The 52574-nt window shown below is 63.9% G+C and carries 51 protein-coding genes and 1 tRNA gene (1 of these 52 only partly in view); 34 read left to right on the forward strand and 18 right to left on the reverse strand.

What is annotated here, in order from left to right:
- From JQ632_RS19225 to JQ632_RS19240, 4 genes are all read left to right on the forward strand, one after another.
- A protein-coding gene (locus JQ632_RS19225) for a putative zinc-binding metallopeptidase (RefSeq protein WP_212404138.1) crosses the window boundary here: on the forward strand, positions 1-459 show its 3' portion. The gene continues 612 nt to the left of window position 1, outside the view; the window shows 459 of its 1071 coding nt (coding positions 613-1071); the start codon falls outside the window, past its left edge; the stop codon is at positions 457-459.
- Positions 460-631: 172 nt separating this feature from the next.
- On the forward strand, positions 632-2647 hold the full coding sequence (locus tag JQ632_RS19230) for an acetyl/propionyl/methylcrotonyl-CoA carboxylase subunit alpha (RefSeq protein ID WP_212404139.1): 2016 nt from the start codon (positions 632-634) through the stop codon (positions 2645-2647).
- An 80-nt stretch (positions 2648-2727) separates the two neighbouring features.
- Positions 2728-3594, forward strand: a complete 867-nt coding sequence (locus JQ632_RS19235; protein WP_212404140.1) for an oxaloacetate decarboxylase — start codon at positions 2728-2730, stop codon at positions 3592-3594.
- Positions 3591-3890 carry an acylphosphatase gene (locus JQ632_RS19240; RefSeq protein ID WP_212404141.1) on the forward strand — a complete coding sequence of 100 codons (300 nt, stop codon included), beginning with the start codon at positions 3591-3593 and terminating at the stop codon, positions 3888-3890. Before JQ632_RS19235 ends, JQ632_RS19240 begins: the two co-directional genes overlap by 4 nt.
- Before the next feature lie 193 nt (positions 3891-4083).
- Here the strand turns inward: JQ632_RS19240 and JQ632_RS19245 are convergent, their stop codons facing one another.
- On the reverse strand, positions 4084-5601 hold the full coding sequence (locus JQ632_RS19245; RefSeq protein ID WP_212404142.1) for a PAS domain-containing sensor histidine kinase: 1518 nt from the start codon (positions 5599-5601) through the stop codon (positions 4084-4086).
- Between the two features lie 152 nt (positions 5602-5753).
- On the opposite strand from JQ632_RS19245, the gene JQ632_RS19250 reads away from it, so the two are divergent.
- From JQ632_RS19250 to JQ632_RS19260, 3 genes are read left to right on the forward strand one after another with little or no spacing between them, the layout of a single operon-like run.
- Complete coding sequence (locus JQ632_RS19250) at positions 5754-6311, forward strand: GbsR/MarR family transcriptional regulator (RefSeq protein WP_212404143.1); 558 nt, start codon at positions 5754-5756, stop codon at positions 6309-6311.
- An 18-nt stretch (positions 6312-6329) separates the two neighbouring features.
- Positions 6330-6995 carry a DUF4166 domain-containing protein gene (locus tag JQ632_RS19255; RefSeq protein ID WP_212404144.1) on the forward strand — a complete coding sequence of 222 codons (666 nt, stop codon included), beginning with the start codon at positions 6330-6332 and terminating at the stop codon, positions 6993-6995.
- Complete coding sequence (locus JQ632_RS19260) at positions 6992-8428, forward strand: TIGR01777 family oxidoreductase (protein ID WP_212404145.1); 1437 nt, start codon at positions 6992-6994, stop codon at positions 8426-8428. Before JQ632_RS19255 ends, JQ632_RS19260 begins: the two co-directional genes overlap by 4 nt.
- 420 nt (positions 8429-8848) lie before the next feature.
- Here JQ632_RS19260 and JQ632_RS19265 read toward each other — a convergent pair whose 3' ends face one another.
- Positions 8849-9700 (reverse strand): LysR family transcriptional regulator, encoded by an 852-nt coding sequence (locus tag JQ632_RS19265; protein WP_212404146.1) that lies wholly within the window; start codon positions 9698-9700, stop codon positions 8849-8851.
- A gap of 111 nt (positions 9701-9811) precedes the next feature.
- On the opposite strand from JQ632_RS19265, the gene JQ632_RS19270 reads away from it, so the two are divergent.
- Complete coding sequence (locus JQ632_RS19270) at positions 9812-10234, forward strand: 4-oxalocrotonate tautomerase family protein (protein ID WP_212404147.1); 423 nt, start codon at positions 9812-9814, stop codon at positions 10232-10234.
- Positions 10235-10287: 53 nt separating this feature from the next.
- Here JQ632_RS19270 and JQ632_RS40085 read toward each other — a convergent pair whose 3' ends face one another.
- Entirely contained in the window at positions 10288-10701 is a 414-nt protein-coding gene (locus tag JQ632_RS40085; RefSeq protein WP_283817685.1) for a tautomerase family protein, read from the reverse strand.
- Here JQ632_RS40085 and JQ632_RS19280 point away from each other — a divergent pair.
- The gene (locus tag JQ632_RS19280; RefSeq protein WP_212404149.1) at positions 10627-11685 is read left to right on the forward strand and encodes a LysR family transcriptional regulator; all 1059 of its coding nucleotides are present in this window, start codon (positions 10627-10629) and stop codon (positions 11683-11685) included. The genes JQ632_RS40085 and JQ632_RS19280 overlap by 75 nt on opposite strands.
- Positions 11686-11691: 6 nt before the next feature.
- Here the strand turns inward: JQ632_RS19280 and lipB are convergent, their stop codons facing one another.
- The gene (gene lipB, locus JQ632_RS19285; protein ID WP_212404150.1) at positions 11692-12417 is read right to left on the reverse strand and encodes a lipoyl(octanoyl) transferase LipB; all 726 of its coding nucleotides are present in this window, start codon (positions 12415-12417) and stop codon (positions 11692-11694) included.
- A 68-nt stretch (positions 12418-12485) separates the two neighbouring features.
- On the opposite strand from lipB, the gene JQ632_RS19290 reads away from it, so the two are divergent.
- Both JQ632_RS19290 and JQ632_RS19295 read left to right on the forward strand, forming a co-directional pair.
- A complete protein-coding gene (locus JQ632_RS19290) occupies positions 12486-12728 on the forward strand; it encodes a FliM/FliN family flagellar motor switch protein (RefSeq protein WP_212404151.1) in 243 nt (80 codons plus the stop codon).
- A 245-nt stretch (positions 12729-12973) separates the two neighbouring features.
- Positions 12974-13058 (forward strand) — tRNA-Leu (locus JQ632_RS19295).
- Positions 13059-13108: 50 nt separating this feature from the next.
- Here the strand turns inward: JQ632_RS19295 and JQ632_RS19300 are convergent.
- The 7 genes from JQ632_RS19300 to JQ632_RS19330 form a co-directional block, all read right to left on the reverse strand.
- Entirely contained in the window at positions 13109-14080 is a 972-nt protein-coding gene (locus tag JQ632_RS19300) for a D-2-hydroxyacid dehydrogenase (protein ID WP_212404152.1), read from the reverse strand.
- A 39-nt stretch (positions 14081-14119) separates the two neighbouring features.
- Complete coding sequence (gene tkt, locus JQ632_RS19305; protein WP_212404153.1) at positions 14120-16084, reverse strand: transketolase; 1965 nt, start codon at positions 16082-16084, stop codon at positions 14120-14122.
- Positions 16085-16205: 121 nt separating this feature from the next.
- Positions 16206-18071, reverse strand: coding sequence for a TRAP transporter large permease subunit (locus tag JQ632_RS19310; protein ID WP_212404154.1), 1866 nt, complete (start codon positions 18069-18071; stop codon positions 16206-16208).
- Entirely contained in the window at positions 18068-19093 is a 1026-nt protein-coding gene (locus tag JQ632_RS19315; protein ID WP_212404155.1) for a TRAP transporter substrate-binding protein, read from the reverse strand. The genes JQ632_RS19310 and JQ632_RS19315 overlap by 4 nt, the downstream gene beginning before the upstream one ends.
- A 52-nt stretch (positions 19094-19145) precedes the next feature.
- Complete coding sequence (locus JQ632_RS19320; protein WP_212404188.1) at positions 19146-20132, reverse strand: transketolase family protein; 987 nt, start codon at positions 20130-20132, stop codon at positions 19146-19148.
- A gap of 23 nt (positions 20133-20155) precedes the next feature.
- The gene (locus JQ632_RS19325; protein WP_212404156.1) at positions 20156-21004 is read right to left on the reverse strand and encodes a transketolase; all 849 of its coding nucleotides are present in this window, start codon (positions 21002-21004) and stop codon (positions 20156-20158) included.
- 20 nt (positions 21005-21024) lie between these two features.
- A complete protein-coding gene (locus JQ632_RS19330) occupies positions 21025-21774 on the reverse strand; it encodes an SDR family NAD(P)-dependent oxidoreductase (protein ID WP_212404157.1) in 750 nt (249 codons plus the stop codon).
- Positions 21775-21882: 108 nt separating this feature from the next.
- On the opposite strand from JQ632_RS19330, the gene JQ632_RS19335 reads away from it, so the two are divergent.
- Complete coding sequence (locus JQ632_RS19335; RefSeq protein WP_212404158.1) at positions 21883-22776, forward strand: LysR substrate-binding domain-containing protein; 894 nt, start codon at positions 21883-21885, stop codon at positions 22774-22776.
- A 173-nt stretch (positions 22777-22949) separates the two neighbouring features.
- On the opposite strand, the gene JQ632_RS19340 is transcribed toward JQ632_RS19335, so the two are convergent.
- Positions 22950-23207, reverse strand: a complete 258-nt coding sequence (locus tag JQ632_RS19340) for a hypothetical protein (protein WP_212404159.1) — start codon at positions 23205-23207, stop codon at positions 22950-22952.
- 325 nt (positions 23208-23532) lie between these two features.
- On the opposite strand from JQ632_RS19340, the gene JQ632_RS19345 reads away from it, so the two are divergent.
- Positions 23533-23907 carry a hypothetical protein gene (locus JQ632_RS19345; protein WP_212404160.1) on the forward strand — a complete coding sequence of 125 codons (375 nt, stop codon included), beginning with the start codon at positions 23533-23535 and terminating at the stop codon, positions 23905-23907.
- Between the two features lie 13 nt (positions 23908-23920).
- Here the strand turns inward: JQ632_RS19345 and JQ632_RS19350 are convergent, their stop codons facing one another.
- Both JQ632_RS19350 and JQ632_RS19355 read right to left on the reverse strand, forming a co-directional pair.
- On the reverse strand, positions 23921-25210 hold the full coding sequence (locus tag JQ632_RS19350; protein ID WP_212404161.1) for a polysaccharide deacetylase family protein: 1290 nt from the start codon (positions 25208-25210) through the stop codon (positions 23921-23923).
- A 181-nt stretch (positions 25211-25391) separates the two neighbouring features.
- Complete coding sequence (locus tag JQ632_RS19355) at positions 25392-26168, reverse strand: polysaccharide deacetylase family protein (protein WP_212404189.1); 777 nt, start codon at positions 26166-26168, stop codon at positions 25392-25394.
- 116 nt (positions 26169-26284) lie between these two features.
- On the opposite strand from JQ632_RS19355, the gene mgtE reads away from it, so the two are divergent.
- From mgtE to JQ632_RS19380, 5 genes are all read left to right on the forward strand, one after another.
- Positions 26285-27706, forward strand: a complete 1422-nt coding sequence (gene mgtE, locus JQ632_RS19360; protein ID WP_212404162.1) for a magnesium transporter — start codon at positions 26285-26287, stop codon at positions 27704-27706.
- 267 nt (positions 27707-27973) lie between these two features.
- Entirely contained in the window at positions 27974-28267 is a 294-nt protein-coding gene (locus tag JQ632_RS19365) for a DNA-binding transcriptional regulator (RefSeq protein ID WP_212404190.1), read from the forward strand.
- Between the two features lie 116 nt (positions 28268-28383).
- Complete coding sequence (locus JQ632_RS19370) at positions 28384-29202, forward strand: aldo/keto reductase (protein ID WP_212404163.1); 819 nt, start codon at positions 28384-28386, stop codon at positions 29200-29202.
- A gap of 49 nt (positions 29203-29251) precedes the next feature.
- Entirely contained in the window at positions 29252-30163 is a 912-nt protein-coding gene (locus JQ632_RS19375) for a hypothetical protein (RefSeq protein WP_212404164.1), read from the forward strand.
- Positions 30164-30395: 232 nt separating this feature from the next.
- The gene (locus tag JQ632_RS19380) at positions 30396-31391 is read left to right on the forward strand and encodes an ABC transporter substrate-binding protein (protein WP_212404165.1); all 996 of its coding nucleotides are present in this window, start codon (positions 30396-30398) and stop codon (positions 31389-31391) included.
- Positions 31392-31493: 102 nt separating this feature from the next.
- Here the strand turns inward: JQ632_RS19380 and JQ632_RS19385 are convergent, their stop codons facing one another.
- Positions 31494-31655: a DUF2934 domain-containing protein gene (locus tag JQ632_RS19385; RefSeq protein WP_212404166.1), complete on the reverse strand. Its 162-nt coding sequence runs from the start codon at positions 31653-31655 to the stop codon at positions 31494-31496.
- A 331-nt stretch (positions 31656-31986) separates the two neighbouring features.
- On the opposite strand from JQ632_RS19385, the gene JQ632_RS40470 reads away from it, so the two are divergent.
- The 3 genes from JQ632_RS40470 to JQ632_RS19400 all read left to right on the forward strand — a co-directional run bounded on the left by JQ632_RS40470 (position 31987) and on the right by JQ632_RS19400 (position 33880).
- Complete coding sequence (locus tag JQ632_RS40470) at positions 31987-32589, forward strand: Crp/Fnr family transcriptional regulator (protein WP_212404167.1); 603 nt, start codon at positions 31987-31989, stop codon at positions 32587-32589.
- A gap of 441 nt (positions 32590-33030) precedes the next feature.
- Entirely contained in the window at positions 33031-33366 is a 336-nt protein-coding gene (locus JQ632_RS39495; RefSeq protein WP_249152274.1) for a hypothetical protein, read from the forward strand.
- Between the two features lie 328 nt (positions 33367-33694).
- Positions 33695-33880, forward strand: coding sequence for a hypothetical protein (locus JQ632_RS19400; RefSeq protein ID WP_212404168.1), 186 nt, complete (start codon positions 33695-33697; stop codon positions 33878-33880).
- A gap of 113 nt (positions 33881-33993) precedes the next feature.
- Here JQ632_RS19400 and JQ632_RS19405 read toward each other — a convergent pair whose 3' ends face one another.
- Positions 33994-34713, reverse strand: a complete 720-nt coding sequence (locus JQ632_RS19405) for a DUF599 domain-containing protein (RefSeq protein WP_212404169.1) — start codon at positions 34711-34713, stop codon at positions 33994-33996.
- 119 nt (positions 34714-34832) lie between these two features.
- On the opposite strand from JQ632_RS19405, the gene JQ632_RS19410 reads away from it, so the two are divergent.
- The 9 genes from JQ632_RS19410 to JQ632_RS19450 all read left to right on the forward strand — a co-directional run bounded on the left by JQ632_RS19410 (position 34833) and on the right by JQ632_RS19450 (position 42167).
- Complete coding sequence (locus tag JQ632_RS19410; RefSeq protein ID WP_212404170.1) at positions 34833-35492, forward strand: glutathione S-transferase family protein; 660 nt, start codon at positions 34833-34835, stop codon at positions 35490-35492.
- A 74-nt stretch (positions 35493-35566) separates the two neighbouring features.
- Positions 35567-35935, forward strand: a complete 369-nt coding sequence (locus tag JQ632_RS19415; RefSeq protein ID WP_212404171.1) for a YidB family protein — start codon at positions 35567-35569, stop codon at positions 35933-35935.
- Positions 35936-36142: 207 nt separating this feature from the next.
- Positions 36143-36346, forward strand: a complete 204-nt coding sequence (locus tag JQ632_RS19420) for a hypothetical protein (protein ID WP_212404172.1) — start codon at positions 36143-36145, stop codon at positions 36344-36346.
- A gap of 159 nt (positions 36347-36505) precedes the next feature.
- The gene (locus JQ632_RS19425) at positions 36506-37489 is read left to right on the forward strand and encodes a hypothetical protein (protein WP_212404173.1); all 984 of its coding nucleotides are present in this window, start codon (positions 36506-36508) and stop codon (positions 37487-37489) included.
- A gap of 42 nt (positions 37490-37531) precedes the next feature.
- Positions 37532-37972 carry a DUF1489 family protein gene (locus JQ632_RS19430; RefSeq protein WP_212404174.1) on the forward strand — a complete coding sequence of 147 codons (441 nt, stop codon included), beginning with the start codon at positions 37532-37534 and terminating at the stop codon, positions 37970-37972.
- A 358-nt stretch (positions 37973-38330) separates the two neighbouring features.
- Positions 38331-39254 carry a division plane positioning ATPase MipZ gene (locus JQ632_RS19435; protein WP_212404175.1) on the forward strand — a complete coding sequence of 308 codons (924 nt, stop codon included), beginning with the start codon at positions 38331-38333 and terminating at the stop codon, positions 39252-39254.
- A 356-nt stretch (positions 39255-39610) separates the two neighbouring features.
- Entirely contained in the window at positions 39611-40471 is an 861-nt protein-coding gene (locus tag JQ632_RS19440) for an alpha/beta fold hydrolase (RefSeq protein WP_212404176.1), read from the forward strand.
- A 157-nt stretch (positions 40472-40628) separates the two neighbouring features.
- Positions 40629-41384, forward strand: a complete 756-nt coding sequence (locus JQ632_RS19445) for a VWA domain-containing protein (protein WP_212404177.1) — start codon at positions 40629-40631, stop codon at positions 41382-41384.
- A 57-nt stretch (positions 41385-41441) separates the two neighbouring features.
- Positions 41442-42167 carry a DnaJ domain-containing protein gene (locus JQ632_RS19450; RefSeq protein WP_212404178.1) on the forward strand — a complete coding sequence of 242 codons (726 nt, stop codon included), beginning with the start codon at positions 41442-41444 and terminating at the stop codon, positions 42165-42167.
- 318 nt (positions 42168-42485) lie between these two features.
- On the opposite strand, the gene JQ632_RS19455 is transcribed toward JQ632_RS19450, so the two are convergent.
- A complete protein-coding gene (locus JQ632_RS19455; RefSeq protein WP_212404179.1) occupies positions 42486-44312 on the reverse strand; it encodes a D-alanyl-D-alanine carboxypeptidase in 1827 nt (608 codons plus the stop codon).
- A gap of 389 nt (positions 44313-44701) precedes the next feature.
- Between JQ632_RS19455 and JQ632_RS19460 the strand changes: the two genes are divergently transcribed.
- Positions 44702-45040 (forward strand): phasin family protein, encoded by a 339-nt coding sequence (locus JQ632_RS19460; RefSeq protein WP_212404192.1) that lies wholly within the window; start codon positions 44702-44704, stop codon positions 45038-45040.
- Positions 45041-45115: 75 nt separating this feature from the next.
- Here JQ632_RS19460 and JQ632_RS19465 read toward each other — a convergent pair whose 3' ends face one another.
- Positions 45116-46996: a pilus assembly protein gene (locus JQ632_RS19465; protein ID WP_212404180.1), complete on the reverse strand. Its 1881-nt coding sequence runs from the start codon at positions 46994-46996 to the stop codon at positions 45116-45118.
- Between the two features lie 481 nt (positions 46997-47477).
- Here JQ632_RS19465 and clpS point away from each other — a divergent pair, with 481 nt between their 5' ends.
- From clpS to ltrA, 3 genes are all read left to right on the forward strand, one after another.
- A complete protein-coding gene (gene clpS, locus JQ632_RS19470) occupies positions 47478-47810 on the forward strand; it encodes an ATP-dependent Clp protease adapter ClpS (protein ID WP_186294195.1) in 333 nt (110 codons plus the stop codon).
- 269 nt (positions 47811-48079) lie between these two features.
- Positions 48080-50506 (forward strand): ATP-dependent Clp protease ATP-binding subunit ClpA, encoded by a 2427-nt coding sequence (clpA, locus tag JQ632_RS19475; RefSeq protein WP_212404181.1) that lies wholly within the window; start codon positions 48080-48082, stop codon positions 50504-50506.
- A gap of 517 nt (positions 50507-51023) precedes the next feature.
- Complete coding sequence (gene ltrA, locus JQ632_RS19480) at positions 51024-52424, forward strand: group II intron reverse transcriptase/maturase (protein ID WP_212404182.1); 1401 nt, start codon at positions 51024-51026, stop codon at positions 52422-52424.
- The last annotated feature ends 150 nt before the right edge of the window (positions 52425-52574 follow it).

Here is a 52574-nt window from a genome sequence, read left to right on the forward strand (position 1 = left end):
AAGCTCGGCGAATGCCGTGCGATGTTCGGCGACGACACCGTCGATTACGGGCAGGCGCTGCAACGGCATTATGCGGAAGGTCCGCCGCCGGACTGGCAGCAGAATTATGTGTCAGCTTACGCGACCACGCATCCCTGGGAGGATTTTGCGGAGACCTGGGCGCACTACCTCCACATCGTCGACACGCTCGAGATGGCCTCGGAATTCGGCATGCAGGTGCGCCCCCGGGTCGACCGGGACGGGGAGCTGACCGCGCGCATCCGCTCCAACCCTTATGAGGCGACGGATTTCCAGGTGCTGGTCAATGCATGGCTGCCCTTCACCTTTGCCATCAACAGCGTCAACCGCGCCATGGGCGTGCGCGACCTCTATCCCTTCATCCTGTCGCCTGCGGTGATCGCCAAGCTGGGCTTTATCCACGCCCTGGTGCGGGGCGCGGCAAAGGCCGGCAGCAACTAAGCGCAAGTCGGCCGGACGGCGGACGCCTGGGGTGCTGGTACGCCAGGCCAGGGGTGGATTTAGACCGTTGCCTCCGGCCCATTTTGATGTACGACGGACACCTCACGGCCCGTCCGCCAAGGCCCCAACGGCCAGGGAGGGGTCCCGCCCAAGGTTCAGACCCAAGAAAAGCATGTTCAAACGCATTCTGATCGCCAATCGCGGCGAAATCGCCTGCCGGGTCATCAAGACTGCCCGCCGTATGGGAATTCAGACGGTCGCGGTCTATTCCGAGGCCGACCGGGACGCCCTGCATGTCGAGATGGCGGACGAAGCGGTCCTGATCGGGCCGCCGGCCGCCGCCGAGAGCTATCTGGTGATCGACAAGATCGTCGAGGCCTGCCGCAAGACCGGCGCCGAGGCCGTGCATCCCGGCTACGGCTTTCTGTCCGAGCGCGAGGCCTTTCCGCGCGCTTTGAAGGCCGCAGGCGTCGTCTTCATCGGTCCCAATCCCGATGCGATCGCCGCCATGGGCGACAAGATCGAATCCAAGAAGGCGGCCGCGAAGGCAAAAGTCTCGACCGTGCCGGGCTATCTCGGCGTCATCGAAGACGACAAGCACGCCGTGCGGATCGCCGACGAGATCGGCTATCCCGTGATGATCAAGGCCTCCGCCGGCGGCGGCGGCAAGGGCATGCGCATTGCGCATTCCAAGAGCGAGGTCGCCGAAGGCTTCAATCTCGCCAAGGCCGAGGCAAAAGCCTCGTTCGGTGACGATCGCGTCTTCGTCGAAAAGTTCATCGTCGATCCCCGTCACATCGAGATCCAGGTGTTGGGGGATAAGCACGGCAACGTCATCTATCTCGGCGAGCGCGAATGCTCGATCCAGCGCCGCAACCAGAAGGTCATCGAGGAGGCCCCGTCGCCGCTGCTCGACGAGAGCACCCGCCGCAAGATGGGCGAGCAGGCCGTCGCACTCGCCAAGGCCGTGAACTACGATTCCGCCGGCACCGTCGAGTTCGTCGCGGGCCAGGACAAGAGCTTCTACTTCCTCGAGATGAACACCCGTCTCCAGGTCGAGCATCCTGTGACCGAGCTCGTCACCGGCATCGACCTCGTCGAGCAGATGATCCGCGTCGCCGCCGGCGAGAAGCTGGCGATCGCGCAGAAGGATGTCACGCTGACCGGCTGGGCCGTGGAATCGCGCCTCTACGCCGAAGATCCGTTCCGCAACTTCCTGCCCTCGATCGGGCGGCTCGTGAAATACCGCCCGCCGGCGGAGCTCAGCAAGGACGGCATTACCGTGCGCAACGACACCGGCGTGCAGGAGGGCGGCGAGATCTCGATCCATTACGATCCGATGATCGCAAAGCTCGTTACCCATGCGCCGTCGCGGGCGGCAGCGATCGAGGCTCAGGCGACCGCGCTCGATGCGTTCTACGTCGACGGCATCAGGCATAACATTCCGTTCCTGTCGGCGCTGATGAATCATCCGCGCTGGCGCGAGGGCAATCTCTCGACCGGCTTCATCGCGGAAGAGTTCCCCAAGGGCTTTGCGCCGCGTGCGGCCGAAGGCGAGGTCGCACGGCGGATCGCCGCCGTGGGGGCTGCCATCGATCACGTGTTAGGGGAGCGCAAGCGGCAAATTTCCGGCCAGTTGGGCGGCCGTGTCGTGCAGCGCGAACGCCGCCGAGCGGTGTGGCTTGGTCGCGAGGAGATTCAACTCGAGGTCGGACGCGAGAGCGAGACCATCGCGATCCGCTTCGTCGATGCCGACGGCAAGGCCGGCAAGCCGCATCTGTTGGACTCGCCGTGGAAGCCCGGCGATCCCGTCTGGCAGGGCACGGTCGACGGCCATTTCATCGCGGTGCAGGCGCGTCCGATTCCGAACGGCATCCGGCTCGCCCACCAGGGCGTCGAGGTGCCGGTCTATGTCTGGACCGAAGCTGAAGCGGCGTCCGCGCGGTTGATGCCGGTCACCACTGCCTCCGACACCGGTAAGAAGCTGTTGTGCCCGATGCCCGGCCTTGTGGTCTCCATCGCGGTGACCGAGGGACAGGAGGTCAAGGCCGGCGAAACCCTGGCGGTCGTCGAAGCCATGAAGATGCAGAACGTGCTGCGCGCCGAGCGCGACGGCACGGTGAAGAAGGTCCACGCCAGCGCCGGCGCGACGCTCGCCGTGGACGCGCTGATTCTGGAGTTCGCGTAGGCGTGGTGAAGCACTGGCGGCGCCACAAGCGCCGCAATGGAGTATGTTGTTGCAGCGTCGCAACTGACTGAGACATCACCATGGCCTTTCGTTCCCGGCGCGAAAAACTGCGATCGATCCTCACAGGCGACGACTGCATCCGCCCAGGTTCGGTCTATGACGCGATCTCGATCCGTATCGCCGAGGATCTCGGTTTCGAGATGGGGATGTTCGGCGGCTCGGTCGCCTCGCTCGCCGTGCTCGGCGATCCCGACATCGGGCTGATCACGCTGACCGAGCTCGCCGAGCAGATGCGGCGGATGTCGCGGGCATCAGCGCTGCCGGTGCTGGTCGATGCCGATCACGGCTACGGTAACGCGCTCAATGTGCGCCGCACCGTGCAGGAGCTGGAGGCCGCAGGTGCGGCCGGCCTCACGATCGAGGACACGTTGCTGCCGCAAGCCTTCGGGGAAGCCAGGACGCAGCTGATCTCGCTGGAGGAGGGCGTCGGCAAGATGAAGGCGGCGCTCGATGGCCGCGGCGATCCCTCGCTGGTGATCCTCGGCCGCACGGGTGCCGCCGCGATCACCTCGCTCGACGATGCGATCCGCCGTGCGCAGGCCTATGAGGCCATTGGCGTCGATGGACTGTTCTTCACCGGCATCAAGTCGAAGGCCGAGCTCGAGGCGATTTCGGCCGCGACACGATTGCCGATCGTGCTGGGCGGCGCGCCGGAGGACATGAGCGTATCAGACTATCTCAGGGGACAGCGGGTGCGCATCGCGCTCCAGGGACATGCGCCGATATCAGCCGCAACGCAGGCCGTTTACGAGATCCTCAAGGCGCTGCGCGAGGGTATGCCGCCGAAAAACCTCAAAGGCCTCGCATCGTCGGAGCTGACAAGCCGTGTCATGCGCGAGGCCGACATGAAGTCCCGCGGTGCCGATTTTCTCGGACTGAAGACATGAGCCGGGCCATCCTCCAGGTCACGATCCGCGGCCGGGTGCAGGGCGTCGGCTATCGCGCCTGGATCGAATACCAGGCGACCACGATCGGTCTGGAAGGCTGGGTGCGCAATCGCCGCGACGGCAGCGTCGAGGCCTTGTTTGCGGGACCGCCGACGCGCGTTGCCGAAATGATCGCGCTTTGCCGCCACGGCCCGCCATCCTCGCGCGTCGAGAGCGTGACCAACGAAACCGCCGGCGAGGAGGAGTTGAACCTGCGCCGGGCAGGTGAGGCGTTCTCGGTGCTGGGGACGGTGTAGCGAGTAGCGATGAAGGGTCGCCCGTTGCGCGGTGTTCACCTCTCCCCAGCGGGGAGAGGTCGGATTGCACCTGGCGATGCGAAGCATCGTCCAGTGCAATCCGGGTGAGGGGCCGCAGCAATCGGTGAGACTGTAACCCCTCACCCGGATCGCATCTTTCTGCGATCCGACCTCTCCCTACGGGAGAGGTGAGCTACCGCGGCAGCTTCGCAATAGCCTCGCTCAGCTCGTGGATTTCGTAAGGCTTGCGCAGGATCGGGAAATCGCCACGCGCGTCGGCGGCGGCGTCGCTGTAGCCGGTGGCGAGCAGGACCGGCAGCTCGGGACGGATCTCGCGCAACCGGTGCGCAAGACTGAGGCCGTCCATCTTGCCCGGCATCACAATGTCGGAGAACACGAGGTCGATGCCGTCCAGCTCGACCTCGCGTAGCGCGGCCTCGGCGTCGGGGACGCGCCTGACCTTGTAGCCAAGCTGCTCCAGAAGCCCGGTGCTGACGGTCGCAACGTCGGGGTTGTCTTCCACCAGCAGCACCGTGCCGCTGCCGCGCGACAGCGTCGGGGACCTGTCCTGGCGCGGCTCGGCCGTTTCCCGCGGCAGCAGGATGGTGAAAGTGGTGCCCTTGCCGAGCTCGCTCTCGACCTTCACCGTGCCGCCGGCCTGATGGGCAAAGCCGTGCACCTGGGAGAGGCCGAGCCCGGTGCCCTTGCCGATCGGCTTTGTCGTGAAGAACGGCTCGAAAATCTTGTCGCGGACATCGGAGGGGATGCCGAGGCCGGTGTCGGCGACGCTGATCGCGACGAATTCGCCGGCGTGAAGGATTTCCGACAGCACCACGTTGCGCGCGCTGACCGTCACCGTGCCGCCGTCGGGCATGGCGTCACGCGCGTTGATCACGAGATTGAGCAGGCCGGTCTCGAGCTCGGAGACGTCGGCCCTGATCGGCCAGACGTTGCGGTCGATATTGAAGGCAAGCTGAACCGAGCTGCCGGCGCCGGTGTGAAGCACTTCGCGGATCGCCTCGATCCGCTCGGCGAAACGGATGGGCTGTGGATTGACGCTCTGGCGCCGGGCAAAGGTCAGGAGCTGGCTGGTCAGTGCCGCGCCGCGCCTTGTCGCCGTCTCGATCGCCGCGATCGCACGCTGCAGCTTGGCATCCTCGCTGGTCCCCTTCTTCAGGGTGTGCAGGCTGCCGCTGATGATCATCAGGAGGTTGTTGAAGTCGTGCGCGACGCCGCCGGTGAGCTGGCCGAGCGCGTCGAATTTCTGGGCCTCGGCGAGCTGCTTCTGCATCGTCTCGAGTCTCAGCTGCGTATCGCGCCGCTCGGTGATGTCGCGGGTGATCTTGGCAAAGCCGACGAGCTCGCCGTCCTCGTAAATCGGGTCGATGATCACGCTCGCCCAGAAGAAGGTGCCATCCTTGCGGACCCGCCAGCCTTCCTCCTCGTAGCGACCATGATCCCGGGCAATGCCGAGCGCGCGCATCGGCTTGCCGTTGGCGCGGTCGGTTTCCGGGTAGAAGCGCGAGAAATGCTGACCGACGATCTCCTCGGGCCTATAGCCCTTGATGCGTTCGCCCCCGATATTCCAGCTCGTGATGATGCCGGCTGGATCGAGCATGTAGAGGGCGTAATCCGCAACCCCCTCAACCAACAGCCGGAAACTGCGTTCGCTTTCGAACAAGTCCCTCTGTTGCTTGAACTTTACTACCATTCTGGATCCAGCCTCAACGCGGGCAAACGCGTGGTCGCGGGTTTCGTTCCCGACAGCTGGAACATTTTTGGGCAAATTCGGCAAAAGGCCGCCGCATTGTGTACAGGGGGAAGCTGCTTGACAGTGCGTCAAGATCGTCAGATATTTCTGTCATGACAGAAATATCCGGCAAGAAGAAATTGCCCTCGGCCGTCGAGCGGTTCATCCTGCACTGGGGCGACATGGGCGACCAGTGGGGCGTCAACCGCTCCGTCAGCCAGATCCACGGCCTGTTGTATCTCGCCGAGCAGCCGATGACGGCGGAAGACATCGCGGAGACGCTCGGCATGGCGCGCTCCAACGTCTCCAACTCGATCAAGGAATTGCTGGCCTGGAACCTGATCCGCCGCGTGCCGATCCTCGGCGACCGCCGCGATCATTTCGAGGCGGAGACCGACATCCTCGAAGTCGCAGCGCGCATCGCGGCGCGGCGCAAGGAGCGGGAGCTCGATCCCGCCATCTCAGCGCTCCGTGCCTGCGTGACCGACGCCGCCGAGGACCCCGCCATCAGCCCGGTCGCGGGCAAGCGGCTGAAGGAGATGCTGGCCTTCACCGAGCTCGCCGACCGCTGGTTCATGCAGATGCTCACCGTGCCGCGTCCGCGTCTCGTCGCGCTGATGAAGCTTGGCGAGAAGATCGTCAATTTGCTGCCGATCGGCAGGGCCAGATAGAGGCGAGGAGGGGTTGCGATGACATCGGCAAGGAGTTTTGCCTCTCACGCAGCACCGCCCGCCCATACCAAGCTGCTCGACGATCGCCGTTTCCGCGCGCTGCTGCCGGACGAGGATTGGGGGCGCCTTCCGGTCGCGACCTGGCGGCGCTTTTCCAAGCGCGTCTGCGACGGCGACAGCGTCGTCTATGTCGGCCTCATCGACGAGGTCATGTTCAGCGACATCGGCTGGTGGCTCGCGCAAGCCGCGCGGCTGATCGGCGGGCCGCTGCCGACCGGCCGCGACACCGGCGTGCCCATGATCGTCACGGTCACCGAGGATGCCGCCAGCGGCGGACAGATCTGGACGCGCATCTGCGCCCGCAGGAGTGGGTTTCCGCAAGTCATCCATTCCGCCAAGCGCTTCGACGGGCCGACGGGGCTCGAAGAATATGTCGGCTTCGGCGTCTGCATGGCGCTACGGATTTCCGTCGTGGACCAGGCGCTTCGGTTTCGCAGCGCCGGCTATGCCTTGCAGGTCGGAAGGCTGCGCCTGCCGCTGCCGGCTTGGCTCGCGCCGGGCGAGATCACGGTGACCCATCGCGATCTCGGCGAGGGTGCATTCCGCTTCACGCTCGACGTCGTTCACCCGCGTTTCGGCGCGCTCATTCGCCAGTCCGCCGTGTTCAGGGAGGCCGTATCATGACGCCGCTGTTGTGGACGCTGATCGCGATCCAGATCGCGATGGGTGCGTTCGACACCTTCTATCATCACGAATTCACCGAGCGTCTCGCCTGGCGTCCATCGCAACGGTTCGAGCTCCAGCTCCACGCCGTGCGCAACATGCTCTATGCGCTCTTGTTCCTGGTGCTCGGCTGGCTCGAGATCCATGGCGTGCTCGCGATGCTGATCGTCGCGCTGCTGATTGCCGAGATCATCATCACGCTGATGGATTTCGTCGAGGAGGATCTGAGCCGGAAGCTGCCGGCGAGCGAGCGCATCAATCACACGCTGCTGGCGATCAACTACGGCGCCATCCTGGTGCTGCTGCTGCCGGTGTTGATCGGCTGGGCGACGCGGCCGTTCGGCGTGGCATTTGCCTATGCGGGCTTTGTCAGCATCGCCGCGGCCGTTTGCGCCGTCGGCGCTGCGCTGTGCGGCCTGCGCGACATTGCGGTCACGCGACGGCTCGCGCGCATGACGCGCGCGCCGGCGCGCGATCTCGTCGACAAGCTGGCAGGTCGCCGGACCGTGCTGATCACCGGCGCCACCGGCTTCATCGGCAGCCATCTTGCTGCAAGCCTCAGCGCAGCGGGCCATCACGTCATCGCGCTGATCCGCAATCCGGCGAAAGCCGAGATGCTGCCTCCGCCGGTCACCCTGATCACGAGCCTCGATCAGCTCGCGGATGACATCCGCATCGACGCCATCGTCAATCTCGCCGGCGAGCCGATCGGCGACGGCCGGTGGACCGAGGCCAAGCGTACCGAGATCATCAGTTCGCGGATCAACGTAACCGGCGAGGTCGTCAAACTGATCGCGCGCCTCGAGCGCAAGCCGGACGTGCTCGTCAGCGGCTCCGCGATCGGCTGGTACGGGCTGTGGGCCGATCAGGTGCTGACGGAATCCAACAAGTCGCATGCCTGCTTCAGTCACGCACTGTGCGAGGCCTGGGAGAAGGCGGCGCGGCCGGCGGAAGAGCTCGGCGTTCGCGTAGTCTATTTGCGGATCGGCCTCGTGCTCGGCGCCGGCGGCGGCTTCGTCGCGCGGATGTTGACGCCGTTCGAATTCGGCCTCGGCGGTCCGCTCGGCACCGGCCGGCAGTGGATGTCCTGGATCGAGCGCGACGATCTCATCCGTCTAATCGCCTATGTGATCGCAACGCCCGATCTGGCGGGACCGATCAACGCGACCGCACCGATCCCGGTTACCAATGCGAAGTTCACCGCGGAGCTCGGCCGCCGTCTCAATCGTCCCGCGGTGTTTCGTATCCCGTCAGGCCTGCTGCGCCGGCTCGGTGGCGACTTTGCCGATGAGCTTCTCCTGGGCGGCCAGCGCGTGCTGCCGAACAAGGCGCTGAGCCGGGGCTTCGTATTCCGCCACGAGACGCTGCGCAGTGCGTTCGACGCGATTTTGTGAGGTGATGCGATGTCTTGCGGTGCTTGTCCTCGTGCGCTGAACGGCTGGTTTCGGGCATGCTTGACGGCTGCCGCGACATTGGCGGCGTTGCCACGATCCCGATGCTTCCACATCGAGGCTTCCAGGAAAGCCTTGGGGCGACTGCCGCCGTGGTCGTGTTTGTCTTGCTGATGTTGGTCCTTACCTGCTTGCTAAGCATGATGCCTGCTGCGCTCGTGATATTGTTGAGCGAGTCATGCCGCATTCGGTCCGTACTGTTCTACGCGCCGAGTGGCGCTACGATTGGAGCCCTGATTGCTGGTGTTATTTTCGGGACAAGCACTCCGTTTAGCGCGCTCTTTGGTCTCGCTGGATGCCTCGCTGGAATCGCATATTGGTTTGTCGCAGGCCGATACGCAGGCGAGCGTTGATGCTCGAGCGCTATGTGGCTGTACTCCGAAACGTCGCCGCCACCGCACGTAGTGCCGCAAGCTTGGCGGGGTCGCTGACTTTCGAATGCAGCATCACCTTCGAGCTGCCGAGTTTCGGTAGCTTGTGCGCAGGCCCGATATCGATCAGACCGGGAGGTGCGATCCGCCGTGCCAGCGGCGCAATTGCGAGCCCGGCAAGCGCGGCGGCGACCACCGCTGTGACGCCGCCGCCGACAAAGCGCTCGCGCCAGACGATGCCGGCCTTGTCGAGCGCGCGCACGGCGATGGCGCGGACGCCGCAGGGCGGGGCGAGAGTGGCGAGCGGCAGCGCTTCACCCCTCGGCAGGGAGAAGCGCCGTGCCGCGAACCAGCCGAACTCATCCTCGGTCAGCCTCTCGCCGCCGCGCCGGCTGCCTTCCTGTCGCACGATCACGGCGTCGAGCCGGCCCGCGTCATAGGCATCCTGCATCTCGCGCGAGAAGCCGATGGTGACGGCGAGGGTGAGGTTCGCCGACATTGCATGCAGGCGTTCCAGCAGCGACACCAGTTCGGGCCCGGCGGCGTGGTCGGAGATGCCGAGGGAGAGCGACTGCGCGGCCGACGCCTCGCCCGACAGCGCGCGATCATGCGCTGCGATCAGCGCGCGGGCGCGATCGAGGAAGCCGGCGCCCTCGGCGGTCAGCCGGACCGCGCGCGGCGAGCGCTCGACGAGACGCTTGCCGAGCAACGTCTCCAGCCGCTGCAGCTTGAGACTGACCGCTGCCTGCGTCGTGCCGAGCGCTTCGGCGGTGCGCGTAAAATTTTGGAGGTCGGCGACCAGGAGGAAGGCCTGCACGGTGGCGATGTCGAGGGCGGCTGTCATTATGATTCGTTATCATTGATATCAACAGAGATAAGATACCAAAATGAAGGTGCAGGGTCTAGCTTTCCCCCAGCGCAATGAACGCCCGCGCAAACGAAGAGGAGAACGACCATGCCGCTGATCACCGTGACCTATGCAACCTCCCGCCAATCGCCGACGTTGAAGGCCGACATCGCGAGCGCCGTGTCCGAGCTCACCGCAAAGATCCTGCACAAGGATCCTGAGGTCACCGCCGTCATCGTCAAGGCAGTGGATGCCGCCGACTGGTTCGCTGGCGGCAAGTCGCTCGCCGAGCACAAGCTCGCGAGCTACTGGATCGACACCCATGTCAGCGAAGGCACCAACACCAAGGACGAGAAGGCCGCCTATCTCGCGGCGATGTTTACGCGCATGAGCGACCTGCTCGGCCCGCTGCATCACGAGACCTATCTGCATGTCGACGAGGTCAGGGGCGACGCCTACGGCTTTGGCGGCCTCAGCCAGGAGCGACGCTATATCGCGGGCAAGCTCGAGGTCGCACGAAAGGCGGTATGACGCGGCGCGGGAGCTCGGTACGGTCCCGTGGCGCTGTCGTCAAAGGTCGCGTGTCACGGGATAACGGGCACCGTTGCCAGCGGTTCGTGGTGGTCGCCGAAAGCGAGGCCGCGGCCGAGCGACCAGTCCACCGGCGCGTTTTCGGTGAGCGCAATCATGATGTCGTCTCCGGAGAAGCCGGCACTGACGGCGCGCTCTGCGATCGACCGGAACAGACGCTTTTTCTGGTCGATCGACCGTCCCTCGAGAAAGAGAATCTCGACGATCGATGCCTCCGCCGTGCGCGTGACATTGGGGAAGGCCGGGTCAATCAACATCATGCCGGGCGCGTAACGGCAAACGAGCTGAAACCGATCGTTGGACGGGACGCCGCAGGTCTCGACGAGGCCCTCATGTACAGCGTCGGCGAGCGCGTGGACCCGTTCAATCGGGAGCTGAGCGGGGACGGAAATGCGGGCGAGAGGCATGGATTGGGGGCTCCGGGGGTCTTGCTCACCTTATTCATGCTGAAAACGGATATAAATCTCGATATAGAGAAGCAATCATTCCCAGCAGTCATGAATATGCCATCGCACCCCATCCCCGATCTCAGCGCGTTTGTCCGTACCGTCGATCTCGGAAGTTTTGCTGCGGTCGGCGCCGAGACGGGTCTGACCGCCTCCGGCGTTTCCCGCATCGTGACCCGGCTGGAGCGCCGCCTCGGGGTGGCGCTTCTGCACCGGACAACCCGGCGGCTCGTCCTGACGCAGGAAGGCGAGACTTTTCTGGCTCACGCACGAAGCATTCTGGCGGCAGTCGAGGCTGCCGAGGCTGACGTTGCATCCGTGCACGGACGCCCGCGCGGGCCGATCCGGGTCAACAGCGGCACTGCGTTCGCACGCCGGCGGCTTGCGCGAAGGCTGCCTCAGTTCATGGCGCAATATCCGGACATCCGGATCGATCTCGGGGTCAGTGACCATCGCATTGATCCGATCAGCGAGCAGATCGACGTGACGATCCGGGTCGGCCCGCTCGCCGACAGCGACTTGATCGCGGTGCGCCTCGGTGAGATCAGGCGCATCATCGTCGGCAGCCCGCAATATCTCGAACGCAATGGCGTGCCCGAGCAGCCCTCCGATCTGATGCGGCACAATTGCCTCCAGCTCAGCGGCTACGCGCGGCTTGCGCAATGGCCCATGTTCGAGCACGGCAAGCCGGTGGCGATTCCCGTCGACGGGACGATCCGGTCGGACAGCGCCGAACTGCTTCTCGACCTCGCACTGGCGGGAGCGGGTCTCATTCGCCTCGGCGATTTTCTGGGCGAAGAAGCCTTGCAGGAGGGCAGGCTGGTGCCTTTGCTGTCGCATTGCCACGACGCCGATCCGCAGCCGATCACCGCGCTGATCCTGCCCGGGCGGCAAGCCATTCCCAGGGTCCGTGCTTTCGTGGATTTTCTAAAGACGAACTGCTGACGGGATTCAGATCGCCGCTTCCGGCAGCAGCGCCTTTGTCGGGCCGAACAGCTCCTCAAAAGCCTGCCGGAGCGCGACGTCGACATCGGCCAGGGTGACGGGATGGCCGAGATCGACCAGCGAGGTGACGCCATAGCGGGGATCGGCGACGCCGCAAGGTACGATGCCGGCGAAATGCGACAGCTCCGGCTCGACATTGATGGCGATACCGTGGAACGAGACCCAGCGCTTCAGCCTGACGCCGATCGCCGCGATCTTGTCCTCATGGCCGGGGCCCTTGTCCGGCCGCCTAACCCAGACTCCGACCCGGTCCTCGCGGCGTTCGCCACGGACGTTGAAGGCGGCCAGCGTCCGGATGATCAGCTCTTCGAGACCTGCGACATAGGCCCGGACGTCCGGCCGCCGGCGCTTGAGGTCCAGCATCACATAGGTCACCCGCTGGCCGGGGCCGTGATAGGTGAGCTGGCCGCCGCGCCCCGTCGCGAAGGTCGGGAATCGGGGATCGAGCAGGTCGGAGGCCTTGCCCGAGGTGCCGGAGGTATAAAGCGGGGGGTGCTCGAGCAGCCAGACCAGCTCCGCCGCTTCGCGCGCCGCGATTGCCGCCGCCCGCGCCTCCATGGCCGCCACGGCCTCCGGATAGGGCACGGGGGCGTCCGAAATCCGCCATTCCACGGGGGTGCCGTCGGAGGCCGAAAACGATGTCAAATCGAGGTGTTGGCGGTCGTTAACCATTGGCTAACCATAACGTGGTGATCATTGCGGGAGCAAATGCGAAAGTCTCAAGTTGTGGCGGTGCCGTAGTGTCCACCCTCGATAAAGTCACCGTGGATCTCATGGTGGTCCTCGGGACCACCACCATGCCGATCCATCAGGTATTACGTCTTTCCCGCGGCGCCATCATCGAACTGGACGCAACCGAGGCCGACGAGGTCAAGGTTTTGGCCAATAACCTGCCGGTGGCCAGCGGCGTCGTGCTGGTCGACCGCAACCGGATCGCGGTCGAGGTCAAGCAGATGCTGCCGCGCTCCCCGGGCACCCGCTAGCCAGAGCGTTTTCCAGCGAGTTGGGCAAACCGGTTCGCGTCAAGAAAACGCGTCAAAATAGCAATCTAGAGCTTCCGTTCCGATTCTATCGGAACGTGAGCTCTGAAACGGCCGGGCAGGGACCGGAACCGCCTCGAAAAGCTTGTGGAATTCGAGGCCTCGGCAGGCTTGTACCCCTCTGATCGATTTGTTACATCGGCGCCGTTGATCCGGCAGGCCTCAAGCCTTATAGCCGGCTTCCCAAAGCGCTCGTGGCGGAACTGGTAGACGCGCTGCCTTGAGGTGGCAGTGAGTAAAATCGTGGGGGTTCGAGTCCCTCCGAGCGCACCAAAGACGTAAGCCATTGACACGAAAATCGTTTTCGTTGTCCGGCTTCACGCCTAGGCCACCATGTTCTTTGGCGTGCCGTTCCAAAATCCCTCGACATTATCGACAAGCTGATCGGCGAGCGTTTGAACGGCTTCCCGACTGGCCCAGGCAACATGCGGCGTCAGAATGAAATTCGGCAAGCCGGCCAGTTGCATCAGCGGATGATCGGCCTGTGGCGGCTCGACGGTCGCCACGTCGAAGCCTGCTCCGGCGATCTGGCCGGAGCGAAGCGCCTGGCCGAGGGCGACCTCGTCGACGAGGCCGCCCCGCGCGGTATTGATCAGAATCGGCCTGCGCTGCATCAGCGCAAATTCGGGCCCCGCGATCATGTTGCGTGTCTGCGGCATCAAGGGCGCATGTAACGTGATGATATCGCTCTGTCGCAGCACGTCCTCGAATGGCGTGTAGAGCGGGCCCATGCCGGCTACGCCCTTGTAGGACGAGAACAGCGTGCGCATTCCGAAGGCTCTTCCAATGTCCGCAACCGCGCGGCCGAGCGCGCCGTCGCCAATGATTCCGAGCGTGGCGCCTGAGAGGTCGTTGATAGGGTGGTCGAAATAGCAGAACTGCCCGGATTCGGCCCAACGGCCCGCGCGCACTGAATCACGATAGGCGGTCAGGCTGCGACGCAGCGCGAGAATGAGCGCGAAAGTGTGCTCGGGCACGGTGTTGACCGCGTAGCCGCGAATGTTGCAGACGGCGACACCGCGATCCGAACAAGCCCTGACATCGACGACATCGGAGCCGGTGGCCGCAATCGCGATCAATCGCAATTTCGGTGCCGAGCTCAGTTCGGCGAACCGTATGGGCACCTTGTTCGTGATGACGATGTCCGCGTTCGAAATTCTCTCGGCAACCTGATCCGGCTCGGTAGCGCCGAATTCAAGCAATTGGTGCGGGAATGCGAAGGGACGAAGGCGGATATCGGCAGGCATCGTATCGCGGTCGAGAAATACAATGCGTGCGGGCTCGGCGGCCTTCATGATTTCGTCTCCCAGGGAATCCGCGACGGCGCGGTTGAGCTAGAGGAGGGCCAATGCAGCCCTAACGATCGCATCAGCCGTGATGTTGAAGTGTCGGTAGAGTGCGTCGGCCGGGCCGGACGCGCCGAAACCGGTCATGCCGACGAAGGCGCCATCGTGGCCGAGCCAGCGTTCCCAACCAAATTTCATCGCGGCCTCAACTCCCACCCTGGCAGTGCCGGGGCCCAGGACGGAGGCGCGATAACTCTCGTCCTGTAGTTCGAATAGCTCCCAGCACGGCATGGATACCACCGCCGTCGGAATACCCTTGGCCTGCAGGATCGCTCGCGCCCCGATGGCCAAGGCCACTTCTGAACCCGTTGCGAGCAGCGTAACGCGGCGGGTCCCCTCAGCTTCAGCAAGGACGTAGGCCCCGCGTCGCGAGGAGTTTTCACGACTTGCATCGGATCTCTGCTGCGGCAGCGTTTGCCGGGCACAGACGAGCGAGACCGGCCCCGTGGTGTGCTCGAGCATGATCTCCCAGCATTCCGCCATCTCGGCAGCATCGGCCGGCCGGAAGACCAGCATGTTCGGCATTGCCCGTAGCGAGGCGAGGATCTCGACCGGCTGATGGGTCGGGCCATTCTTGCCGATCCCGATCGAGTCGTGGCTGAAGATGAATTTGACAGGCAGGCCCATGAGCGCCGCCATCCGCATCGCTGGACGCTCGTAGTCGGCAAAAGCAAGATAGGTCACCGCCAGTGGAATGACGCCGCCATGGGCGGCCATGCCGTTGGCAAGCGCCCCCATCGCGTGCTCGCGCACGCCGCAATGGACGTAGCGGCCGCGGTTGTCGCCGGCTGTGAAGGCTGCGAGCTGACGCTTGTGGTTGGTCGGCGCCTCGAGATCGGCGCAGCACGTCATGATATCGGGGATGACATCATAGAGTGCACTCGCGACCTCGCCCGAGGTCTCGATTGAGGAGGCCGGTTTTCGCTCCACGATCGAACGCGCCTTGTAAGTGGACGTCACGTCGCGCCATCCTTCCGGAAGGCGTCCCACCATGGCTCGCCTGAACGACGCTTGATCCGAGCCGTCCAAGGTCGCGGCGCGTCGCTGCCAGGCGTCGTATTCAGCCTTCGAGCGAGTGCCCGCATCGAGCCAGGCTGCGGCCACTTCGTTTGGAACGGCGAATGGTGTCGCGGGCCAGGTCAGCGATACCGCCATCTCGTCGCGATCGGAGTCAAACAGCTTGCCGCTGTGCCCGCCTCGCTGGCCCTCGAGGCGCCGGATACCTCTCGCGATCGTGGTACGGCAGGCAATCAGCGACGGACGATCGTCCTTTCGTGCTTCCGCGAGCGCCTCGCTAACGGCCTCGATATCGTGCCCGTCGACCTCCAGGACATGCCAGCCGGCAACCCGAAAACGTTCGGCCACGTTCTCGGAGATACTGAGGGATGTCGCGCCGTCGTCTGTAATCTCGTTGTTGTCCCAGAGAAACACGAGATGGCCGAGACGCAGGTGTCCGGCAAGCGAAATGACCTCTTGACCCACTCCTTCCTGCAGGCATCCGTCACCGACGAACGCGTATGTCATGTGATCGACGATTTTGGCGCCGAAACGCGCCCGCAACCGAGCCTCGGCGATCGCCATGCCGAGAGCGTTGGCGATGCCTTGACCGAGCGGCCCCGTCGTCGTCTCGATGCCGGCCGCAGGATCATATTCGGGATGTCCGGCACAGTGCGAACCGAGTTCGCGGAAGGATTGTACTTGCGACAGAGAAATCTTCTCGTAGCCGGTGAGGTGGAGCAAGGCGTAAAGAAGCATCGATCCGTGGCCGTTCGAGACCACGAAGCGGTCGCGATCCGGCCAAAGCGGGTCCTTCGGGTTGAACTTTAGATGGCGCATGAACAGTGCCGTGGCGATCTCCGCCATGCCGAGCGGAACCCCCTGATGACCTTCGCCGGCCTTCAGGATGGCATCGACCGCGAGGAAGCGGATCGCATGGGCGAGACGTTCGTCCATCTCGCCGACTGGACATGCAGGGGCGAAGTCCGCGGGGGCATCAGCCGACATAAGCAAGGCACCATTTTCTTACGGCGCGGCTCCTGCCGCGGCCGCAACTGTCAGACGCGCATCCGGCGCATCACGGGAGAAAACCGGTAGAAATCCAGGGAACGAAGGCCACGACGAGCAATCCGACAACCAGCGCGGCGAGATAGCTCCAGATCCGCTTCAAGCCTGCATTCGGATCGACCCGACCGATCGAGCATGCGGCGTAGTAGCCGAGCCCGAATGGCGGAGCGAAGAGGCCGATGCCCATAGCCAGGATGACGACCATCGCATAGTGCACCTCGTGCACGCCGAGCTGCTTGGCGACCGGAAACAGCAACGGGCCGAACAGCACCATGGCCGGGATACCTTCCAAGACGCTGCCGAGCACAATGAACAGAACGATGGAGCCGATCAGGAAGCCGTACTTGCCGCCGGGAGCCTGCGCGAGGACCGCCGCCAGAGCATGCGAGAAGTTCGATTGCGTCAGCGCCCAGGACATGCAGGTCGCAGCGCCGATGATGAACAGGATCGTGCCTGCCAGTGCCGCCGTACCGACGAGCGCGGGATAGAGCTCGCGCCAGTTGAACGAGCGGTAGACGAGAATGCCGATGACGATTGCATATGCGATACCGATCGTGGCGACCTCGGTGGCGGTGGCCACGCCTTCCATGACGGCAACACGAATGATGACCGGCAGCAGCAAGGCCGGTACGGCGATCACGAATGTCCGGCCGATTTCACGCATGGTCGTCACGCCGCGCTCGGCGTCGGATCCCTCCGCCATACGGCGACGCGCAATGATGGCGAGCGCCAGCGCAAGCACGACGCCCGGCAGGATGCCGCCGGTGAACAGCGCCGCGATCGAGACGCCGGTCACCGAGCCGATGATGATGAGCACGATCGACGGCGGGATGGTTTCCGCCATGGCGCCGGAGGCCGCGAGCAGCGATACCAGTTCACCCTCGTGAATGCCGCGCTTCTTCATGTCCGGAAACAGCACCGGCGCGACGGCCGCCATATCGGCCGTCTTGGCGCCGGAAATGCCCGAGACAAGCAGCATGGCGCCCAGCAGGACGTAAGCCAGACCGCCCTCGACATGACCGACAAGCGCGGCGAGAAAGTTGACCATGGCGGTCGACATGCGCGTCATGACGATCAGATAGCCGAGCAGGATGAACAGAGGCACGGCCAGCAGGATCAGCGAGCTGACGCCCTCGTCGATGCGCCCCGGAATCACCTCGAGCGGCGTCGTCGTGGTCAGCATGAGATAGGAGACCGTGGACAGCCCGAAGCAAAACGCAATCGGCACGCCGGCAAGCACGCCGAGTCCGAGCAGGAAGGCGAAGAAGATGACGAGATTCCAGTTGCCGATCCCCCGCATCCAGGGACCAAGCGCATAGAGCAGGCCGGCCAGCGCTGCGATCACCGCGATGGCAAGCACGAGGTCGCGCCAACCGCGATCGGCACAGCGAACGAGGCTGGCCGCCAGCATGAGCACGATACCGACCGGCAAAGCCGCGGCACGGACGACGTCGTTGAGACCGAGGGCCGGAGTATGAACGAAGGTCTGATCCTCAGCGAAATTGTACGCCGGGTGAAGAACCAGCAGCAGAAACAGCGCGGGCGCAGCGGACCCGGCGGCCTCGAGCAGGCCACGCAGCCATCCCGAGAACATTCCGACGAGTGCGGTCATGCGCATGTGCTGACCGCGCCGCTGTGCGATGGCCGCGCCCAGCATGGCGAGCCACAGGAACATGATCGAGGCAAGCTCGTCCGACCAGGTCAGCGGATGATTGAACACGAAGCGCGCGATCACCCCGGTGAGCAGGACGAGAATTTCGGCCACGACCACGACGGCCGCCAGCGGCTCGGTGAGGAGCGCGAGCGCCCGATCGAACGGAGCGGCCAGGCTCGATACGGGCGCGGCCGCTTCTCCCGACAGCGTCTCGGCGGTCATCCGAGCTGACCCACGGCCTGTTCGAGCAGGGTCCAGCCCTTGTCGCCGAACTTCTGGCGCCAGTCCTTGTAGAAGCTGGTCTTGGCGAGAGACGCGCGGAAGGCAGCCTTGTCGACCTCGACGAACTGCAAGCCCTTGCCCGCGAGCTCGTCGCGCAGCGATTTCGAGAGCGCAGCAATGTCCGCACGCTCGGCGTCCGCCGCCTTGTTCAATTCGCGCGTGACGATCTCCTGAGCATCGGCCGGCAAGCGCTGGAAGGAGCGACGGTTGCCGAGGATGAGGTAGGCGTCCCAGACGTGGCTGGTGAGGCTGCAGTATTTCTGCACCTCGTAGAGCTTCGCGGTCGCGATGATCGCCAGCGGATTCTCCTGTCCTTCGACGACCTTCGTCTGCAAGGCGGAATAGACCTCATTGAAGTTGATCGGCGTCGGCCCGGCACCGAGGGCCTGGAACAGGCCGGTGAGGATGGGCGCCGCCGGAACGCGCATCTTGAAGCCCTTCAGATCGTCCGGCGTCTTGATCTCGCGGGTAGACGAGGTGAGCTGCCGGAATCCGTTGTCCCATGACTTGCAGACCTGGAGGACACCGACGTTCTCGACCTCGGCCTTGACGAATTTTCCGAGCTCGCCGTCCATTGCCTTCCAGACCTCGTCATAGGAGGAGAAGGCGAAGCCGGTATTCACGATGCCGACGCTCGGGACGAGCGTTGCGAGCACCGAGGAGCCGATGTTCAGATAGTCGACGGCGCCATTGCGGATCTGGCCCAGCAGGTCGGTGTCGGAGCCGAGCTGGTTGGCCGGGAACAGATTGATCTCGACACGCCCGCCGGTCGCTTCCTTGATGCGGTCGATCGCTTCACGTGCCCGCTTGTTGACGGGATGCGACGGATCCTGTCCGGTCGCGAATTTGAGGGTGAATTCGGCCGCGTCGCCGCGTCGCGAGAGGATCGATACGAACGGGATCGATGCACCTGCCGCCAGCACGACGCGTCGGCTCAGGCCCGTCTTGGATTGCTTGGTCATTTCGTTCTCCCTTGGATTTTTTGTTGGTGTCGTTCGTGAGAAGGCGGCCGGTTCACAGCCAACTTTTGACGGCAGCGCATATCGCTTCCGTCGAGATGCCGTAGCGATCGTGCAATGTCGGCAGCGCTCCGGCGGCGAGGAACTCGTCGGGCAAGCCGATCTGCTGGAATGCGGGATGGACGCGCGCACGCATCAGCGCACTCGCCACCGCTTCACCCAGCCCCCCGATCACGGTGTGGTTCTCGGCGACGACGACGAGGCGTCCGGCCTTGCGGCATGCCTCCACGATCGTTTCGGTATCGAGCGGCTTGATGGTTGGCACATGCAGTACCGCGGCCTGGATCTTGTCGGCTTCGAGACGCTTGGCAGCCTCTAACGCGCGCATCGTCAGCAGCCCCGAGGAGACGAAGAGCACGTCCGCGCCGTCGCGCAGCAACTTCGCCTTGCCGAGCTCGAACTTGTAGCCGTACTCGTCGAGCACGAGCGGGACCTGTCCGCGCAACAGTCGCATGTAGACCGGACCCTGGTGGCTCGCCATCGCCGGCACGACCTGCTCGATTTCGTGCGCGTCGCAAGGATCGATCACCGTCATGTTCGGCATGGCGCGGAACAGCGCGAGATCTTCCGCCGCCTGATGGCTTGGTCCATATCCCGACGTGAGGCCGGGCAGGGCGCAGGCAATCTTGACGTTACGGTCCTCCTCCGCGATCGTCTGGTGGATGAAATCGTAGGCGCGGCGAGCCGCAAAGACGGCATAGGTCGTGACGAACGGGGTAAATCCTTCGGCCGCGATGCCCGATGCAGCGCCGAACAGGAGCTGCTCGGCCATGCCCATCTGATAGTAGCGGTCCGGGAATTCCTTCGCGAACACGTGGAGGTCGGTATACTTGCCGAGGTCGGCGGTCATGCCGACGATGTCATGTCGCGTGCGTGCGAGCTCGACGAGCGCATTGCCGAACGGCGCCGGCTTTGTCCGCTGCCCTTCGGCAGCGATCGAGGCGATCATGGCCGAGGTCGTGAGGCGAGGCTTGGATGGCATGGTCGCGGTCCCAGTGGTCGCCTTCACGCGCGCCTCCCTTCATCGAGAGCCTGCAGCGCCAGCTGCCACTCGTGCTGATCGACGCGCATGAAATGATTGCGCTCGCGGGCCTCCAGAAACGGCACGCCCTTGCCCATGAGAGTGTCCGCAATGATCATGCGCGGCTTCGCGTCCTCATGCTTCTTGGCGGCGTCGAACGCGGCAACCACGGCATCGAGGTCGTTGCCGTCGATGCGCTGCACGAACCAGCCGAACGCCCGCACTTTTTCCGCGAGCGGCTCGAAGCCCATCATCTGTGTGGAGGGGCCGTCGGCCTGCTGATTGTTGACGTCGACGATCGCGATGAGGTTGTCGAGCCCGTAGTGTGCTGCCGACATCATTGCTTCCCATTTCGAGCCTTCGTCGAGCTCGCCATCGGAGAACAGTGTGTAGACACGGCTGCTGGAGCCTTTGCGCTTCAAGCCGAGGCACATGCCGACGGCGATGCTCAGGCCAAGTCCCAGCGATCCTCCCGACATCTCCATGCCCGGCGTGTAGGAGGCCATTCCGGACATCGGAAGCCGGCTCTCGTCGAACCCGTAGCTCTCAAGCTCCGCCTCGGGAATGATTCCAGCCTCGATCAACGCGGCATAAAGCGCGATGGCATAGTGGCCGTTCGACAGCAGGAAGCGGTCGCGCTCCTCCCAGGTCGGCTCTTCCGGGCGGTAGCGCATCGCATGGAAGTAGGCGACGGCCAGCACGTCGGCGATGTCGAGGGCCTGGGCGATGTAGCCCTGTCCCTGAACTTCACCCATTCGAAGCGCATTGCGGCGGACGCGATATGCGCGTTCCGCAAGCGTCGGTTCATTGGTTCGCAAGTCGGCTCCGGCCATGGCTCGTCCCCTCCGCGTCGTCAGTGAATGTGCATGCCGCCGTTCACGTCGATCACGGCCCCGGTCGTGTAGGCCGACAGTTCGGAAGCCAGAAACAGGAAGATGTTGGCGACGTCCTGCGGCCGGCCGAGGCGGGCGAGCGGGATGCCGGCGAGAATCTCCTTCTCCTTTTCAGGCGCGATCTTGCCGATGTTGATGTCGGTGACGATCAGGCCGGGCGTGACGCAATTGACGCGGATGTTGTTGGGGCCGAGTTCCCGGGCCATGGCTTTGGCGAGGCCAAGTACGCCGGCCTTGGCGGCCGAATAGTGCGCGCCACCGAGAATGCCGCCGCCGCGTTGTGCGGAGACCGAGGACATACAGGCGATCGAGCCTGCATTCCGCGCGCGCATATGCGGCATGAGCGCCTGCGAGAGATAGAGCACGCCGCGCAGGTTGACGTCCTGGATGCGGTCCCAGTCCTGAGCGGTGATATCCCAGACCTTCACGGGCTGGGTGATGCCGGCATTGTTGATGAGAATGTCGACCTGGCCGAAGGCCTTGAGCACATCGGCCACGGCACGTTCGCAGTCGGCCTTGTCCGTGACGTTGCAGGCGAGGCCGAGATGCTCCTTGCCGAGTTCGCTGGCCGCTCTGGCTGCGCCGGCGCCATCGAGATCGAGGATCGCGACGCGCGCGCCCTGGGCAGCGAACGTCTTTGCGGTGGCGAAGCCGATGCCGCGCTCACCGGCCGCTCCGGAAATGATCGCGGTTTTGCCGGCCAAAAGCATATTCCCTCCGAGAAATTTTGTTTCGATTGGCGGGGAATATGGTTGAGGCCAGAGACCACGAAAATACGCGAAATTTGCACTAACAGGTGAATTGTGTTCACCTGTCGCATGGCTCCGCTCCCCCTTCGCTCTCTCCGGGTTTTCGAGGCGGCTGCACGCAGCGGATCGTTCCGCGCGGCCGCGAGCGAGCTCGGGCTGACGCCGAGCGCGGTCAGCCACGCGATCCGGGACTTCGAAGGGCAGATCGGGACGACGCTGTTCGAACGTGACGGGCGTAGAATGCTGGTCAATCAGGCGGGCGAAGAGCTGTTGCGGCGCGTGTCCGGCGCCTTTGATGAGCTGAGGAATGGGCTTGAGGTTGCCAGCGCACGCTCATCCAATCTCTTGCGGATTCATTGTGCGCCGAGCTTGGCGGCGCAATGGCTGATGCCCCGGCTGCGAGGCCTGATCGAAAAGCATCCCGAGCTGGAAGTGAGGTTGGCGGCAGGAACGGACTATCCCCATTTTCGCAACGACGAGTTCGACCTCGACATTTGCTATGGACCTCCGCGCCAGGAAGGCATGGCCGTTCTGCCGCTTGGCGAGGAAATCGTGCGTCCCTTGTGCGCCCCCTCGCTTGCCGGCGCCATCCGCGAGCCGGCCGATCTGCTGAAGCACTCGCTGATCGAAAGCGAGCAGAAGCGGGTTCGCTGGAATGCCTGGTTCGCGATGAACGGCCTTTCGGCCCCGAGCCCTGGCGGGTTTCGGTTCGATCGCAGCTTCATGGCAATTGCCGCGGCCGTCGATGGTCTCGGCGTGACACTGGAATCGACATTGCTGGCCGAGCGTGAACTTGCCACCGGCAAATTGGTGGCGCCCCTGGCCGGCCGCGCGAGCGATCCGTCCTATGTCGGGCACTATCTCGTCTGTCCGCCGCAAACCAAGCATCGGCGCTCGGTCCGCACCTTTACAAGATGGATCACAAAGGAAATGGGTTTGGCGGAAGATGGCCAAAAACGTTAGATGCCTCGCAACTTCCGCTGTGTCGAAGTTTCAAGGCAGCGCGGCGGGAAATGCACCTGGTTTCGTTATCCATCTCGGCAAGGCGTTGAAATCGAAGCAAATACCGCCGCCGTCCGAGCGCACCAGCCTCGAAATTCCTGACATTGAAGACGAAGGGCTTGGCCGTCGGCCGCTCAGCCGTATTCGTCGCCGATGCCGTATTCCTTGTAGATATCCAGCGGATCCTGGTCGGGGAACAGGCGGCATTTGGCCTGCGCGAGGTGCAGGCTCACAGTGGCCGGCTCCTTGCCGTTGGAAAGCAGTTTTCGGATGTCCTCCATATGCGCCTGCGGCTGGTGCTTGGGCGCGAGCTGCTCCAGCGCGACGAGGGCCGTCGCCAGGGCCTCGGTGAGGACCCATTCGTCGTGGCCCGTGATTCCCTTCTTCGACATCGGCAGACCCCACATAGGTGGCGGCCGTCACTCTACCGCGAGTTGGACCCAATCTCCATTGAGCCGTTGCGGCGTCCGCATCCGGACAACGTCGCCGCCGCCGGCTGGCCGCGATCCCTTGCATTATGCCCGTGCGAGGCTAAAAGGCGCACTGCGCGCCGCGCAACCGACGCCGCATCACGCAGAGGCACTTTTACTCCTTGCTGCAACAATGTTGGCGTAGACCAGCACGCGCAGCGTTCAGGCCGGCCGTTCCGGCTTGCGACCGACAATCCCGCAATTCGCAAACGCTCAAACCGTTGCACCATTCCCGGCTGGAGCAAGCATGGTCTTTCTAAGCTTCGTCTACCGCTTCCTGACGAACTTCCTGTTCCTGGCGGTGGTCTATTTCAGCCTGAATGTCCTGGAGAAGTACGAGAACAAGGCGATTCTCGCGATCCTGGTGCTGGTCTACAGCGCGATGCGCGCGGTCTCGACGCTGCGCTCATTCTATTTCTACCAGAAGATCGAGAAGCTCGAGGCTGAAGCCCGCAGGTTGCAGGCGCCGATCAACGACGGCTCCGGCGGGACCAATGTGCGCAAGCAGGTCGTGACCGACGTCGCGAAGCTGCGGCGCGACGGCGAGCTGAAGGCCTATATGGACCTGTTCTTCATGGCGCTGATCGTGCTGCTCTGCGTCGCCAAGATCCTGACCAGGTAAACGACCAGCTCGATCACTGCTGCCGTTTCTTCAGGCTGGCAACGCGCGTCGGCTTTGGCGTCGCGGCGTGGCGTTGCGCCGGGCGCTTCGAAGCGGCGCCGTGCGCCGGTTGCGCGCCGTGCGGGGTGGCTGCGGCGGTCTTCGCACGGGCCTTTCCCTTGCCCTTGCCGTTCTTCGGGCTCGGCGTGAGCGGGGCCGCGGCCGGCTCGGCCGACACCAGCCGTGTCGCGGTGCGCCGGGAGGAGGACGCCATCAGCACGGCCAAGGATTTCTCGGGGATCTCGAAGATGTCGCGCCCGGGCACCGGCAAGATCGGCGCGCTCGCCTGGGCCGCGATATGGCGCGATAACGCGACCGGGCGCGGCAGCTCGGTGTTCAAATCGGCCAGCGCCGGGGCCGGAAGCATCTCGGTGCGGGCGAAGACGAAGTTCGGGACTCTTGGCCAGCGCGCGATCGGCACGGTCTCCGACGGCGGGCGCATCAGCCATTCGACGGACTCGGTCGGCGTCGCCGGTCGGTCGGCGGTCGCCGGCACCACATGCACGATGCGGTAGCCGCGCGCCTTGAGGTCCCGGATGATCTTGGGCAGCGCCGCGACGGTGCGTGCCTGGATGTCGTGCAGCAGCAAGATGCCCTTGCCCTTGGCTTCCAGCCGCTGCATCGCGAGCTGATAGACCCGGTCGGAGGAGACATGCCGCCAGTCGTCGGCAGGGAAGTCGGCGCTCCACACCTGGATGCCGCGCGAGGCGAGGTAATTTTCGACGCCTTCGGCGCGCATCAGGCCGGGAATCCGGAAGAACGGCGCCAGCGCCGACGGATCGGTCATCGCCGCCTGCGTCCACTCGATGCCGCCATTGATCTCGGCCTCGGCCTTTTCGATCGGCATCCTGTCGAATGTCAGCGGATGATTCATGCTGTGCGTGCCGACGGTGTGGCCGGCGGCCACCAGCCTGCGCACGCCGTCCGGATTGGCCTTGGCCTGGCTGCCGATGATGAAGAAGGTCGCCTTGATGCACTCGTCGGCGAGCATCTTGAGCACTTGATAGCTGTATTTCGGCAGCGGACCGTCGTCGAAGGTCAGGACGACCTCATGGTCTCTGAGCGGCAGCGTCTCGCGGTACTGCATCGTGCCGAGGAGTGGATGCTCGCGTGGATCCACCACGAGGGTGCGGGAGGTGCCGAGCGCGCCCGGATTGCCGGGGCAGTCCGCCGCCGTTGCCGTCGCACTGGCAATCGTCGAAGCGGTCACCAGTCCGAGGCAAAGACCGATCCAGGATCGTGTCCCAACTCCACTACCGATCATGAATCACCAAATAGCCTCGCACCCGATCCGCGTTATGTCCGAACGTTGGTCTAAAAGCGGCCCATGGCGGTTCAGGCCCGCGGAGCCGCTATGATTGCACGGCCTAGCATGAACAGAGCCTTAATTGGCTCATTTTCGCCGCATTTTGCCGCGGCGTGACATTCCGGCATCTTTGCCGGCGTCAACGGCCGGCGTCGGCGTTCCGCTGCGCGTGGCCGGGCGGGACGATGTGGACGATGCGATAACCGTTCTCGCGCAGATGGCGCAGGAACGCGGGCATCATGGCGGCCGTCCGCGCCTTGGGATCGTGGAACAGGATGATGCCCTTGCCGGCGGCATTGAGGCGTTCCGTCACGAGCTTCAACTGCTGCTCCGGGGTCATTTCCTCCCAGTCGCTCGCCCAGAGATCGGCGCCGAACACGGCGATGCCCCGTGATTGCAGCAGGTCGAGCGTCGCCGGCGTGGACTCGAAATAGGGGAAGCGGAAGAACGGTGTCGAGGGTGTCGATGTCGAGGCCCCGTTCAGCGCCATCTCGTCGGCCGCGATCCCGCGATCGATGTTGTCCCTGGCCTGCTCGAAGCCGATCTTCGACATCAACGGGTGCGACCACGAGTGATGGCCGATCGTGTGGCCCTCGCGCGCGATCCGCTTCACCATGTCGGGATGCTCCGCCGCGCTCTGGCCGATCAAGAAGAAGGTCGCGCGCACGCATTCCTGCGCCAGCGCCGCCAGCACCTTCGCCGTGGTCGGCGGATGCGGGCCGTCGTCGAAGGTCAGCACGACCTCGTGATCGGCGAGCGGCAGTGTCTGCGGGAAGCTCTTCGTCCCGACGCGCGGAAAAGCCTTGGGATCGACTGTGAGGACGCGCGCTGTGCCCAGCGCATCCTTGCGCGGGCAGTCGGCAGAAGCGGCGGATGTCACGCCGGCGACCGCTGCGATCATCGCGCTAGCAAGCATCAGGGGCCGGATCTGCGGACGCATCTTTGTCATTGCACTCGACGTTGCCTTGTGGGTATTGCCTGAACCCACAGCTCAAATGAATTGATCCAATCTGTCAAACGGCGAGGCGCGCCATGGACGAGCAAATGGACGTTGCCCCCTCCGCCGAGACGTCGGTACTCGACCACGTTCCGATGCGCAATGAAGATGGCGAAATTCGTCACGAATTCGTCGAGGAAGTTGCCCGTGCGATCGGGGCCGGCGACGCGGCGCCGCTGCGGGCCATCGTCGCCGAGTTGCACGAGGCCGATCTCGGCGATCTGATCGCGGCGCTCGCGCCCGACGACCGCGTCCGCCTGGTCGAGCTGACCGGCCGGGATTTCGACTTCTCGGCGCTGAACGAGGTCGACGAAACCGTCCGCGAGGAGATCCTCGAGGAACTGCCGGCGGAGACGGTCGCCGAGGGTGTCCGCGAGCTCGAATCCGATGACGCCGTCGAGCTGCTCGAGACCCTCGACGAGGAGGAGCAGGAAGAGATCCTGGAAAAGCTGCCGCCATCGGAGCGCGTCGCGCTCGAGCGCAGCCTGCTTTATCCGGAAAACTCCGCCGGCCGGCGGATGCAAACCGAGTTCATCGCGGTGCCCCAGGATTTCACCGTGGGTCAGGCGATCGACTACATGCGCGACACGCCCGATCTGCCCGACCGCTTCTACGAGATCTACGTCGTGGACAAGGACCGGCACTGGCTCGGCGCGGTCCCGCTCGACGTGCTCCTGCGCGCGCGCCGGCCGGTGCCGCTCACCGACCTCACCGACGAGGATCGCCGCCGCGTCTCCGTCCTGGAGGACCAGGAAGAGGTGGCGCGCATGTTCGGCAAGTACAATCTGGTGGCTGCGCCCGTGCTCGACACCCAGGACCGGCTGGTCGGCGTGATCACGGTCGACGACGTCGTCGACGTCATCGAGGAAGAGGCCGCCGAGGACTTGAAGGCGCTCGGCGGCGTCACCAGCGACGAAGAGCTTTCCGACACCGTGCTGACGATCGCGCGCGGCCGCTTCAACTGGCTCTTGGTCAACCTTGCGACCGCGTTCCTTGCGTCCTCCGTGCTGGGCCTGTTCGAGGGCCAGCTCGAGAAGATGGTGGCGCTCGCCGTGCTCGCGCCAATCGTCGCGAGCCAGGGCGGCAACGCTGCGACCCAGACAATGACGGTGGCGGTGCGGGCGCTGGCGACGCGCGAGCTCGGCGCCAGCAATGCCTGGCGCGTGGTGATCCGCGAGGGGCTGGTCGGTCTCGTCAACGGCCTCGCCTTTGCCGTGATCACGGGCATTGCGGCGGTGGCCTGGTTCAAGATCCCCGGGCTCGGGATGGTGATCGGGCTCGCGATCATCGTGAATCTCGTTGCCGGCGCGCTCGGCGGCATCTTGATCCCGATGGGGCTGGAGCGGGTGAGGGCGGATCCGGCCGTGGCCTCCGGCACCTTCGTCACGACGGTCACCGACGTCGTCGGCTTCTTCTCCTTCCTCGGCATCGCCACGCTGTGGTTCGGCTTGAAGTAGGCTACGACCTTCCGTCTCCACAAACTCAACCGTCATCCTGAGGTGCGCGCCCTTGCGCGCCTCGAAGGATGGGCCGCGAGTGCCCGTGGCCCATCCTTCGAGGTTCACCTTGCGATGCCAGCGCATCGCAAGGCTCGCACCTCAGGATGACGCCGGAGTGTGTGGTAGGCACTGGAGACCGGATGGAGCGCAGCGTAATCCAGCCGCGCCAGCCTATCGTTAATCCGAACTTAAGCGACCTGACGCATCATGCCCGCGCACTTGGGGATGAACATGCGGCTACGGCTGAAAGCGGACGGACGGATCGTGGAGCTGCGGGACGGTCAGGAATTTCCGCTTCCTGCCGCCGCCTCCGGTGAAGGCGGCTCGCTCGAAGTGCGCGACCTGCGTCGCCGCGCCTGTCTCACCCAGATGGAGTTCGCGGCAAAGCTCGGCGTGCCCGTCGAGACCATCCGCAATTGGGAGCAGGGCAAGCGCGCGCCGCGCGGACCCGCCCGGGCGCTTCTCGCAGTCATCGCGCATGCGCCCGATACGGTGTTTCAGGCGCTCGCCAAGGGCTGATCAAGGCCCGATTAAGGGCTTGCCGTGAATCCCTCTCCGGTTGCGGCCGCCTCGGTTGGCAGCTCCATTGGCCCGGTCCATAATGCGACGGGGCCAGCGAAGGCGAGGGATTCCTCATGCTGTTCGTCGAAGCCAATGGTGCAAAAATCCCGGCGATCGGGCTCGGAACCTGGGAGCTGAGCGGCCGGACCTGCGCGCGCGTGGTCGAGCAGGCGCTGCGGCTCGGCTACCGCCACATCGATACCGCGCAGGTCTATGAGAACGAGCGCGAGGTCGGCGACGGCGTGCGCGCCTCCGGCGTGCGGCGCGACGATATCTTCCTCACCACGAAAATCTGGACCAACCACTTTGCGCCGAACGATCTGGAGCGCTCGGTCAAGGAGAGCCTGGTCCGGCTGCGGCTTCCCGCGGTCGATTTGTTGCTGCTGCACTGGCCCAATCCGCATGTGCCGCTCGCGGAGACGCTGGGCGCGCTGGCGCATGCGAAGAAGATGGGCCTGACGCGGCATATCGGCGTCTCCAATTTCACGGTGGCGCTGATCGAGGAGGCGGTTGCGCTGTGTCCGGAGCCGCTGGCCTGCAACCAGGTCGAGTATCATCCCTATCTCGACCAGGCGAAGGTGAGGGCGGGCTGCGACAGCCATGGGCTTGCGCTGGTCGCCTACAGCCCGATCGCGAAGGGGCGCATCAAGACGGACCAGACGCTGGCGCAGATCGGGCGCACCCATCGCAAAACGCCGGCGCAGATCTGCCTGCGCTGGCTGGTGCAGCAGAACGTCTCGGCCATCCCGCGCACCTCGCGCATCGAACGGCTCTCGGAGAACATCGAAATCTTCGATTTCGAGCTGTCGGAGGACGAGATGCAGCAGATCTTTGCACTCGCCAACCCGAAGGGGCGGCTGACCGATTTCGGCTTCGCGCCGAAATGGGATTGAGGGCCCGATCCGGTATGCTAGGACCAGAGCGGCAACCGAATATCTGGCGATGGAACCGCGGCGCATCATACGGACGGACATTGCGGCATCAGCGATCGCGCATCTGACGCTGGTGGGGCTGATCATCCTGATCAGCGAGGTCCATCCGTTTCACGCCGCGCCTACCGAGACGGTTACGGTCGACATCGTCACACCCGAGCAGTTGAAGGAGGAGGTGGCCAAGGAGGAGGCGAAGGAACAGGTCAAGGAGAAGGCGCCGGAGCCGCCCCTCGACCTGAAACTGCCCAAGCTCGATCTCGCCGACAAGGCGGAGGCGGCCGCGCAGCCGGCCAAGCCGTCGGCGCCGGCACCAACGCCATCACCCATGCCGAAGGCGTCACCCGAACCGCAGCGACAACAACCGCAGCCGGCATCGGCGCCAAAACAGCGCGAGGCCAACGCTCAGCCGCAAGCGCAAGCGAGGCCGCTGCCCGCGCAGCAACCGCCGCCGCAAGCTGCGGCCCCGGCCTATATTCCGCCGGAGCCCGACGTCACCCTCAAATACGGCGTGATGCTGGGGCTGCCTCCGGAGCTGCCGGCCGCGCCGAAGGACGCGACCAAGGACGCGTCGAAGGACGATGGTGGCGCTGCCCAGGACTCGGGCGCAGCCAAGCTTGCGCCCGAAATCGTCGCGGAGTTTCGCCGCCACCTGCGAAGCTGCACCAAACTGCCGGCCGAAGTGGCGCCGACCGACAAGGTGCACATCAAGCTGCGCACGGTGATGGCCACCGACGGCACACTGGCGCGTGAGCCGATCCTGGTCGAGGCCAGCGCATCGCCGGCGAAGGGCCTGGCCATGCTGCAGTCAGCCAAGAGCGCGCTCCTGGCTTGCCAACCCTACAAGATGCTGCCGGCGGACAAGTATGAGGAATGGAAGGTGCTCGACCTCACCTTCACGCCGAAGGATTTCGGTGCGTCGTAGAGTTGCTGTTCGGGCTGGCTTCGGAGGGCAAGTGGAAGTTGTCCCGCTGCTGTCATCGAAGGGTTACGACCGAATTCGGACGTGTGGCATCGCAGGCACACGGGGAACATAATCAACGGAATCGACCAGTGGGACATTGACCCCAAAATCCCCGCACTGTTGGCTTCAATGACATTTCTATTTCAGCTCGGGAATGCGACGAGGACGATGCACTGATCCTTGGAGGCGATTCATGAAGCGCCGCGACTTCTTGTTTGTCACCGCGATGTTCGCGCCGGCCATGCGAAATGCCTCAGCGCAGCAGCCCGCCACGAAGAAGCGTCTTGCGGTCATTAGCTCTGCGAAAGTCGAAGACATGAGGATCGGACGCGAGCCAAATTCGACAACGTTCCTGGAAGAACTGCAGCGCCTCGGCTACGTCGAAGGTGGAAATCTCGTTGTCGACCGGTGGCAACTTCAGCCGGGACGTCTCGAAGAGATTGCACGCGAGGTGGTTGACACAAAACCCGATGTGATTGCCTGCCAGGGAACGCCGATGACTCTTCGCCTCAAAGCGGCGACGACGACTATCCCCATCGTTGCGGCAACGGGCGACCCAATTCGGTTCGGGCTGGTTTCGAATCTCGCCCGTCCCGGCGGCAATGTCACGGGTGTGAGCGTGGACGCCGGAGTCGAAGTCTGGGCCAAGCGCCTTGAATTGCTTTCCAGCGCTGTTCCCAAAATGCACAATGTCGTTTTCGTGTCATCGGAAGGAGCTTGGACGGGCGCAGGTGGCCAAGCGGTGCGCGACGCGGCACAAAGGATGGGGATTTCCCTGGTGCTGGGTGCCGTCAGCAGCCCATATGGCGAAGCTGAATTCCGGAGCACATTCTCGTCGCTCCAGCGAGGTCAACTGGACGGATTGATCCTTTCGGATGAGGGGCAGGTGCATCTTCCTAAAAAGCCCCTCCTGGTTCAGCTGATCCAGCAGATGCGACTTCCCGCCATTTACCCATACCGTGATTTTGCGGAAGCAGGCGGACTGATGACCTATAGCTCCGACCTCAAGTCTGTCATTCACAGGCAGGCAGCGCAGATCGTCGAAATATTTCGAGGAGCCAATCCGGGCGACATCCCGTACTCTCAAGCAGTGCGGTTTGAACTTGTTGTTAATCTAAAGACGGCCAAGGAGCTGGGAATTGAGATGCCCGCCGGGCTGGTTGCCGCCGCGACTGCGTTTATTGAGTAGCACACTCGGGTGCATTTCCGCTTTTGGCCGAGGCCGACATGAGGCCATATCGGCTTCAACATCGCCTTGTGAGGGCAAAGCGGACACGACGCGGACACGGAATCAAATGTCAGCACCTTTATTTTGATCATCACGCTCTTCTGTGCCCTGCAATTCCCTTTGCGCTCGCTGCCAGAACTCGTCTTCGCGTCCTTCAGGTTTGCCCGCCTGCTCCCACAGTTCGAACGCGCGTTTCCGTATCTGCTCTTCTGTTGGGTGGGCCATGATGAATTCTCCCAGAGCGCGGAAATCCAGCTTTGAACAGGAGGCCCAAAAAGAGCGGACCGCCGGGTCAATTTTTACCTGTGGCTTAAAGAGTCAATTCGGGCCTGGGAGAGTCGTTCGCCCAAGACAAGAAATTAGGAACGGATCGACCTTGTCCGATTTGTCCGTTCATAACGATCCGTAGCGACGCCCTCGGAGCGTTGTTTTTGCCCCTGCGGACCGGCCCGGCCGATCGGGCGATAGGTGCGCAGTGGATGATCCTCTCCGCAACAAACTCTTAGCTCTCCTTCCGCTTCGAGACCTCGACTCTATAACGGGAGCATCATCACTCGTGGGCTTTGCTACCGGCGATGTTGTCCAAAAGGAGAGGCAAGTAGTCGCGACTATTCACTTCCCGCTATCGGGCATGTTCTCGCTTTTGGTGGTGCTGAAAGGTGGGCGGACGCTTGAAACCTCCGTCGTCGGTCGGGAAGGCATGATCGGAGCCCGTGCGGGCCTTGGATCCCACACATCCCTCATTCGCGTCGTTGCCCAGCTGCCCGTTCAAGCCTTAGCAATTTCGGCAAAGGATTTTCGGAAGCTCGTCGCAGATAGCACTTCTATGGCCGGGTTATGTCTCAGGAATGCTGACCTATTACTCGATCAAGCGAGGATCACAGCTGCCTGCAATTCGTTTCACTCCGTTGAGGAACGATGCTGTCGGTGGTTGCTCCATACCGCAGACCGCGCTGAAAGCGATCACTTCGCACTAAAGCAAGAGTTGCTATCCGAGATGCTGGGCGTGCGCCGCACCTCCGTCACGGATGCCGCGAACAGACTCCAGAAACGGGGAGCCATCGCCTATTCGCGGGGAAAAATCGAGATTCTGGATCGCCGCGTCCTCCAACGCCTATCGTGCGAGTGCTACCGGCTACTCAAGCGAAATAGTTCCTAAGATTTTCCTCGCGGATGGCGAAATTTATGTCGACAACCGGACATAACGAGAATCTAGTGATGCGATCACCGCACCGTCCTTAGGCAGTTATCGGTGATGAGAACGCCGGTTGCGCTCCCGCCCCAACTTAAAATGGAGCCGCGCCGATGCGACGTCGTTTCACGCAAACGACCACTCTTGAACAGCGACTACTCGACGAGGCGGCACGTCTGCGCGCACAGGCCCAGCGTGCTCCGCCGGGCGTCGACCGCGAAAGACTTCTGCGCCGCGCGCGCCAAGCCGAGACGACGTCCCACCTTGACAAATGGCTGTCGTCGAAGGGATTGCAGCCGCCAACCTAATGCGGGGACAATCGGATGGGCGTATCGAGCATGTGTTATCGATGAGAGCGGTCACATCTGCGATACGCGCGAGTTTGAGGCCGCCAATGATGAGGCCGCCGTGAACATCGCGCGTCGCTTGAGAAAGCGTCACGGCATCGAGATATGGCAACTCAATCGCAAGGTCGCGATTCGCGGCGCCGATGCAGTGCAGAGCGCTGAAAGCAGATTTCAAGACGGGAGGACGTTCATGAGACGCTTCCGGTTCAAACCAGATCGGACGCTGGGCGAGCGACTCATCAAGGAAGCTCGGCTAGCGAGGGAAAAGGCAGATCAATTGCCGCCAAGCGAGGAACGTGAAGATCGTTTGAAGCAAGGCCGCGAAGCTTATATCGCCGCCAATACTGACGAATGGCTCAACTCGCCCGGATTGCAGCCGCCGAAGAAAGCCGTGTGATTCTAGCTGATTTGCAAACTATTGGGGGTAGGGCTTGGCAGCCGACCTGGTTTTGAAAATCGCTATCATCGGACTGTGCATCTTTTCGACGGTCCTGGCGTCTATGCTGTTCTTGAATCTGTAACAGAGGCCGTCTCAGGTGGTGACCTCTTTTGGACTCGGTCAACCTCGTGTCGCCTATTGGCCCGGATCCAACGAATTCGGACACTTATCTCAAGGACGTCTGCCAAGGATAAACCGGTCCTCGTCGGCGTCGGCCGCCAATTCCATGTCTGCCCCTCCGAAAAAGAAGTAACGTGTCCTGGGGTCACATCCGAGGAGCAACAACATGACCCTCGAGATCTCCGAGGTCATTCCCACCAGGATCGGCCGTCGTGTCTTCGCGATCACGGGCAACACGATGCCGCCCCGAGATCCTGATGACGACGAGGACGAGGACGAAGAGAACGACGAGGGAGACCAAGAGAACCAGGCCGACGAACCGCCGGTCGTGCGCGAGCCGGACGAAGATTAGGCAGGATGCTTGGGATCGCAGAGCCCGAGCTTCAGAAACGAATGTCTCAGGCGTTGCCCGAGTTTGATCCGTTTAACCCTGTAGGTCATCGTGCTCTCTGCTACGGGCTAGATTCACTTGCGGAGCAACCGCGTTGCGGCGGGCACGTCCGCGTCGTCAGGCGCCATCGCCGCCCACGCGCTCGATGCAAATTGCCGCCGCCATGTGACGATGACCACCGCAGCCGTCGTCACGAACAGCACCCAGGGGCTGACGAACCAGCCGAGATAGCCGAGCGCGAAGAAGAAGGCGCGCTGGCCGCGGTTGAAGTGCCGGCCGGCCGCTTCGAACAGGCGGGTGGTGCGGATGACATGCGCCTCGGCCTCCGGCGTGTCGCGCTGGGAGGCCGGCGGCATGCCGCCATAGAGGATCGCGACATAGTTGAAGAGGCGATAGGCCCAGGCGAACTTGAAGAAGGCGTAGACGCAGATCAGCACCAGGCCGACGCATTTCAGCTCCCACAGCGCCGGCGAGGGGCTGAGATCGATCGGCAGCTTGCTCAGGATGACGAGCGCGTCATTGGTCGCCCGCAGCAGCGCCAATGCGCCGCCGATCGCGAACAGGCTGGTGGAGGCGAAGAACGCCGTGCCGTTCTGCAAGGATGCCATGATCTGCATGTCGACCATGCGCGCCTCGCGCTCGAGCAGGCGGCGGACCCAGACCTCGCGATAGCGGTTCATGCGCGCCGACAGGCTGTCGCGGCCATAGGCCGACTGCTCCAGCGTGAGTGCGTAAACCAGCCATTCGAGGGCAAAGAAGCCGACCGCCGTGATGTCGACCCAATATCCGCTCATGTCGATCCCCCGTTGCGACAGGATTGCCATGTATGTTTCATCGCGGCAACGATTGATTGGCGGCGGGCGAAGGCGCTACAAGCACCTCGCGTGATGGACAGACGAGAAGGAGCACTCACATGGCAGCGCTGACGCTTGCGATCGGTAACAAAAACTACTCCTCTTGGTCGATGCGCCCCTGGCTTGCTCTGCGCGCGAGCGGCATCCCGTTCGAGGAGGTCTTCATTCCGCTCTACACCGACCAGGCGGACAAGGACAAAATCCTCGCCTTCAGCCGCGCCGGCAAGGTGCCGGTGCTGGTCGATGGCGACATCACCGTGTGGGATTCGCTTGCCATCATCGAATATCTCGCGGAGCGCTTTCCGGACGCAAAACTGTGGCCGGAAGACCGCGCGGCGCGTGCCCATGCGCGCGCGGTCTGTGCCGAGATGCATTCGGGCTTCCAGGCGCTGCGCAACGAATGCGGCATGAACCTGCGCCGTCCGATCGGGCCGGTCGCGCTGTCGGCGGATGCCGAGGCCAATATCGCGCGGGTGCAGGAGCTCTGGCTCGACTGCCGCGCGCGTTATGGTGCTGGGGGGCCGTTCCTGTTCGGCCGCTTCGGCGCGGCGGATGCGATGTATGCCCCCGTTGTCCATCGCTTCCGCACCTACGCGATTCCGGTCGCGCCTGAGGTCAAGGCCTATCTGGACGCGATGATGGCGCTGCCGGCGTTCCAGGAATGGACGACGGCCGGCATTGCCGAAACCCTCGTCATCGAGAAGTTCGAGACTGTGTAGGCCGCCGGCGATTGTGAAGGGGCCGCCGCTTGACCATGCGCTGTCGAGCGGCGCTCAATCGCATCAGACTGGCCATGGGAATTCTCGACTCGCTGGAAAACAATCCGGCGATCCGCAGCGCGCTCGGCCAGCTCGGCGCGGCGGTGCTGCCAGCCGTGCTGAACGAGGTGCTCGGCAGCAACAGCCAGGGCGGCCTCAGCGCGATCGTCGCCAAGCTTCAGCAGGCCGGTTTCGGCGAGCAGGTGAAGTCGTGGCTCGGCAATGGCCAGAACCTGCCAATCATGGCCGACCAGCTCCGCCAGGTGCTCGGCAACGACACGGTCAGGCAGCTCGCCGCGCGCTACAACATCCCGGTCGACCAGCTCGGCCAGATCCTCGCCCAGGAGCTGCCCAAGGCCGTCGACCACGCAAGCCCAGAGGGCCGGCTACCCCATACCGCGTGAGTGGCGCAGGCGGTGGCCCCGCGTCCGTTCTAATACGGATCATGGGCGGTTCCGGTGCAGCTACCGCGCTGAAAAGACTGAAAATTTGTTCATTTTCCATGCTCGTATACCACTGGCCAAAAAGCCCGGGCGCGTGCTATACGTCGCCCGGGTTTCCAGCCAGCCGTCGTAAGCGGGACCGTGGGCGGTGGCAGGCGTTGTTTGCAAATGGAGAGGGCGTTGAAGCACAAATTCCCTGTGGGCGCGCGCGTTTTGTACACTGCCAGCAATGTTGCGCGCCCGGCCGCGAGCGGTGCGTATGAGGTGATCCGCCTGCTGCCGACGGAAGGCGACGACTGTCAGTATCGGATCAAGAGCTCCACCGAAGCCTTCGAGCGGGTGGCCAAGGAAAGCCAGCTCGCTTTGTCCTGACGGTTGAAGGGAATAGCGCATTGGCGTTGGGATGGATTTGTTTCATCCCGCCGTTAAAAGGCCCGGTTCAAGTTAGCAAGTAGCTACGAGGCGGTTGCCGACTCGCGGCGCTTGCTTTCACCAAATCAGCTCTTTCGCTCGCGTGAAGGGACGTCGCGCATGAATTGGGCATGGGCCACTTCGCTCGACCATCTCTGGCGCTCGCCAACCCTTCCCATGTGGTTGACGTTGGCGGCGGCCGGTTTCTTCGGCCTGATCGTGCTGTTCACGCTGCTGCGCGCCGAGAAATCGGTCGCCAACGGCGCACTGGCCGTGATCACACTGCTCGCCGTCGGTATCGCGGTGGCGGCCACCATCCGATTCTACGAGCCCGAGGGCAGGGCGGCGCCCAATGAGGCTGCCCGGGCGCAGCCGGTGACGATGGCGGCGCTGCCGGCCTTGTCGTGCATCGACGATCTCGCCGGTGACATCGTGCTCTTGGCCTGCGAGAAGGCGCTGTTCGGCTCGTCTGACGCAGTCGCCGCCGCAGTCAGCTATGCTGCAGCCCAGATCAGTCGCCTGACCGCGGTCGGCGATGTCGCGAGCGCCAACAAGGCCATGACCCCCGAACTGAAGGCGTTGCGCCGTGCGGTGGAGCACGACCGCTATGGCCTGGTCGCGCAGGTGCTGGCAACGCGCGACAATTGCACGCCGTCCGATTGCGCCGCGTTCCTCTCGGTCACCGATCGTGCGCAGATCGTCGCCAACATGGATGCGCATGTCTTCGAGGGCCTGGTCGCGCGCTATGCGCCGGCCTGGAACGCGCCTGTGGCGCAGGCGCCGCCGGGAGCGCTCGCCGCACTGCCGCCGTCGTTGCCCACGGGCAAGCCGACCAACGCGGAATTCCCGAGCGCATCATCGACGCCCCCGGTCAGCATCATGTCGCCCGAACCGGCTATATCAGCCGCGAAACCCGCGCCGGCAGCACCCGCAAGCGCCCCAGCGCCGCGTCCGGCGGCGGCCGCAGCACAAGCCACAGCCCCGCCGCCCGCCGCCAAGAAGCAGCCGGCGCCGAAGGCCGCGCGTGCGCCTGCGGCAGCCCCCGTGCAGATCGCGCCGCCGCCTGCATCGACGGCCGCGCCTGCGGCTGCGGATAACGAGTAGCCGCAGCTTTCAAACGACGGCATTGCCCGCTATTGGTGGGCCATGCCGCTCCATCTGATCAAGCTCGCCGTCGGTTGCGATTCCGTCAAGGAACTCAAGCAATGGGTCGCTGAACGCATGCAGGCCGCGAAGAAGAAAGGCCTGCCGCAACAGCACGTCCACGTCACCCGTATGGTGCCCAAGCGCGGCGACGAGATCATCGGCGGTGGCTCGCTCTACTGGGTGATCAAGGGCGAGATCGCGGCGCGCGAGAAGATCATCGGCATCGAGCCGTTCCGCGACAAGGACGGCATCGGACGCTGCCGCATCGTGATGCAGCCGAAGGTGATCTCGGTATCGCCGCGGCCGATGCGTCCGTTCCAGGGCTGGCGCTACCTGACCGAGGACGCCGTGCCGCCCGATCTCGGCAAGGCCGCCGCCGGAACGATCGCGGCGATGCCCGAGCCGATGCGCCGCGAACTGCGCGATCTCGGACTGCTGTAAGCAATCGGATTGCCGTCGCTAGGCGGCTCGCGGCGATCATTGCGCCATGGCCGCGGATTTGATCGCCGCATCAATGATTTCGTAAAATCCAGAGGGGCCGGCGCCGGCAGACGCCGGCTACTTTGCATGGGGTTGTTTTCGATCTTTACGTTCGCCACGCCTCGGGACGTCGCGATGCTGCTCGCGAGCGGAGCGTAAAGAACTGTCGTGTGTTTGTGGGATTGATCGCAGACGAGCGCCGTCGCGCGATTCATGATTAAGATGAACGTGGCGCGATTTGAGCATCCTGACACGCATTTCACTTGACCGTTGACGCGGTCGACTCGAAGATATTTCGCGCGGGGGTTTGAGGATCATTATGCTTGTGCAGACCAGCCAAGGCCAGTCGGGCTCGGCGCACGTAGTCGTGCTCGGCAACGAGAAAGGTGGCTCGGGAAAATCCACCACCGCCCTGCACATTGCCGTCGCACTGCTCAAGGCCGGCCAGCGCGTCGCCACCATCGACCTCGACTGCCGCCAGCAGAGCTTTACCCGCTACATCAACAACCGCTCGGCCTGGGCGCGCCGCACCGGGCTCGACCTCGAACTGCCGGTGCATCGCTGCATCAAGCTCGGCGAGACCATGCAGATCGCCGACAACGAGAACTCCGAATTCCAGCAGTTCATGGAAGCCGTCAGCGCCGTCGAAAGCAGTTTTGACTTCATCGTCATCGATACGCCGGGCACCGACAGCTACCTGATGCGGCTGGCCCACTCGATGGCCGACACGCTGGTCACCCCGATCAACGACAGCTTCCTCGACTTCGACGTGCTCGGCACCGTCGACCCCGCCAACTACGCGGTAACAGGCGAGAGCCACTACGCCGAGATGGTGCGGGACGTCAGGCGCAAGCGCCGCCAGCTCGACGGCTCCACCACCGACTGGATCGTGGTGCGCAACCGCCTGTCGATGCTGGGCTCGCGCAACAAGCAGCTCGTCGCCGATGGCCTGAAGGAATTGTCGCTGCGGCTCGGCTTCCGCTCCGTCGACGGCTTTGCCGAGCGGGTGGTCTACCGCGAATTCTTCCCGCGAGGACTGACCGCGCTCGACGACATCGACGAGGCCACCCTCGGGATGCGGCCCAATCTCGGCCACGTCACCGCCCGCGAGGAGGTGACGGGCCTGCTGCGTCAGCTCAAACTGCCGCTCGATGATCGCGGCCGCCGCCGCGCGGCGAACCGCGCCGAATGGTTCACCCAGGTCGACAAGCCGCTCGAAGTCCACGACATCCTGGGCGCCTGAGCGCAGCGGTAGGACTCTACTTCCCAAACCGAAAAATTCGCGTCGGCGCGGCCGGTTCCCGATGGAACTAACCGGCCCGGTTCGCGGTTCTATGTCGCAGCCTCTCAGTATTGAACCGGAATTGGAGAAGTTGCGTCCGAAGGAGTAATGCAGCCTGAAATCGCTCCCCTGGAATGGGCTGCCCAACAAACGTGTGCGACGCACAATGAAAGGGCTGTCAGTTCACAATATTTGGCCTTCCTGTCACGTCGCTGTGACATATATTAGGGAATAACCGACAAGAGGCCCCAAGAGCCTCCAAGCAACACGATGACAACTGGGATTTCAGGCCAGAAGGCCTGAGGCTGAGGACGATCATGAAGCGTGGAATTGCCGTTCTGGTTTCGGTCACCGCTCTCGCGGGCCTTGGCTACTTCACGATGAGCAAGTGGGCCATCAAGCACGAGACCATCACGTTCTACGACGCATCGCGCGACAACCGTCCCGTGCCCGTCCACATCGCGATCCGTCGCGATCGGGAATTCCAGGCTGATGCCGGCCTGATCACGCTGCCCGTCGCAGTCCTCAATCACGGCAACACGGTCAAGCACACCGAGTACGGCTTCCTCTCCAACGTTTTCGCGATGCGCGGCTACCTCGTGATCAGCCCGCAGCATGACCTGCCGACCGACCCGCCCATGGTGACCAAGCCGGGCGAGCTCTATGTCGGGCGCCTGCCGCAGATTTTGCGCGGCGTTGCCAACATCCACCTCGCCATCGCGGAGATGAAGAAGATTCAGCCCAACGCCAACTATGAGCGAGTGACCATGGTCGGCCACTCCATGGGCGGCGACATCTCGATGTATTTCGCAAAACAGTATCCGGACGAGGTCAAGAAGGTCGTCACGCTCGATAATCTGCGCGTGCCCTTCGTCACCGCCGGCAAGTTCAAGATCCTGTCGTTCCGCTCCACGGATCCGCAGTTCAAGACCGATGCCGGCGTGCTTCCGACCGACGAGGAATGCGAGAAGTCCGGCATCACGGTCGTGAAGACCGACTTCCAGCATAACGACATGCGCGACACCGGTCCCGATGGCGCGAAGTCCTCGATTCAGAGCATGCTCGACAAATTCCTGAGCGACACCGACAGCGACGTGGGGCCGGTCGATACGCTGAAGGCTCCGCCCAAGATTCTGGAGCCCGGTCCCGTCGCGCTGATGGGCGCTGCCAAGAGCTGACTTGTGAGCCGACTTGGCGCGCTGCTGACCTGACACGCTGACTTGGTCGCGACTGCTAACCCAAAGCCTCCGCCGGCGCCGCCTGCGGAGGCTTTGTGCATTGACCGCCGCAGCCGCGCTATCCACATTAGTCTCCTGATCAGGCGAATGAGCAGGGATGCCCGGCGAACCGACCAAACCGCGCGGCCGCGATGCCGCCTCGCTACAGGGCGAGGCGTCCGGCACGCTGCCGCAGGCGAAGACGTCGACCGCGGACGACATCGCCGCCTTCGTCGCCAGGGCGCGCGCGATGTCGCCGCATGCCCCCGGCGCGAAGGGCCGGATGATCTTCGCGCTCGATGCGACCATGAGCCGGCAGCCGACCTGGGACATGGCCTGCGCACTCCAGGCCGACATGTTCCGCGAGGCGGCTTCGCTCGGTAGCCTCGACATCCGGCTGGTCTATTACCGCGGCTTCAACGAATGCCGCGCCTCGAGCTGGATCTCGGACAGCACCAAGCTCGCCGGCCTGATGAGCAAGATCGATTGCCGCGGCGGCAACACCCAGATCGGCAAGGTGCTCACCGAAGCCCGGCGCGAGGCGGCGGCCTCCGGCGTGCGTGCCGTCGTCTTCGTCGGCGACGCCATGGAGGAGAAGGTCGACGAGCTCTGCGCCAAGGCCGGTGAGCTCGGCATGCTCAAGGTCCCGGTCTTCATGTTTCAGGAGGGCCACGACGCCGTCGCCGAGCAGGCGTTTCGCGAGATCGCCCGGCTGACCGGCGGTGCCTGGTGCCGGTTCGATCCCGGTGCGGCAGCGCAATTGCGCGAGCTCCTGCGCGCGGCGGCGGCCTATGCCGCCGGCGGCCGCGAGGCGCTGCTCAAGCTCGCCAAGACCGCAAGCGGCGCGGCCCTGCTGATCGGCCAGATGAAGTGATGCGGGACTGACGTCCGGTCGCATGCTTTTTGCGACCGGGGGGACTATATTCAGGCCATGCCCACCCTGATCGCCGGCGCTGTCGCTGTTGTCACACTCTATCTGCTGCTGCAGATGTTCCGTGCCGCTAATCCGGCCGTGCTGGCGCGCGCGATCAAGGTCGTCGGCGGCGTGGTGGCGCTGGCGGTTGCCGCCTTCACCGGCCTGAAGGGTGAGCTGGCGGTCGCGATCCCCATCGGCATTTTCGGCGCGGGCCTCCTGGGCTGGTCGCCGTTCAACACCGGCTTCGGCAATATCGGCGGGCTGTTCGGCGGCGGTGCCTCGCGCGCGCCCGGCCAGACCTCGCGCGTGCGCTCGCAATTCCTCGATATGCAGCTCGACCACGATTCCGGCCGGCTGGCGGGCCAGATCGTCGCCGGTCCCAATGCCGGCAGGCTGCTCGACGAGTTCGATCTCGCCGAGCTGGTGGCGATGTGCCCGGCGTTCGACGCCGAGAGCGTGGCCTTACTTGAAAGCTATCTGGACCGCCGGTTTCCCGCTTGGCGTCAGAACGCGCAAGGCGACGCGGCAGGGCGGCAGCGCCGCCCGGCGCCGAGCGGCAAAATGACGGCGGAGGAGGCCTATCAGATCCTTGGCCTGCAACCGGGGGCGGGCCGCGACGAGATCAGCCGAGCCCACAAATCCCTGATGAAGAAACTGCATCCCGACCAAGGGGGGTCGACGTATCTCGCCGCCCGTGTAAACGAGGCCAAGGATACTCTGCTTCGCACGCATAACGGCTAACTCCGGCATCACGCTACAAACTGTGCCCGCGTGAGCCCTGTACGTCTGTCTGCCGTCGCCCCGATGCGCCCGCCAATTGTCGGCGTGGTCGATCCCTTATGGAAAATTTTAACCCTAAATTCTTGACGAGAAGTTTTTAACGGGCAGATCGCCTGGCCCGAAAACGACGATGCCCGCGCGAAGCGGGCATCCGGATCGGTTCTCTCGTGAAAGAGGCTAGAGCGTTTTCGAGCGAAGTGGACACCGGTTCGCGTCAAGAAAACGCGTCAAACAGGAATCCAGAGCCCCGTTCCGATTTCCATCGGAACGGAAAAGGCTCTAGTTGCGGACGGTGATGCAGGAGATGTCGGCGCGCTTCAGCGTGCGGCAGACGGCTTCCGCCTGATCCCGTTCCAGCCCTGCGAAGCGGGCGCGGAACAGCTTGCGATTGTCCTTGGCAACGACCGGCTCGGTGAAGGGATCGGCCTTGCTGAGCAGGCCGCGGGCCGAGCTGCGTGCGGCCTCGATGCGCTGCTGGGCCTCGCCCTCGCTCTCCAGCGCACCGACCTGCACGATCCAGCCGCTGTGGGTGACGACCGGTTTCGTCGTCGCGCTCATCTGGATCGGCTGCGGGGCTGGATCGGCCGAGGCAAGGCGCGGGGCGGGCGCCGGTGCGGCGGCGGTTGCCGCCGGCAGGACGCCCAAAATGCCGTTTCCGGTACCGTGTCCGACCGGCTGCGGCGGCAGCTCGGCGCGGGCGGCTTCCGGCTTGCTGATCTCGGACTTGCTGATTTCAGATCTTGCGATGTCGGCCCGGGCGACAACCGCGCCCGAGGTCTCCGCGACTTCGGCGCGCGCGCTCGAGATCGTGCTGGTGACCGGAGGGGCGGGCTGCACGGGGGTCGCGGAGGCGACCTTGACGGCGCCGGCCTTCACCTGAACCGTCTTCACCTTGACCGGCTTCATCGGCTCCGACGAGCCGGGAATGATGGACAGCGGCTGGCTCGCGATCACGCCGTTGGTGAGCGGGGCGGGCGGCTCCATCTTGGCTTCAGCCGTCCTTTCGGCTTTGGGCGGGGCCGGGGGCATCGCAGCGGTGGCGGCTGCCAGTGCCGACATGCGCGAAGCGGGCGCGGTGCGCGCCGCCGGTTCAGGGGCGGCTGCGGCCTGGGGCTGCGGCACAGCGCGCGCCGGGGCCTCGGAGGCATCGGCCATTTCGGTCTGGGCTTCGGAATTCCGCTCGGCGATTGCGACGGCGGTGCGGGAGGTCGCGGCCTTCTCGAGGTTCTCGGCGAGCAAATTGCGCATGATGGCATCGCGCGAGCCGCCGCTGCGGCCGCCGAGCACGACGCCGACCAGATGGCGGTTGCCGCGGCGCATTGAGCTCACGAGGTTGAAGCCGGAGGCGCGGGTGTAGCCGGTCTTGATGCCGTCCACGCCCTCGACGCTGCCGAGCAGGTGATTGTGGTTGCGGATCGACTGACCGCGGAAATTGAACGTCGCGGTCGCGAAGTAGCGGTAGTAGCGGGGAAAGCGATCCTGGATGGCGCGGCCGAGGGTGGCCTGGTCGCGCGCCGTGGTCACCTGCTCGTCGTTGGGCAGGCCCGAGGCGTTGCGATAGACGGTCTTGGCCATGCCGAGAGCGCGCGCCTTGCGCGTCATCATCGTGGCGAAATCGTCCTCGTCGCCGCCGATCGCTTCGGCGATCACGACGGCCGCGTCGTTGGCGGAGCGGGTGACGAGACCCTTGATGGCGTCTTCGACGCGGATGGTTTGGCCGGGGCGCAGATTCAGCTTGGTCGGATCCTGGCTGGCAGCGTGCTGCGATACCGGCATCTCGGTGTCGAGCTTCATCTTGCCGGCTTCCAGACGCTCGAACAGCAGATAGAGCGTCATGATCTTGGTGAGCGAGGCGGGATGGCGGAGTGCGTCGGGGCTCGTCGCCTGGAGCGTGGCGCCGGAATTGCCGTCCACGATGATCGAAGCGAATTGCGGGCTGTAGCTCGGCGTGGTGTCGCGATGCACGCGGTGGTGCGCGTAGTGGCGATGACGATGGCGCCGTGCCTCGGCAGCTTCCGTCGTGAAGATGACTGCGGTGGTGACCGTAAGAAGCCCGAAAACCCCAACCCGCGCCAAGCGCGAGGAAGACAAGTTTTTACGAAGCATGAAACCCCGTCCCCGTTTCTGACTTGATCACCGGCTCGTGAGGCGAAATTGTGCCCTTCGGACCCGATATCATTACCTGCCTGGACCACTGCTTCGCGGATGCTCGTGCGAGGCGGTGAGGGCCCAAGCCGCTGTTCTGGCTAAGGTGGTGTTCTCAAACGGCTTTTGACCGCCTGTCGGAAGCTGAACACGTCCAGGGAATCAGGGTAGGGGCCTGCGGTTTCCAAAAGCTTAAAGAACCCTTGCGTAGATCCCCGGGAATCACTGCAAATTGCGTCTTTTTGTGCGTCGCACAAGATTCTTGACAATTTTTGTGCGATGCACTATATCTGGGCAGACGTCAGGGAGCCGGGCTTCCCGACGATAGCCAGGGAAAAAAGGATTCCATGATGTTCAAGGTTGAAGACTTCCAGAACTACGGCAAAGAGCACTTCGAGCAGGTCGTCGCTTCCGCGACCTCGGTGCAGCACGGCCTGCAGGCGATCGCCAGCGCCTATGGCGACTTCACCAAGAAGTCGTTCGAAGACACCAAGTCCTTCGTTGAGAAGCTTTCCGGCGTGAAGTCGCTGGACAAGGCCCTGGAAGCCCAGACCGAGTTCGCCCGCTCCAGCTACGAGACCTTCGTCGCCGAGTCGCAGAAGATCGCGGGCCTCTACAACGATCTCGCCAAGCAGGCGTTCAAGCCGGTCGAGACCATCGTGGCGAAGTTCACCCCCGCCGCGCAGTAAGTCTGCCGACAGGTCCTGGAATCAAAAAGCCCGGCTGGTTTCAGCCGGGCTTTTTCGTTTGGTGTTTCGTGGTGGTTACTTTGCAAGCCGCAGCTTGCTCAGCGCCGTACCGATCTCTTTGAACGTCGTCACGATCTGGCTCGAGCTCGTCAGCATGTAGAACTTGTCGGAGCTGCTGGCGCAGTTCTGCAGCACGGTCGACGTTGCATCGGCGGGCGAGCTGGTGTTCACCTGGATCGTGTAGATCGTGTACATGTTCTGGCCTTTGGAATCCTTGGCGGCCTTCAGGTTGGTGCACATCAGCGCCTGCCGGGCGTCGATCGGATTGCTCGACGCCTGCGAACTGCCGTTGCCGTATTCGGGCCAGCGGTCCTCGGTGTTCAAACCGTCGGAGAGCAGGATGATGACCCGGTTGTAGGTCACGTTGGCATCCTCGGTCGGCGTGTTGAGGGGACCTCCGACCAGCAGCGACTGCCAGGCCCAGGCCAATCCAACCGCCTGGTTGGTGCCGCCCGTCGGCTGCATCGCGTTGACCGCGTTCTTGAGCGCGGTCCAGTCGTAGCTCAGCGGAATGACGGTCTCCAGCGTAGTGGACGCGCTGCTGCTGCAATAGGCCGTGCTGTTCTCGTAATACTCGTTGGCGGGGAACTGCGTCGTGACGTCAGAAGAGCTCGGCAAGACGCCGGTCGCATCATTGGGCTGGGTGCGGTCGGCGACGCAGCCGGTCCAGGTGCTGATCGGATTCGTCGATGCCTGACGGTAGTCGTTCAGGACGGTGGGCGTGGTGTTGGTCGAGGTATATTTGTTGTTGGTCCAGCCGACGACCGCGCTGACCCGGGGCTGACCGGTATCATGCGTCGTGTCGTTCGGTCCGGGCTGCGTCCAGTTGTGGACGTAGAGATTGCCGGTGCACGATTTGACGCCGTTGGTCGTCGAGCAACTGCATCCCGCGATCGCATTGTTCGACGAATCCTTGGGACAGGAGCAGCTGTTGGATCCCGTGCAGAACACGCCGGTGCCTGCGGCCTCGCTGGTCCAGCAGCCGTTGTACCGCGCATGCGAGTTCGCATCCACGCTCGGGCAGATATAGCCTGAATAGCTGCCGCTCGAGGGAATCGTCGAGGTGCTGGACGTGCTGGTGGGACCGGTCGTGCAGTAGAAGCCGCCATTGCCGTTCGAGAACGGGCACTTTGCGCCGGGACCATAGGCGTGCCAGTTGATCGGCAGCGAAGCCTGATAGCTGCCGTTATTGGGCTGCGTCGTGGGCGGGTTCAGCCAGTCGGTCCGGTCGAGGTAGCTTTGGTTGTAGTTGCTCGAGCCGAGATTGACGACCTTCGCAAAAGGAATGACCGAGATGTAGACGTCGCCATTGGTCTTGCTCAGCGCGCTGAGCTGGTCGATCAGTCCGCCGGTGCCGGCAACGGCGTTGCGCAGCGCGGTGATCTTGCCGTCCGACGCCATCGAACCCGTGTTGTCCAGGGCCAGCGCCACGCGCATCTTGACGTTGCCCCATGTGGTCGTCGACGTCGCGTTGAAATTGAGGGTCGGGAAGCCCGCGATCTGCATGAAGTCGGACTTGATATTGCCGGCGCCGTTCAGGACGATGGTCGCCGGCGTGCTGCCGGCGGCGGCCGTATAATTGACGGAGACCGAGACGCCCTGCGCCTCGGTGTTGGTGTAAAGTCCGGTGAAATAGGTCTGGGCCTTCGCGTTGATGTCGGAGGTCGAGATCGTGCCCGCGGTCAGGTCCTTCGAGAGCATCAGAACGGCGGAGTCGAGCGCGGCTTGCATCGACGAGCGAGCGCGAACCGCGCGGCTATAGTCGACGGCCGCGCCCATGAAGCTCAGGACCGGCACCAGGACGATGGCAAAGATCACGGCAATATTGCCCTGCTCGGCCCTGGTGAAGCGGGCGAGGAGCCGACCAACTCGATCAACGACAGGCAGGCGAGACATGACGATCCCCGGAATCTGTGGTTTTGCCTGATTTCGAGGTGGACCCTTGAAGAGCGGGTAAATTGGACCGTGCAAAACCGGGGGTATGCCCGCGCGAAGCCGCCGGGACCCGTTAACGCCGGGTTCCTGGTCAACAGCCGCTGACCAGCGATATGGAATTTTTTGTCAAATTGATTGGAATTGACTAACCTTGGGCGGGATCGTCTGGATCGGGAATCGGACGGCTGCGGTCCGCGTCGGATGAGTCTTTGCGCGCTTGCGGTCAGCCGGGGTCGAGCCCATATTCTTATGGCTGACCCGGCCTCGCTGGATCGGCCGGGAGCGGCGATCCGCAAGATGGCGCGTGCGCGGGGTCTCGAAAGCGGGACCGCGTGGCAAGCCGCTGTATGCTTCCGTGGGGATTTTAAACGCCTGAGCCATGTCGCAACTAACTTTCAGCCTCGATCCTTCAGCGTCAGCCGCCGTCTGTGACGCTCCCCGCATGAGCAACGACGAGAATCGTCCCGGCAACACCACGGGGCCGACCACCTCGGTCATCACCAAGGTGAAGCCCAAGACCAAGCGGCCCAATCTCTATCGGGTGCTGATCCTCAACGACGACTACACGCCGATGGAGTTTGTCGTTCATGTCCTGGAGAAGTTCTTCCAGAAGGACGTCGAGGCCGCGACCAAGATCATGCTGCATGTCCACCATCACGGTATCGGGGAGTGTGGCGTGTTCACCTACGAAATCGCCGAGACGAAGGTTACGCAGGTGATGGATTTTGCGCGCAAGCACCAGCACCCCCTGCAATGCGTGATGGAAAAGAAGTAACCGCGCTGTGACGGGCGCGTTTGTCGCGCTCGGGCATCCGACATCTTGCGCGGCGTTCCCGCCGTAGCCGGCGAACTACGGGGTTTTGATCGCCGGCGCCCCTTCCTGCCTCAATCGGAACGGGTTTTGCATCGAAAATACCGTAGGTGCGTAACCAGAGTCGCGGAACCGGTCTGTTGCCGCGGTTTTGTATAACTATATTTGTCGAAGGTTGTTGTTGCCTGACCGGGTGATGGCGATCATGATGGTGGGGGCCATAGAGGACGCGAATGCCGACTTTTTCCCAAAGCCTTGAACAATCCCTGCATCGTGCACTGGCGATCGCAAACGAGCGTCATCACCAATACGCGACGCTCGAGCATCTTCTCTTGTCGTTGATCGACGACTCCGATGCGGCCGCCGTCATGCGCGCCTGTAGCGTCGACCTCGACAAGCTGCGCACCAGTCTCGTGAACTATCTCGAAACCGAATTCGAAAACCTGGTGACCGATGGCGCCGACGATGCCAAGCCGACCGCCGGCTTCCAGCGCGTTATCCAGCGCGCGGTGATCCACGTGCAGTCGTCCGGTCGCGAAGAGGTGACCGGCGCCAACGTCCTGATTGCGATTTTCGCCGAGCGCGAGAGCCACGCCGCGTACTTCCTGCAGGAGCAGGACATGACGCGATACGACGCGGTCAACTATATCAGCCACGGCATCGCCAAGAGGCCGGGCGTCTCCGAGGCGCGCCCCGTGCGCGGCGTCGACGAGGAGACCGAGGCCAAGGGCAACGAGGACGCCAAGAAGAAGGGCGAGGCACTCGAGACCTATTGCGTCAACCTCAACAAGAAGGCGCGTGACGGCAAGATCGATCCGGTGATCGGACGCAACTCCGAGATCAACCGCGCCATCCAGGTCTTGTGCCGCCGGCAGAAGAACAATCCGCTGTTCGTGGGCGAGGCCGGCGTCGGCAAGACCGCGATCGCGGAAGGCCTCGCCAAGCGCATTGTCGATAGCGAGGTGCCTGAGGTTCTGGCGGCCGCGACCGTGTTCTCGCTGGACATGGGCACGCTGCTCGCCGGCACGCGCTACCGCGGCGACTTCGAAGAACGCCTGAAGCAGGTGCTCAAGGAGCTCGAGGCGCATCCCAACGCCATCCTGTTCATCGACGAGATCCACACCGTGATCGGTGCCGGCGCCACTTCGGGCGGGGCGATGGACGCCTCGAACCTGCTCAAGCCGGCGCTCGCCTCGGGCACGATCCGTTGCATGGGCTCGACGACCTACAAGGAATACCGGCAGCACTTCGAGAAGGACCGCGCGCTGGTGCGGCGCTTCCAGAAGATCGACATCAACGAGCCGACGGTCGAGGACGCAATCGCGATCCTCAAGGGCCTCAAGCCCTATTTCGAGGACTACCACCGGCTGAAATACACCAACGAGGCCATTGAGGCCGCGGTCCAGCTCTCCTCGCGCTACATCCACGACCGCAAGCTGCCGGACAAGGCGATCGACGTGATCGACGAGTCCGGTGCGGCGCAGATGCTGGTCGCCGAAAACAAGCGCAAGAAGACCATCGGCATCAAGGAGATCGAGACCACGATCGCCTCGATGGCGCGGATCCCGCCGAAGAGCGTGTCGAAGGACGACGCCGAGGTGTTGAAGCATCTCGAGCAGACCCTGAAGCGCGTGGTGTTCGGCCAGGACAAGGCGATCGAGTCGCTCTCCGCATCGATCAAGCTGGCACGTGCCGGTCTGCGCGAACCGGAGAAGCCGATCGGCTGCTACCTGTTCTCAGGTCCGACCGGCGTCGGCAAGACCGAGGTCGCCAAGCAGTTGGCCGCGTCGCTCGGCGTCGAGCTCCTGCGCTTCGACATGTCCGAGTACATGGAGCGGCATACCGTGTCGCGCCTGATCGGCGCGCCTCCCGGCTATGTCGGCTTCGACCAGGGCGGCCTGCTCACCGACGGCGTCGACCAGCATCCGCATTGCGTCGTGCTGCTCGACGAAATCGAGAAGGCGCATCCCGATCTCTACAACGTGCTGCTCCAGATCATGGACCACGGCCGGCTCACCGATCACAACGGCAAGCAGGTCAACTTCCGCAACGTGATCCTGATCATGACCACGAATGCCGGTGCTGCCGATCTGGCGCGGCAGGCGTTCGGCTTCACCCGCTCCAAGCGGGAAGGCGACGACCACGAGGCGATCAACCGGCAGTTCGCGCCGGAATTCCGCAATCGTCTCGACGCCATCGTCTCCTTCGCCCACCTCAATGCCGACGTGATCGGCATGGTGGTGGAGAAGTTCGTGCTGCAGCTCGAGGCGCAACTCGGCGACCGCGACGTCACCATCGAGCTGTCCGACGAGGCCAAGGCCTGGCTGATCCAGCACGGCTATGACGAGCAGATGGGCGCCCGGCCGATGGCCCGCGTGATCCAGGAGCACATCAAGAAGCCGCTGGCCGATGAGGTGCTGTTCGGCAAGCTGAAGGGCGGTGGCCACGTCCGCGTCGTCCTGGTGAAGGACGAGGCTGACGAGACCAAAGACAAGATCGGCTTCGAGTTCGTCGAAGGGCCGGTCACGCCGAAGCAGGAAAAACTGCCCGGCGCCCGCAAGCGGCCACCCTCCGGCAAGTCCAAGCCGGGCGGCCCCGGCGGCTCCCCCGGCGGTGGCTCCAAGGGGCCGACCTCCAAGGGACCGCTGGTCAAGGTCTGATCAGGCGTTACAAAATGCGAAAAGGGCCGGCTGTTCAGCCGGCCTTTTTTGTGGTGCGCCAGGCATGGCGCGGAGCGCCATGACTGGCGCGATTTGACCGGAGTGGTGTCCGGTCGATGACTTGGAGGTGAGAGTCCTCTACGGACCCTGGTGATGGGAACCGTTAGCCGAACAGCAAGGGCGTCGCCGCGAGGCGGGGTCTGAAGGAAGCTGTAAGCAAAGTGCCGGCTCGACGAACAGCCAGCGCATATGAGGCGTCCGCATCTGGGCGAGGGAGCCACAAAACTCGAAGCCCGATATCACCCGGAAGGTGCGGCCGTAGATGCGACGAGTGTATGGCACGAAGGTCACGCGAATGACCCTGGGAGGTCTGTCATCCTGCCCCCGGCAACGGGTGTGCTACCGGCGTCGCAAGGCGTCGGGATGGGACGACAGAAGTCAGCAGAGGCCGTAGTAGTCGGCAGCACCAAGCCGGCGAAGGGCCGAACGTCGAGTACCGGAGGAGGCCGGTCTGTCGATGGCGGCAACAGATGCAGACGATGACGCTGAGATGCGTTATGCCCGTCCCGAGGGCAGCGGCCGGAAGCCGCCAGAGCAGGGGCTGGGTGCGTCAATCGCCACGGCAAGACCGCAACCTTCCGCTCCGGAGGTGGAAGTGCGGCTGATGGAGGAGATCGTCAGCCGAGCGAACATGATGGCGGCCTACCATCGGGTGATGGCGAACAAGGGCGCTGCGGGCATCGACCGGATGACCGTGGAGCAGTTGCAGCCGCATCTGAAGGAGCATTGGCCGCGCATCAAGGAAGAACTGCTGGAAGGCCGTTACCGGCCACAGCCGGTGCGCGGGGTGGAAATCCCCAAGCCCGGCGGAGGGATGCGCCAACTGGGCATCCCGACTGTGGTGGACCGGCTGATCCAGCAGGCGATGCATCAGGTGCTGATGCCGCTGTTCGATCCAGGCTTCTCCAAGGCTTCGTACGGCTTCCGTCCGGGGCGCAGCGCGCACGATGCGGTGCTTGCCGCGCGAGCGCATGTGACTGAGGGTCGACGCTTCGTCGTCGACCTCGACCTGGAAAAGTTCTTCGACCGGGTGAACCATCACGTGCTGATGGCACGGGTGGGACGCCAGGTTGCGGACCAACGGGTGTTGCGGCTGATCCGCCGCTACCTGCAGGCTGGGTTGATGACGGGCGGGATTACGACGGCACGGCGCGAAGGCACGCCGCAAGGCGGCCCTCTGTCACCTTTGCTGTCGAACATCCTGCTCGACGATCTGGACAAGGAACTCGAGCGACGAGGCCACGCCTTCTGCCGCTACGCCGACGACTGCAATATCTATGTTCGGACGCGGCGGGCCGGCGAGCGGGTGATGGCGTCGATCACGCGATTCCTGACCGAGCGGCTGCGGCTCAACGTCAACGCAGCGAAGAGTGCGGTTGACCGTCCCTGGGTGCGGATCTTCCTCGGTTACACCATGACAGCCCACAAACGACCGCGCCTGCGGGTGGCGGCCAAGAGTGTGAAGCGGTTGCGGAGCAAGCTGAGGACGACATTGCACCAAGGGCGTGGACGAACACTGGCAACGACCGTCAGAACCCTGACCCCCATCCTGCGCGGCTGGCTGCAATACTTCCGGCTGGCGGAGGCCAAAGGGGTGTTCGAGGAGCTTGACGGCTGGATGCGGCGCAAACTGCGCTGCGTCCTCTGGCGCCAGTGGAAGCGACCACGGACACGCCTCAAGCGCTTGATGCAACGCGGGCTCGATCCGGAGCGGGCATGGCGGTCGGCCTATAACGGCCGCGGTCCCTGGTGGAATGCCGGGGCCAGCCACATGAACGACGCCTATCGCGCCGCCTTCTTCACGCAGCTCGGCCTGCCGTCCCTCATCGGACTGCACCGCCACCTCAATCGTGCTTGACGAACCGCCGTATACGGGACCGTACGTACGGTGGTGTGGGAGGGGGAAGCTGCAAGGCTTCCTCCTACCCGATTGTGCCGAGCATGATCGACAGCTTGGAGGTGGAAGTCTTCTATCCAGCCTGATGGCGGCGAAGGATTAGCAAAGCGC

The organism is Bradyrhizobium liaoningense (assembly GCF_018130955.1).
Lineage (GTDB): Bacteria > Pseudomonadota > Alphaproteobacteria > Rhizobiales > Xanthobacteraceae > Bradyrhizobium > Bradyrhizobium liaoningense_C.

Coding starts and splice junctions, on each gene's coding strand:
- JQ632_RS19230 (WP_212404139.1), top strand. CDS start 632: ATGTTCAAACGCATTCTGATCGCCAATCGCGGCGAAATCGCCTGCCGG.
- JQ632_RS19235 (WP_212404140.1), top strand. CDS start 2,728: ATGGCCTTTCGTTCCCGGCGCGAAAAACTGCGATCGATCCTCACAGGC.
- JQ632_RS19240 (WP_212404141.1), top strand. CDS start 3,591: ATGAGCCGGGCCATCCTCCAGGTCACGATCCGCGGCCGGGTGCAGGGC.
- JQ632_RS19245 (WP_212404142.1), bottom strand. CDS start 5,601: ATGGTAGTAAAGTTCAAGCAACAGAGGGACTTGTTCGAAAGCGAACGC.
- JQ632_RS19250 (WP_212404143.1), top strand. CDS start 5,754: ATGACAGAAATATCCGGCAAGAAGAAATTGCCCTCGGCCGTCGAGCGG.
- JQ632_RS19255 (WP_212404144.1), top strand. CDS start 6,330: ATGACATCGGCAAGGAGTTTTGCCTCTCACGCAGCACCGCCCGCCCAT.
- JQ632_RS19260 (WP_212404145.1), top strand. CDS start 6,992: ATGACGCCGCTGTTGTGGACGCTGATCGCGATCCAGATCGCGATGGGT.
- JQ632_RS19265 (WP_212404146.1), bottom strand. CDS start 9,700: ATGACAGCCGCCCTCGACATCGCCACCGTGCAGGCCTTCCTCCTGGTC.
- JQ632_RS19270 (WP_212404147.1), top strand. CDS start 9,812: ATGCCGCTGATCACCGTGACCTATGCAACCTCCCGCCAATCGCCGACG.
- JQ632_RS19280 (WP_212404149.1), top strand. CDS start 10,627: ATGTACAGCGTCGGCGAGCGCGTGGACCCGTTCAATCGGGAGCTGAGC.
- JQ632_RS40085 (WP_283817685.1), bottom strand. CDS start 10,701: ATGCCTCTCGCCCGCATTTCCGTCCCCGCTCAGCTCCCGATTGAACGG.
- lipB (WP_212404150.1), bottom strand. CDS start 12,417: ATGGTTAACGACCGCCAACACCTCGATTTGACATCGTTTTCGGCCTCC.
- JQ632_RS19300 (WP_212404152.1), bottom strand. CDS start 14,080: ATGAAGGCCGCCGAGCCCGCACGCATTGTATTTCTCGACCGCGATACG.
- tkt (WP_212404153.1), bottom strand. CDS start 16,084: ATGGACGAACGTCTCGCCCATGCGATCCGCTTCCTCGCGGTCGATGCC.
- JQ632_RS19310 (WP_212404154.1), bottom strand. CDS start 18,071: ATGACCGCCGAGACGCTGTCGGGAGAAGCGGCCGCGCCCGTATCGAGC.
- JQ632_RS19315 (WP_212404155.1), bottom strand. CDS start 19,093: ATGACCAAGCAATCCAAGACGGGCCTGAGCCGACGCGTCGTGCTGGCG.
- JQ632_RS19320 (WP_212404188.1), bottom strand. CDS start 20,132: ATGCCATCCAAGCCTCGCCTCACGACCTCGGCCATGATCGCCTCGATC.
- JQ632_RS19325 (WP_212404156.1), bottom strand. CDS start 21,004: ATGGCCGGAGCCGACTTGCGAACCAATGAACCGACGCTTGCGGAACGC.
- JQ632_RS19330 (WP_212404157.1), bottom strand. CDS start 21,774: ATGCTTTTGGCCGGCAAAACCGCGATCATTTCCGGAGCGGCCGGTGAG.
- JQ632_RS19335 (WP_212404158.1), top strand. CDS start 21,883: ATGGCTCCGCTCCCCCTTCGCTCTCTCCGGGTTTTCGAGGCGGCTGCA.
- JQ632_RS19340 (WP_212404159.1), bottom strand. CDS start 23,207: ATGTCGAAGAAGGGAATCACGGGCCACGACGAATGGGTCCTCACCGAG.
- JQ632_RS19345 (WP_212404160.1), top strand. CDS start 23,533: ATGGTCTTTCTAAGCTTCGTCTACCGCTTCCTGACGAACTTCCTGTTC.
- JQ632_RS19350 (WP_212404161.1), bottom strand. CDS start 25,210: ATGATCGGTAGTGGAGTTGGGACACGATCCTGGATCGGTCTTTGCCTC.
- JQ632_RS19355 (WP_212404189.1), bottom strand. CDS start 26,168: ATGCTTGCTAGCGCGATGATCGCAGCGGTCGCCGGCGTGACATCCGCC.
- mgtE (WP_212404162.1), top strand. CDS start 26,285: ATGGACGAGCAAATGGACGTTGCCCCCTCCGCCGAGACGTCGGTACTC.
- JQ632_RS19365 (WP_212404190.1), top strand. CDS start 27,974: ATGAACATGCGGCTACGGCTGAAAGCGGACGGACGGATCGTGGAGCTG.
- JQ632_RS19370 (WP_212404163.1), top strand. CDS start 28,384: ATGCTGTTCGTCGAAGCCAATGGTGCAAAAATCCCGGCGATCGGGCTC.
- JQ632_RS19375 (WP_212404164.1), top strand. CDS start 29,252: ATGGAACCGCGGCGCATCATACGGACGGACATTGCGGCATCAGCGATC.
- JQ632_RS19380 (WP_212404165.1), top strand. CDS start 30,396: ATGAAGCGCCGCGACTTCTTGTTTGTCACCGCGATGTTCGCGCCGGCC.
- JQ632_RS19385 (WP_212404166.1), bottom strand. CDS start 31,655: ATGGCCCACCCAACAGAAGAGCAGATACGGAAACGCGCGTTCGAACTG.
- JQ632_RS19400 (WP_212404168.1), top strand. CDS start 33,695: ATGACCCTCGAGATCTCCGAGGTCATTCCCACCAGGATCGGCCGTCGT.
- JQ632_RS19405 (WP_212404169.1), bottom strand. CDS start 34,713: ATGAGCGGATATTGGGTCGACATCACGGCGGTCGGCTTCTTTGCCCTC.
- JQ632_RS19410 (WP_212404170.1), top strand. CDS start 34,833: ATGGCAGCGCTGACGCTTGCGATCGGTAACAAAAACTACTCCTCTTGG.
- JQ632_RS19415 (WP_212404171.1), top strand. CDS start 35,567: ATGGGAATTCTCGACTCGCTGGAAAACAATCCGGCGATCCGCAGCGCG.
- JQ632_RS19420 (WP_212404172.1), top strand. CDS start 36,143: ATGGAGAGGGCGTTGAAGCACAAATTCCCTGTGGGCGCGCGCGTTTTG.
- JQ632_RS19425 (WP_212404173.1), top strand. CDS start 36,506: ATGAATTGGGCATGGGCCACTTCGCTCGACCATCTCTGGCGCTCGCCA.
- JQ632_RS19430 (WP_212404174.1), top strand. CDS start 37,532: ATGCCGCTCCATCTGATCAAGCTCGCCGTCGGTTGCGATTCCGTCAAG.
- JQ632_RS19435 (WP_212404175.1), top strand. CDS start 38,331: ATGCTTGTGCAGACCAGCCAAGGCCAGTCGGGCTCGGCGCACGTAGTC.
- JQ632_RS19440 (WP_212404176.1), top strand. CDS start 39,611: ATGAAGCGTGGAATTGCCGTTCTGGTTTCGGTCACCGCTCTCGCGGGC.
- JQ632_RS19445 (WP_212404177.1), top strand. CDS start 40,629: ATGCCCGGCGAACCGACCAAACCGCGCGGCCGCGATGCCGCCTCGCTA.
- JQ632_RS19450 (WP_212404178.1), top strand. CDS start 41,442: ATGCCCACCCTGATCGCCGGCGCTGTCGCTGTTGTCACACTCTATCTG.
- JQ632_RS19455 (WP_212404179.1), bottom strand. CDS start 44,312: ATGCTTCGTAAAAACTTGTCTTCCTCGCGCTTGGCGCGGGTTGGGGTT.
- JQ632_RS19460 (WP_212404192.1), top strand. CDS start 44,702: ATGTTCAAGGTTGAAGACTTCCAGAACTACGGCAAAGAGCACTTCGAG.
- JQ632_RS19465 (WP_212404180.1), bottom strand. CDS start 46,996: ATGTCTCGCCTGCCTGTCGTTGATCGAGTTGGTCGGCTCCTCGCCCGC.
- clpS (WP_186294195.1), top strand. CDS start 47,478: ATGAGCAACGACGAGAATCGTCCCGGCAACACCACGGGGCCGACCACC.
- clpA (WP_212404181.1), top strand. CDS start 48,080: ATGCCGACTTTTTCCCAAAGCCTTGAACAATCCCTGCATCGTGCACTG.
- ltrA (WP_212404182.1), top strand. CDS start 51,024: ATGGCGGCAACAGATGCAGACGATGACGCTGAGATGCGTTATGCCCGT.